48 protein-coding genes and 1 pseudogene are annotated in these 57,671 nt (G+C 63.6%); 28 read left to right on the top strand and 21 right to left on the bottom strand.

Translation table 11 applies throughout. The features are described 5' to 3' along the window. Positions 1-193: 193 nt before the first annotated feature. Positions 194-1,765, top strand: coding sequence for an MFS transporter (locus NY78_RS14150; RefSeq protein WP_043637272.1), 1,572 nt, complete (start codon positions 194-196; stop codon positions 1,763-1,765). Positions 1,766-2,310: 545 nt separating this feature from the next. Next, positions 2,311-3,966 carry a recombinase family protein gene (locus NY78_RS23785; RefSeq protein ID WP_082140026.1) on the top strand — a complete coding sequence of 552 codons (1,656 nt, stop codon included), beginning with the start codon at positions 2,311-2,313 and terminating at the stop codon, positions 3,964-3,966. Here the strand turns inward: NY78_RS23785 and NY78_RS14145 are convergent. Next, positions 3,923-4,996 (bottom strand): annotated as a pseudogene (locus NY78_RS14145) (YifB family Mg chelatase-like AAA ATPase); the annotation flags it as partial. The gene NY78_RS23785 and the pseudogene NY78_RS14145 sit on opposite strands and share 44 nt — an antisense overlap. Positions 4,997-5,148: 152 nt before the next feature. Here NY78_RS14145 and NY78_RS14140 point away from each other — a divergent pair. Continuing rightward, on the top strand, positions 5,149-7,113 hold the full coding sequence (locus NY78_RS14140) for an ATP-binding protein (protein WP_043637270.1): 1,965 nt from the start codon (positions 5,149-5,151) through the stop codon (positions 7,111-7,113). 274 nt (positions 7,114-7,387) lie between these two features. Here NY78_RS14140 and NY78_RS14135 read toward each other — a convergent pair whose 3' ends face one another. Next, complete coding sequence (locus tag NY78_RS14135) at positions 7,388-8,161, bottom strand: YceI family protein (protein WP_082140024.1); 774 nt, start codon at positions 8,159-8,161, stop codon at positions 7,388-7,390. A 16-nt stretch (positions 8,162-8,177) separates the two neighbouring features. Beyond that, a complete protein-coding gene (locus NY78_RS14130) occupies positions 8,178-8,813 on the bottom strand; it encodes a nitroreductase family protein (RefSeq protein WP_043637266.1) in 636 nt (211 codons plus the stop codon). Positions 8,814-8,978: 165 nt separating this feature from the next. Here NY78_RS14130 and NY78_RS14125 point away from each other — a divergent pair, with 165 nt between their 5' ends. Together NY78_RS14125 and NY78_RS14120 are read left to right on the top strand one after the other, a co-directional pair. Continuing rightward, a complete protein-coding gene (locus NY78_RS14125; protein WP_043637263.1) occupies positions 8,979-10,901 on the top strand; it encodes an aconitate hydratase in 1,923 nt (640 codons plus the stop codon). Positions 10,902-10,930: 29 nt separating this feature from the next. After that, positions 10,931-12,886, top strand: a complete 1,956-nt coding sequence (locus NY78_RS14120) for a SurA N-terminal domain-containing protein (RefSeq protein ID WP_043637260.1) — start codon at positions 10,931-10,933, stop codon at positions 12,884-12,886. A gap of 193 nt (positions 12,887-13,079) precedes the next feature. On the opposite strand, the gene NY78_RS14115 is transcribed toward NY78_RS14120, so the two are convergent. Then, a complete protein-coding gene (locus NY78_RS14115) occupies positions 13,080-15,194 on the bottom strand; it encodes a methyl-accepting chemotaxis protein (protein WP_043637258.1) in 2,115 nt (704 codons plus the stop codon). Positions 15,195-15,881: 687 nt separating this feature from the next. On the opposite strand from NY78_RS14115, the gene NY78_RS14110 reads away from it, so the two are divergent. Further along, the gene (locus NY78_RS14110) at positions 15,882-17,933 is read left to right on the top strand and encodes a cache domain-containing protein (RefSeq protein ID WP_043637256.1); all 2,052 of its coding nucleotides are present in this window, start codon (positions 15,882-15,884) and stop codon (positions 17,931-17,933) included. 94 nt (positions 17,934-18,027) lie between these two features. Here the strand turns inward: NY78_RS14110 and NY78_RS14105 are convergent, their stop codons facing one another. From NY78_RS14105 to NY78_RS25770, 4 genes are all read right to left on the bottom strand, one after another. Then, on the bottom strand, positions 18,028-18,498 hold the full coding sequence (locus NY78_RS14105; protein WP_043637253.1) for a metallophosphoesterase family protein: 471 nt from the start codon (positions 18,496-18,498) through the stop codon (positions 18,028-18,030). A gap of 3 nt (positions 18,499-18,501) precedes the next feature. Continuing rightward, on the bottom strand, positions 18,502-19,137 hold the full coding sequence (locus tag NY78_RS14100) for an HD domain-containing protein (RefSeq protein ID WP_043637251.1): 636 nt from the start codon (positions 19,135-19,137) through the stop codon (positions 18,502-18,504). A 134-nt stretch (positions 19,138-19,271) separates the two neighbouring features. After that, positions 19,272-20,474, bottom strand: a complete 1,203-nt coding sequence (gene argJ, locus NY78_RS14095; protein ID WP_043637248.1) for a bifunctional glutamate N-acetyltransferase/amino-acid acetyltransferase ArgJ — start codon at positions 20,472-20,474, stop codon at positions 19,272-19,274. 48 nt (positions 20,475-20,522) lie between these two features. Beyond that, positions 20,523-20,999, bottom strand: coding sequence for a hypothetical protein (locus NY78_RS25770; protein ID WP_043637245.1), 477 nt, complete (start codon positions 20,997-20,999; stop codon positions 20,523-20,525). On the opposite strand from NY78_RS25770, the gene NY78_RS23135 reads away from it, so the two are divergent. From NY78_RS23135 to NY78_RS14075, 3 genes are all read left to right on the top strand, one after another. Beyond that, positions 20,998-22,374: a tetratricopeptide repeat protein gene (locus NY78_RS23135; protein ID WP_053062219.1), complete on the top strand. Its 1,377-nt coding sequence runs from the start codon at positions 20,998-21,000 to the stop codon at positions 22,372-22,374. The genes NY78_RS25770 and NY78_RS23135 overlap by 2 nt on opposite strands. Before the next feature lie 188 nt (positions 22,375-22,562). Continuing rightward, positions 22,563-22,871, top strand: a complete 309-nt coding sequence (locus NY78_RS14080) for a hypothetical protein (protein WP_043637243.1) — start codon at positions 22,563-22,565, stop codon at positions 22,869-22,871. 541 nt (positions 22,872-23,412) lie between these two features. Further along, positions 23,413-24,111 carry a hypothetical protein gene (locus NY78_RS14075; RefSeq protein WP_043637240.1) on the top strand — a complete coding sequence of 233 codons (699 nt, stop codon included), beginning with the start codon at positions 23,413-23,415 and terminating at the stop codon, positions 24,109-24,111. A gap of 58 nt (positions 24,112-24,169) precedes the next feature. Here NY78_RS14075 and NY78_RS14070 read toward each other — a convergent pair whose 3' ends face one another. From NY78_RS14070 to NY78_RS14060, 3 genes are all read right to left on the bottom strand, one after another. Then, the gene (locus NY78_RS14070) at positions 24,170-24,415 is read right to left on the bottom strand and encodes a hypothetical protein (protein ID WP_043637237.1); all 246 of its coding nucleotides are present in this window, start codon (positions 24,413-24,415) and stop codon (positions 24,170-24,172) included. Then, positions 24,412-25,779 carry an aldehyde dehydrogenase family protein gene (locus NY78_RS14065; protein ID WP_043637234.1) on the bottom strand — a complete coding sequence of 456 codons (1,368 nt, stop codon included), beginning with the start codon at positions 25,777-25,779 and terminating at the stop codon, positions 24,412-24,414. Before NY78_RS14065 ends, NY78_RS14070 begins: the two co-directional genes overlap by 4 nt. A 125-nt stretch (positions 25,780-25,904) precedes the next feature. Continuing rightward, entirely contained in the window at positions 25,905-26,651 is a 747-nt protein-coding gene (locus NY78_RS14060) for a sulfite exporter TauE/SafE family protein (protein WP_043637232.1), read from the bottom strand. A 122-nt stretch (positions 26,652-26,773) separates the two neighbouring features. Here NY78_RS14060 and NY78_RS14055 point away from each other — a divergent pair, with 122 nt between their 5' ends. Together NY78_RS14055 and NY78_RS14045 are read left to right on the top strand one after the other, a co-directional pair. Further along, positions 26,774-27,709: a LysR family transcriptional regulator gene (locus NY78_RS14055; protein WP_047960196.1), complete on the top strand. Its 936-nt coding sequence runs from the start codon at positions 26,774-26,776 to the stop codon at positions 27,707-27,709. Positions 27,710-28,284: 575 nt separating this feature from the next. Further along, positions 28,285-30,318, top strand: coding sequence for a methyl-accepting chemotaxis protein (locus tag NY78_RS14045; RefSeq protein WP_043637227.1), 2,034 nt, complete (start codon positions 28,285-28,287; stop codon positions 30,316-30,318). A 125-nt stretch (positions 30,319-30,443) separates the two neighbouring features. Here the strand turns inward: NY78_RS14045 and NY78_RS14040 are convergent, their stop codons facing one another. The 3 genes from NY78_RS14040 to lepA all read right to left on the bottom strand — a co-directional run bounded on the left by NY78_RS14040 (position 30,444) and on the right by lepA (position 34,268). After that, a complete protein-coding gene (locus tag NY78_RS14040) occupies positions 30,444-31,550 on the bottom strand; it encodes an AbrB family transcriptional regulator (protein ID WP_043637224.1) in 1,107 nt (368 codons plus the stop codon). 235 nt (positions 31,551-31,785) lie between these two features. After that, on the bottom strand, positions 31,786-32,385 hold the full coding sequence (gene lepB / locus NY78_RS14035) for a signal peptidase I (protein ID WP_043637221.1): 600 nt from the start codon (positions 32,383-32,385) through the stop codon (positions 31,786-31,788). Between the two features lie 80 nt (positions 32,386-32,465). Next, the gene (gene lepA / locus NY78_RS14030; protein WP_043637220.1) at positions 32,466-34,268 is read right to left on the bottom strand and encodes a translation elongation factor 4; all 1,803 of its coding nucleotides are present in this window, start codon (positions 34,266-34,268) and stop codon (positions 32,466-32,468) included. A 286-nt stretch (positions 34,269-34,554) separates the two neighbouring features. Between lepA and sat the strand changes: the two genes are divergently transcribed. Continuing rightward, positions 34,555-35,847, top strand: coding sequence for a sulfate adenylyltransferase (gene sat, locus NY78_RS14025; protein WP_043637217.1), 1,293 nt, complete (start codon positions 34,555-34,557; stop codon positions 35,845-35,847). A gap of 176 nt (positions 35,848-36,023) precedes the next feature. Further along, positions 36,024-39,236 carry a UvrD-helicase domain-containing protein gene (locus tag NY78_RS14020; RefSeq protein ID WP_043637214.1) on the top strand — a complete coding sequence of 1,071 codons (3,213 nt, stop codon included), beginning with the start codon at positions 36,024-36,026 and terminating at the stop codon, positions 39,234-39,236. On the opposite strand, the gene NY78_RS25260 is transcribed toward NY78_RS14020, so the two are convergent. Beyond that, positions 39,237-39,380: a hypothetical protein gene (locus NY78_RS25260; protein WP_175577127.1), complete on the bottom strand. Its 144-nt coding sequence runs from the start codon at positions 39,378-39,380 to the stop codon at positions 39,237-39,239. Positions 39,381-39,519: 139 nt separating this feature from the next. On the opposite strand from NY78_RS25260, the gene cbiR reads away from it, so the two are divergent. Genes cbiR through NY78_RS14005 form a run of 3 tightly spaced genes read left to right on the top strand, consistent with a single transcriptional unit; the run spans position 39,520 to position 41,893 of the window. Then, positions 39,520-40,302 carry a cobamide remodeling phosphodiesterase CbiR gene (gene cbiR, locus NY78_RS14015; protein ID WP_231584001.1) on the top strand — a complete coding sequence of 261 codons (783 nt, stop codon included), beginning with the start codon at positions 39,520-39,522 and terminating at the stop codon, positions 40,300-40,302. Continuing rightward, a complete protein-coding gene (locus NY78_RS14010; RefSeq protein WP_043637211.1) occupies positions 40,299-40,817 on the top strand; it encodes a bifunctional adenosylcobinamide kinase/adenosylcobinamide-phosphate guanylyltransferase in 519 nt (172 codons plus the stop codon). Before cbiR ends, NY78_RS14010 begins: the two co-directional genes overlap by 4 nt. Then, positions 40,814-41,893, top strand: a complete 1,080-nt coding sequence (locus tag NY78_RS14005) for a DHH family phosphoesterase (protein WP_043637210.1) — start codon at positions 40,814-40,816, stop codon at positions 41,891-41,893. The genes NY78_RS14010 and NY78_RS14005 overlap by 4 nt, the downstream gene beginning before the upstream one ends. Here NY78_RS14005 and NY78_RS14000 read toward each other — a convergent pair. Beyond that, positions 41,833-43,179, bottom strand: coding sequence for a protein kinase domain-containing protein (locus NY78_RS14000; protein WP_043637208.1), 1,347 nt, complete (start codon positions 43,177-43,179; stop codon positions 41,833-41,835). The two genes, NY78_RS14005 and NY78_RS14000, sit on opposite strands and share 61 nt — an antisense overlap. A 245-nt stretch (positions 43,180-43,424) precedes the next feature. Further along, complete coding sequence (locus NY78_RS13995) at positions 43,425-44,369, bottom strand: glycosyltransferase (RefSeq protein ID WP_043637206.1); 945 nt, start codon at positions 44,367-44,369, stop codon at positions 43,425-43,427. A 382-nt stretch (positions 44,370-44,751) separates the two neighbouring features. Between NY78_RS13995 and NY78_RS13990 the strand changes: the two genes are divergently transcribed. From NY78_RS13990 to NY78_RS13970, 5 genes are all read left to right on the top strand, one after another. Further along, positions 44,752-44,940: a ferredoxin gene (locus tag NY78_RS13990; protein ID WP_043637204.1), complete on the top strand. Its 189-nt coding sequence runs from the start codon at positions 44,752-44,754 to the stop codon at positions 44,938-44,940. A 137-nt stretch (positions 44,941-45,077) separates the two neighbouring features. After that, complete coding sequence (locus NY78_RS13985) at positions 45,078-45,947, top strand: YkgJ family cysteine cluster protein (protein WP_043637202.1); 870 nt, start codon at positions 45,078-45,080, stop codon at positions 45,945-45,947. A gap of 1 nt (position 45,948) precedes the next feature. Further along, positions 45,949-46,308, top strand: coding sequence for a hypothetical protein (locus tag NY78_RS13980; protein WP_043637199.1), 360 nt, complete (start codon positions 45,949-45,951; stop codon positions 46,306-46,308). Between the two features lie 18 nt (positions 46,309-46,326). Further along, positions 46,327-46,962: a tetratricopeptide repeat protein gene (locus tag NY78_RS13975; RefSeq protein WP_043637196.1), complete on the top strand. Its 636-nt coding sequence runs from the start codon at positions 46,327-46,329 to the stop codon at positions 46,960-46,962. Positions 46,963-47,263: 301 nt separating this feature from the next. Beyond that, positions 47,264-47,968: a DVU0298 family protein gene (locus NY78_RS13970; RefSeq protein ID WP_043637193.1), complete on the top strand. Its 705-nt coding sequence runs from the start codon at positions 47,264-47,266 to the stop codon at positions 47,966-47,968. A 94-nt stretch (positions 47,969-48,062) separates the two neighbouring features. On the opposite strand, the gene NY78_RS23130 is transcribed toward NY78_RS13970, so the two are convergent. After that, a complete protein-coding gene (locus tag NY78_RS23130; RefSeq protein ID WP_053062218.1) occupies positions 48,063-49,763 on the bottom strand; it encodes a transporter substrate-binding domain-containing protein in 1,701 nt (566 codons plus the stop codon). Between the two features lie 221 nt (positions 49,764-49,984). Between NY78_RS23130 and NY78_RS13960 the strand changes: the two genes are divergently transcribed. The 3 genes from NY78_RS13960 to NY78_RS13950 all read left to right on the top strand — a co-directional run bounded on the left by NY78_RS13960 (position 49,985) and on the right by NY78_RS13950 (position 52,356). Further along, complete coding sequence (locus NY78_RS13960) at positions 49,985-50,416, top strand: hypothetical protein (RefSeq protein WP_231584000.1); 432 nt, start codon at positions 49,985-49,987, stop codon at positions 50,414-50,416. Positions 50,417-50,958: 542 nt separating this feature from the next. Then, positions 50,959-51,303: a DVU0772 family protein gene (locus tag NY78_RS13955; protein WP_043637191.1), complete on the top strand. Its 345-nt coding sequence runs from the start codon at positions 50,959-50,961 to the stop codon at positions 51,301-51,303. Between the two features lie 291 nt (positions 51,304-51,594). Next, on the top strand, positions 51,595-52,356 hold the full coding sequence (locus NY78_RS13950) for a metallophosphoesterase family protein (protein WP_231583999.1): 762 nt from the start codon (positions 51,595-51,597) through the stop codon (positions 52,354-52,356). Between the two features lie 250 nt (positions 52,357-52,606). Here the strand turns inward: NY78_RS13950 and NY78_RS13945 are convergent, their stop codons facing one another. From NY78_RS13945 to NY78_RS13935, 3 genes are read right to left on the bottom strand one after another with little or no spacing between them, the layout of a single operon-like run. Next, positions 52,607-53,974: a trypsin-like peptidase domain-containing protein gene (locus NY78_RS13945; RefSeq protein ID WP_043637189.1), complete on the bottom strand. Its 1,368-nt coding sequence runs from the start codon at positions 53,972-53,974 to the stop codon at positions 52,607-52,609. Positions 53,975-54,011: 37 nt separating this feature from the next. Beyond that, positions 54,012-54,443 carry an Hsp20/alpha crystallin family protein gene (locus NY78_RS13940; RefSeq protein WP_043637187.1) on the bottom strand — a complete coding sequence of 144 codons (432 nt, stop codon included), beginning with the start codon at positions 54,441-54,443 and terminating at the stop codon, positions 54,012-54,014. A 40-nt stretch (positions 54,444-54,483) separates the two neighbouring features. Beyond that, positions 54,484-54,699: a Trm112 family protein gene (locus tag NY78_RS13935; RefSeq protein WP_043637185.1), complete on the bottom strand. Its 216-nt coding sequence runs from the start codon at positions 54,697-54,699 to the stop codon at positions 54,484-54,486. A gap of 100 nt (positions 54,700-54,799) precedes the next feature. On the opposite strand from NY78_RS13935, the gene NY78_RS13930 reads away from it, so the two are divergent. From NY78_RS13930 to NY78_RS23780, 4 genes are all read left to right on the top strand, one after another. Then, positions 54,800-55,702 (top strand): PHP domain-containing protein, encoded by a 903-nt coding sequence (locus NY78_RS13930; RefSeq protein ID WP_043637182.1) that lies wholly within the window; start codon positions 54,800-54,802, stop codon positions 55,700-55,702. Positions 55,703-55,734: 32 nt separating this feature from the next. Then, a complete protein-coding gene (gene rplU / locus NY78_RS13925) occupies positions 55,735-56,043 on the top strand; it encodes a 50S ribosomal protein L21 (protein WP_043637180.1) in 309 nt (102 codons plus the stop codon). A gap of 25 nt (positions 56,044-56,068) precedes the next feature. Then, the gene (gene rpmA / locus NY78_RS13920; protein WP_043637178.1) at positions 56,069-56,353 is read left to right on the top strand and encodes a 50S ribosomal protein L27; all 285 of its coding nucleotides are present in this window, start codon (positions 56,069-56,071) and stop codon (positions 56,351-56,353) included. 94 nt (positions 56,354-56,447) lie between these two features. Next, positions 56,448-57,503: a pentapeptide repeat-containing protein gene (locus NY78_RS23780; RefSeq protein ID WP_082140023.1), complete on the top strand. Its 1,056-nt coding sequence runs from the start codon at positions 56,448-56,450 to the stop codon at positions 57,501-57,503. Positions 57,504-57,671 lie beyond the last annotated feature (168 nt).

The raw sequence follows: 57,671 nt of genomic DNA, 5'->3' as shown, positions 1-57,671 counted from the left end.
ATTCGAGGATAGTCGCTTGGAACATTAGCCCCTCATTTGGTCATGAACTCATAGCTTGTGTGCGGGGCAGTGGCCTAAGGTGTGATATTTAATTTTGTCATTTGTATTGTTATGCGTTGTAATAATCGATGCACTGTCACGAAGAGAGAGGAATTCAATACAATAGTTCTTTTAATAATGAAGGGAACTGCCAATGAGTGAAACGAATAGCAGGGCCAACGCCAGCGCCTGGGGGATTCTGGCAGCCATGAGCTTTGGCGCGCTCATTGCTCAGATGTTCAGCACGGTGATCGGTCCCGCCTTGCCTACAATCAAAGATGATCTCGACCTGTCCCTGTCGATGCAGGCCTGGACGATCACTTCATACAGCCTTGCCTTCGGCACGGCGCTGATCGCTGGCGGTCGCCTCGGCGACCTCGTGGGCGAGGTCCGCATGATTGTGATCGGCTATATGGTTTTCGGCGGCGGCCTCATCCTGTCCGCCATGGCCACGAGCGGCTTGCTCATGGTGTCCGGGCGCACAATGCAAGGCATCGGCATCGGTATTTCAGCACCGGCCACCCTGTCCATCGTCGTAAACGCATTTTCCGCTTCCCGATGTGGATTCGCTGTCGGCTTGTGGGGATTTGCCCACGGGTTCGGATTGCTGGTCGGTCCGATATTCGCGGGCTACATGCACGATCTGCTGAGTTGGCGCTGGGTCTTCTGGCTCGCCGTGCCGCTGACTGCCGCAGTCATTCTCGTCACTCTGGCGGCTACAAGGAACTATTGCAGCGTACTGTCTTCCGGCCGCTATGACATCATCGGTCTCGTCCTCGGCGGCCTTGGGATCACCTTTGTTACCTATGGATTGCAAAACGCCAGCAACGGCTGGGGTACCCCTAGCACCTGGGGGGCTCTGGCGGTCGGCGTTGTGCTGCTCGCCTTGTTCGGCATTGTCGAGACCCGCACAGATTGTCCCCTCGTCGATTTTTCCCTGTGGCGTGAGCGTCTTTTTTCCGGCGCTTTTTTTGCCGAAAGCGCCGTCGGTTTCGTCTATATCCCTATGCTGACCGTCGTGGGATCACTGTTTTTCATCGAAGTTCTTGGTTACTCGCCAGTGATGGCCAGTTGGGTCATCGTCATCACGACCGGAACTTGCATGGTGCTTGAACCGCCCGCAGGTCGCCTTATCGACCACATCGGACCGGGAATTCCCATTGTGGCTGCACTGGCCATGCAGGCCGTCGCGTTGTTCTGGATGGGCACCTTCTGTCGGGAGACAACCCTGGGCGAACTCATCATCCCCTTGGCGCTGATGGGAGCAGGCGTTGGAATCGCCTTGCCAGCCTGCAATGCGGCCGGGATGCGTACACTCAAGCCCGAACAGGCAGGCATGGGCTCCGGTCTTCTTCAGATGACATTCAACGTACCGGCCGCGCTAGGTGTCGCCCTGGTCACATCGATCATGGGGGCTCATTCTCTTGACAAGGTGTGGACAGCTTTGGCCGGAAAGCCGTTTCTCCAGCAGGGCCTGGAATATGCGCAAGCCGTCAAAGACGGGAACGATGCAGTAGCCGCAGCCATCCTCAAGTCGCTGCCCTCCGATTCAGCAGCAATGGTGGAAAACGCCATGGTTTCAGCGCAAGCCTCAACAATCGCTATGAGCATGACGGTCCTTGGAAGCATTGCACTGGCTGGGGCGATCATGGCTCTGCTGATCATCGGCCGCCGCAGATGCCCAAAGGAGAATCCACTTGCTGGCTCAGTCCAGGATGATGAGTGAGTTGCCGCCAAGGGGCGCTGATTGCCCTTGTCCGGACAACTGGGGTTGCTGCTCCGCGTTTGAATTTAGTCGCTTCCGACCAACTATGAGCCAACAAGCGCCAACGTTCTGTGGTAGAGTACCGAAAGATTTTGGCCTAAGAAACAGACCCGGACACGCCAAGTGTCAGGAGGGTGGAGTAGGTAAACCTAGTCGGAACCCATAGGATTTGACCGGATTTACTCGGGCCTAAATGGCTGTAAACATGGGTGAAGTTCGCTAAATGAAAGCTTTTTCACACCTTAGCAATAACGTTCAGGTTCTTATCCCACTGTAAAACGTCGCGACTGCGATAAAAAGGTAAGCTGTTTTTTGGAAGAAACCGATGTATAGCCATGATGTGTCGCTATTTTAGGTTGTTACAAATTTGTGAAAGGTCGTAATGGTCGTAAAAAAATCTACATACAATTACAAAATAAACAGACGACAAGGAATTGTATATTTTTTGCGTTGGCAGGTTTCCCTGGTTGATATTATAGATTTCTTGATCTAATGTAGCTTAAAATATGGACTCGGTGAGCACAATGAATAGCACCCCTCCCGCTAGCGCAGGTATATATGTTCGAGTATCTACTGCCAACCAAATCGACAAAGATTCGCTGCATACGCAAGAGGAAAGACTCCGTGCATATTGTGTAGCAAACCAAATACCGGTTTTTAAGTTGTATAAGGACGCTGGCTTTAGCGCCAAAGACACTAACCGACCCGCACTTAAAGACTTGCTTAGGGATGCAGAATCAGGATTGATAACATCTGTTTTTGTGACAAAACTTGACCGAATAACAAGGTCAACGAAAGATTTGATGTACTTAACAGAATTTTTTGAAGGGATTAACATTCGCTTCGCAAGTATATCAGAAAATATCGATACGACCTCCGCACATGGTAGGTTGTTACGTCAGATTATAGGAGTCCTTTCACAGTTTGAGAGAGAATTGGTAGCTGAACGTGTGTCTGTAGACATGTCGCATCGTGCTCGATTAGGCAAATGGAATGGAGGTGTTGTCCCATTTGGTTACACTACTCAGGAACTGTACTCTAAGCACCTCATTGGTTTAGGCACTGAAAGCCCAGACGCTTCCTTGCAAAGTGCCAGTTTATATCCTGAGCAGAAAAAATTATATGTATACCAAAGCGAGGCTAAAGTCGTTAATAATATATTTCAGGTCTTTATTTCTCACAATAGCATAAGAAAGACTGCCCACGCTCTTAACAATCAGGGTTTTAGAACACGGAATGGTGGGCACTGGGGAACTGTTTCAGTCCATAGAATTCTTACAAATCCTACATATATAGGTAAAACGTGGTATGGTAAAAGGAGGAGTGACCCTGTAACTGGTAAGTTAATTGCTCAAGACAAGCAGGATTGGATTATTTGTGACGGACAACATCCTTCGATAATTGATGTTGATACTTATGAGTCTGTCCAAGCGATGCTAAAGTCGATATCGACGAAGCCGACGAACAGTAAGCGCAACTATTTGCTTTCAGGCATATTGAAATGTGGTTTGTGCGGCGGAGCGATGGCTGGCAATACTACTTCCAAGAAAAATTCTGACAAAACTTATGGGTACTATAAATGCGTAAATCGCATGCAAAAAGGTCTTGAAGCCTGTTCTGGGTTAAATATACCTTCCGTAGAAATAGAGAAGTATGTTGCTGACAGTTTGTTAGCACTTTCGGAAAACAAAGAATTTTTGACTGACAAGCAAAAAATTTTAGATCTATTTTATACACAAAATTCTAATAGCAAAATAAATGCTTGTGACTTGTCGCAAATAGAATCAAACATTCAATTGTTACAAAATCGTCTTGACAATTTGTTGGGTGCTTTAGAATGCAATAGAATAGATGGTGACGATTTTGATCGAAGATACGCTGTTCTTAAGAAAGAAATAGACGAGGCCAAGGCGACAAGGGATCACCTTGTCGGGTTAATCAATGAGAAGGACACAACTAAAACGTTTCTTCTCACCTCTTTCGAAAACCTCTGTTCGTTTGCCACAAATTGGGAATTTTTAGACGATGTGGGGAAGGCTTTGCGGCTCAAATCTATTGTTAGAGAAATTCGGGTTACAGGCCAACTCGTTGATATTGATGTATTTATTGATGTTGGAGAAGTGTTCCACACGGGCAGGGATTCATGGCGCACAGCAGCATGACGTCGGCCGGATAAGACAGCGAAACCGCCGCCCGGGCAATGGTCACCTTGCCGTCTTCCAAGGGCTGGCGCAGCACTTCCAGCACCGATTTTTTGAATTCCGGCAGTTCATCTAAAAAGAGCACCCCCCGATGGGCCATGGACACCTCGCCCGGCCGGGGATAGGAGCCGCCGCCGATCAGGCCGGCATCGGAAATGGTGTGGTGGGGGCTGCGAAACGGGCGCACGGTCAAAAGCCCCTGGCCGTCGAGACGCCCGGCCACGGAATAGATGGTGGTGACCTCGAGCGCCTCCTCGAAATCAAGCGGCGGCAGCACCGTCGGCATCCGCTTGGCCAGCATGGTCTTGCCCGAACCCGGCGGACCGATGAACAGCAGATTGTGCCCGCCGGCTGCCGCAATCTCCACCGCCCGCTTGGCATGTTCCTGGCCTTTGACCTCGGAAAAATCCTCGGCAAAGGCAGCGTCCACGGCGTCGGGCACAAAGGGCAGGGGCGTGGCCGGGGCCAGCGCCGCTTCGCCGGTGAAAAAGTGCAGCACCTCCAGGAGCGAATCGGCGGCATAAACGGCGAGTCCCTCCACCGCCGCCGCTTCGGCCGCATTGCCCCGGGGGACCAGCAGCCCTTTGGCCCCCTCGCGCCGGGCCAGGGCGGCCAGGGGCAGGACGCCGGAGACAGGCCGCAGCTCGCCGGTCAGCGACAACTCGCCGGCCATGAAAAAGCCGCTGACCGCCTCGGCCGGAAAGGCGTCCACCGCTGCCAGCAGGGCCAGGGCCAGGGGCAGGTCGTAGGCCGAGCCTTCCTTGCGCATGTCGGCCGGAGCCAGATTGACGGTGATGCGCGCTGGCGGCAGCTTGAGTCCGGCGTTGCGCAGGGCGGCAAACACCCGCTCCTTGCTCTCGCGCACCGCTCCCTCGGCCAGCCCCACCATGGAAAACGACGGCATCCCCTGGCGGGCCAGATCGACCTCCAGGGACACCGGGTAGGCCTCAATGCCAAGCAACGCTGCCGTACGAATTGCGGAAAGACTCATAATGGTTGCCTAACCGATACCGTTCCCCCGGTCGCCGTGCAAGGATTTTAGCGGGACCGGGCTTTTCATTTCATGCCGCCAATGGTACGTCGATTCAAGCGTTGTAATCCAGCTCCCCGTTCACCACTGACCCACCGGAACGTCCGAAGGCAATGAAACTTTCGCGCTATTTCCTGACCCGTTCCGTCGGCGGCGCGGTCCTGGCAACGCTTGTGTGCGTCAACACCGTGCTGTTGACGCTCTTTGGCATCATTGATTATTATGGCGAGAAACGCCGCCTTCAGGAAGATCTGCGCTACGATCTGACCGTCGTTGCCGACCAGCTTGCAATCAATCTGAGCGAACCACTGTGGTTTCTGGAAAAAGGGCATGTCGATCGCCTGCTGGCCGGGTCCATGCAAAATGATCGCGTGGCCGCCGTTGTGGTGCTCAGTCCTGAGGGCAACGACATCCTGGCCGGCCAGGGCCGGGACCGCAGTTGGCGGCCCACCCCCCTGACCACCCGGCCGGCCATGGAACACGTGGTGGTCGAAAAGCGTGCCGTCTACTTCGGCGACGCCCTGGTCGGCGTGCTCGAAGTGGAGCTGACCCAGCATTTCATGGGCGAGGCTCTCAATCGATCCATCATTCTGATTATCCTGCGCATTCTCGGACTCAACGCCGCCCTGGCCGTGATCCTCGTCCTGGTGCTGCGACGCCAGATCATCGTGCCCCTGGCCCGCCTGGAGCGTTATGCCCTGCGCGTGGCCCAGGGCGGCAGCGCCGAGGACCGGCCCGGCGACCTGCACGGGGAGTTGGGCAGCCTCGCCCGGGCCATGGAGGAGATGGTGGAGCGCATCTCCGCAGCCCAGCGCAAATACCGCGATATTTTCGAGCACGCCACCGAAGGCATCTTCCAGACCACTCTCGACGGGCGACTGCTCTCGGCCAATGCCGCCCTGGCCCAGATGATCGGCTACGAATCCCCGTCCGCCGTCATTGAGGCCATTACCGACGTCGGCGCCCAACTCTACCATGACAGCAAAGACCGGGAACAACTCCTGCAACGCCTCTTCGACCATGACGCCGTGACCGGGTTCCAGACCCGGTTCATGCGTCGGGACAAGCAGTCCATCTGGGTGCTGGTCAACATCCGTCTGGTGCGCGACCCGGACGGCCGGCCGCTGTACACCGAAGGGACCGTCACCGACGTCACCGCCCGGGTGCGGGCCGAGCGCCGCCTGGAGATCCTAAACCGCCACCTTCGCGAAGCCGTCAAGGAACGGACCGGGCGTCTGGCCGTCAAAGCCGCCGAACTTGAAGCCGCCAACGCCCGGCTCCAGGAGCTCGACCGGCTCAAATCCGGCTTCCTGGCCACCGTCTCCCACGATCTGCGCACCCCGCTGACCTCCATCATGGGGTTTGCCAAGCTCATTACCCGGGATTTCAACAAATTCTTTGCCCCGTTTGCCCCGGCCCACGACCGGCTCGCCCGGCAGGCGAACCGCATCACCGCCAACCTCGGCATCATCGAAAACGAGGGCGAACGCCTCACGAGACTCATAAACGACTTTCTGGACCTGTCCAAAATCGAGGCCGGGCGGGCCGAGTGGCGCGACACCGAGGTGGATGTGGCCAGTGCCCTCAACCGGGCGGCGGAAGCCGTCAGCGCTGATTTTTCGGCCAAACCCGAGGTCCGTTTCACCATGTCCGTAAAGGACGGCCTGCCTCCCCTTTGCATCGACCCCGACCGGCTCACCCAGGTGCTGATCAATCTGCTGGGCAATGCCATCAAGTTCACCGACGAAGGCGCGGTCACCCTGACGGCCAGCGCCGACGACACGGTCCTTCGGGTCCGGGTCTCGGACACCGGCCAGGGCATTATGCGGGAATCGCTGGAAAAGATATTTGACAAGTTCCATCAGGCCCAGGCCAGCGACACGGTCGAGGAAAACCGCCGCCGCAAGGGCACCGGCCTGGGGCTGGCCATTTGCCGCCAGATCGTCGAGCACTACCAGGGCCGCATCTGGGCCGAATCGGAACTCGGCCGCGGCAGCACCTTCACCATGGAACTGCCCCTTACCCAGCCAACGCCCGAACCGGACGCCGACGGGTGCGAAAGCCGGGACAGGGCGTGAGCAGCGGGAAGAGTGCTCCGGCGGCCGGGAACGAAGGCAAAAGAGGCCTCCGGCGGCCGGGGGGATGATCCCCCCGGACCCCTGCAAAGGGAGAAGTTTGGAGAGGGGGTTCTTGGGACTGACTGGCAAGCTGGTCGGCTGCGGACCGGGACAGCCTGCGCGTTGCGCGTGCGCCTTCCTTCTCCCGTTTCATTCCGACGACGCCGGGAGCCGCCGCTTCCCGTTGTGACCCAAAGGCTCGAAAAACGGGGCCAGCCGGCGTCGCCGCAGGGTCTTATTTCGGTTTGACGCAGCCCGGCCGGGCAGCCAGCGTCTCGCCGCTGACCCGGATGTCGGTGACGTCGCCAACCGCTCCCATCTTGAAGTATTTGCCGGTGCCGACATGGTACTCCAGCCGGTTGACGGCGAACGCCGCCTCATACCCGGTTACGTCCACGCAGGGCATCATGGGATGGGGCTTGGAGCCCAGAAGACTGACCGGGATGGTCACGGTCTTGGCCACATCCTTTATGGTCAGCGTGCCCGTGACATTGACCTTGCCCTTGCCGGCCGGGACGATGCGGCTGCTGGCGAAGGTCATGGCCGGGTAGGCGGCCGCATCGAGGAACTCGGCCGTACGCAGATGGGTGTCCCGGGCAGCCACTCCGGTGTCCACGCTGGCGGTCTGGACGGCAAACGCGACGCGCCCCTTGGCCGGGTTGGCGGCCGGAATGTCGATAGCGCCGGAGACGGCGTCAAAACGCCCGGCCACCGGGGCCACGATGTGGCGGATCCAGAAGGTGGCGGCGGTATGGGGCGGGTCCAGGGTCGCGCCGTCCACCACCGGGTCGGCCTCGGATTTGGCCGGGGCCGGCGCGGCCGTGGTGGTCAGGAGGAGATTGGCCGGGCCGGCATTCGCTTTGCCTCCCCCGGGGGGGGCGGGCTGGGGAGCGGGCTGGGGAGCGGGCTGGTCAAGCAACAGCGAGCCAGTCGGCTGGGCCAGAGACGGACTGGCGCACAAAGCGGCCAGGGCCAAAACGATCAGACACGATTTGTTGATGATGCGCATGGCAGCTCTCCTTGGTCTAATCGGGCAGGGTGTAACGGACGTCGTCGGCGGAAAACCGCCATTTGGGCGGGGCCACCGTGACGCCGGGCTTGAGGCCGCCCACGGCCAGAAGCAGCGGTATCCAGAAATGTTCCGGTATGCCAAAGGCCTTGCGGACGCCGTCGTGGTCAAAGCCGTCCATGGGATGGGTGACGTAGCCGGCGTCGGCTGCGGCATACATGAAGGTCATGGCAAAAAAGGCGGCATTCTTGGCGGCAAAGGCCAGGGATTTTTCCGGAGTCGCACCGTAAAGGCTGGTCACGGCAGCGGCGAATTCCTCGCGCTGCTCGGGTTTGTAGCGCCCGGACTGCATCAGATAGGAGAATTGCCGTTCAAAAGAGGGGGAATAGACCTTCCAGGCCTCGGTGTCGGCCAGGAACATAAGGATCACCGGGGCCTCGGTGACCTTGGGCTGGTCCCAGGCCAGGGCGCGCAACGTGGCTTTTTGGGCTGCATCGCGCACGACGGCCACGCGCCAGGGTTGCAGGTTGAAGCTGGAGGGAGCGCGCGCGGCAATGTCCAACAGCCGGTCCAGGTCGGCCTCGGGAACCTCGGACGTGGGATCAAAGAAGTTGACGGCCCGACGGGCCAGCAACACATCGGTAAAATCCATGACAAGCTCCTTTTTGTGATGCTGCCACTGTGCGCCGGTCGCAACCGCCCGTCAAGACCGGCCGACAAGACCCTATCCGATCCCGCCCCTCTTGACTAAAACGGCGCGGAGAGGCATGCAGGCCGGACATTTTCTCCTTTCCTCCAGACAAAAAGGACTTCCCCCATGGCCCTCAATCTGACCCAAAAGATCATCAAGGAGCACCTGGTTTCCGGCGAAATGACCGCCGGGGCCGAAGTCGCTCTTCGCATCGACCAGACGCTCACCCAAGACGCCACCGGCACCATGGCCTACCTCCAGTTCGAGGCCATCGGCCTGCCGCGCGTGCGCACCGAGCTTTCCGTCAGCTATGTCGACCACAACACCTTGCAGATGGGTTTCCGCAACCCCGACGACCACGCCTATCTGCGCACCGTGGCGGCCAAATTCGGCATCACCTTTTCGCCGGCCGGCACCGGCATCTGCCATCAGCTCCATCTGGAAAATTTCGCCAAGCCGGGCAAGACCCTGGTCGGCTCCGACTCCCACACCCCCACCGCCGGCGGCGTGGGTTCCATGGCCATGGGAGCCGGCGGCCTGTCGGTGGCCCTGGCCATGGCCGGCGAACCCTACGTGATCGCCATGCCCAAGGTGGTCAAGATCCACCTGACCGGCGCGCTTCCGGGCTGGGCCACGGGCAAGGACGTGATCCTGCACCTGCTGGGGCTTTTGACCGTCAAAGGGGGCGTCGGCAAGGTCATGGAATACGCCGGACCGGGCGTGGCCACCTTGTCCGTGCCCGAACGGGCCGTCATCACCAACATGGGGGCCGAACTCGGGGCCACCACCTCGATCTTCCCGTCCGACGCCGTGACCAAGGCCTTTTTCACCGCCATGGACCGGCCCGAAGACTACACGCCCCTGGCGGCCGACCCTGACGCGACCTACGACGAGGTGGTGGAAATCGACCTGTCGCGCCTGGAGCCGCTGGCTGCCGCGCCGCACATGCCCGACCGCATGGTCCGCATCGCCGACCTCGACGGCCTGAAGGTCGATCAGGTCTGCATCGGCTCGTGCACCAACTCCTCCTATGCCGACCTCAAAGCCGTGGCCCAGATCCTGGCCGGCAAGCGCATAGATCCGACCACCGACCTGCTCATCTCGCCGGGCTCCAAGCAGGTGCTCAAGATGCTGGCCGCCGAGGGGCTTCTTGAGCCGCTGCTCGACGCCGGGGCGCGGCTGCTGGAGTGCTCCTGCGGTCCCTGCATCGGCATGGGCGGCTCGCCGGTCTCGGCCGGCGTCTCGGCCCGGACGTTCAATCGCAATTTCGAAGGCCGTTCCGGCACCCAGGACGGGCAGGTCTATCTGGTCAGCCCCCAGACCGCAGCCATGGCCGCCCTGCGCGGGGCCTTCACCGATCCGGCCACCTGGGGCCAGGCCCCGGAGAAAGCCGAGTTCCCGGCTATGGTCCCAAGCATCCGCCACCTGTTCCTGACCCCGCCGGCCGAAGGGACGGACGTGACCATCCAGCGCGGCCCCAATATCGCCCCGCTGCCGCCGTTTACCGCCCTGCCGGACGTCCTTGAGGCCCCGGTGGCCCTCAAAGTCGGCGACGACATCACCACCGACCACATCCTGCCGGCCGGCGCCCAGATCACGGCCCTTCGCTCCAACATCCCGGCCATTAGCGAGTACATCTTCAGCCGGGTGGACGCGGAGTTTGTCGCGCGCATCAAAAAACTCGGCAAGGGCGTGATCCTTGGCGGCGAGAACTACGGCCAGGGTTCGAGCCGCGAACATGCCGCCCTTGGCCCCCGCTACCTGGGCGTTGTTGCCGTGGTGGCCAAGTCCATGGCCCGCATCCACCGCGCCAACCTCGTCAACTTCGGCATCCTGCCGCTTTTGCTGGCGGACAAAGCCGACTACGACCGCATCCCGGCCGGAGCCGACATCCGCATCGACACCACGGCCATCGCCCCGGGCAAAGCCTGCCCCATGACCGTGGCCGGCGTCGGCGACGTCATGGTCGTCAACGACCTGACCGCCAAGGAACTCGACATCATCAAAGCTGGCGGCCTGCTCAACCAGGTCCGTCAGGCTCGCGCCTAACACGCGGCGCACCGCGCCGAGGAGAACCCATGCTTGATCCTATGCGGAGATACGCCCAATCCTGGGGTATCAAGATCGTTTTCGGTCTGATCATTATTGTCTTCATCTTTTGGGGCGTTGGCAGCACGAAAGGCGACAAGGCCACCGTGCTGGCCACGGTGGACGAACAGCCCATCCTGATCAAGGACTATGAAAAGTCCTATCAGGAAAATATGCGGCTGGTGAAAAACAAGAACCCCAACGTCACGGACAAGGAACTGCAGGAAGGCGGTTTCCGCTGGCAGGTCTTCAGCAACATGGTGACCACCAAGCTGCTGGAAGCCCAGGCGCAAAAGCTCGGCATCACCATTCCTACCGAGGAATTGCGGGCCGAGATCGCCAAAATTCCGGCTTTCCAGAACGAGTCCAAGCAGTTCGATCCCAAGCGCTACGAGAATCTGCTCAAGGCCAACGACATTGCTCCCGGGGAGTTCGAAGCCGACTTCCGGCAGCAGCTGCTGCTGGAAAAGCTGGCCGCCATGGTCGGGCTGCCGGCCACCGTGGCCGAGTCCGAAGCCCGCGCCATCTTCGATTTCATGCGCGAGCAGGCCGTCATCCACTACATTCCCTTCAGCGCGGCGGATTTCGCCAAGAGCGTGACCATCTCCGACGAGCAGATCAAGACCTATTACGATGCCCGCAAGGATGAATTCGCCACGCCGGCCCAGGTCAAGATCGACTACGTGGAATTCACCCCCAAAGGCATGGCCAAGCCCGCCGAAGTCACCGACGCCGACATCGAGGCCTCTTACAAGGCCAACCCCAAGAAATACGAGCGCCCCGAACAGGTGCGCGTGCGCCACATCCTCATGATCCTGCCGGCGGATGCGCCCAAGGAAGTCGTGGACGCGGCCGAGGCCCGCCTGAAGGCCATGGCCGACAAGGTGCGCCAGGGCGCGGACTTTGCCACGCTTATTCCCAAGGACCCCAACAACGCCGACGGCATCATCGGCGAGGACTGGGCCTGGTTGCCCAAGGGCAGCCTGCCCAAGGAATTCGGGCCGTTCGAAGCGAAGGCTTTTTCGCTCAAGAAGGACGAGGTCAGCGATCCCGTGCGCACGAGCCTTGGCCTGCACCTCATCCAGGGCGGCGAGAAGCAGGCTGGCGGCCAGCGCAGCCTGGCCGAGGTCAAGGACGACATCCGGGCCGAACTGGCCGAACAGCGCGCCGCCGACAAACTGACCAAGGCCCTGGACGCGGTTCAGGAGAAGCTTGCCTCCGGAGAATCCCTGGAAGCCGCCGTGGCCGATGAGAAGGTTGCCATCAAGAGCTCGGCGTTTTTTGCCAAAGAGACGCCTCCGGCCGAACTGGGCCTGTCCGAACCGGCCGTGACCGCCATCTTTGCCCTCAAAAAGGGCCAGACCGCCGACGCCCCCCTGTCCACCCAGGACGGTTTCCTGCTGGTGCGGGCAGCAGACGTCAAGGAAGCCGGCACCGAGCCGCTTGAGGCCGTCAAGGACGTCATCAAGGCCCGCCTGACCGATGACGAGGCCCTGAAGCTGGCCAAGGCCAAGGCCGACGAAGCAGCCAAGGGCATGGAGACCGAGGACGGCCAGAAAAAGATCCTGGCCCAGTACAAGGACAAGATTACGCTCTCGGCCCCGTTTACCCGCCAGGGATTCATCCCGGCCCTGGGCATGGCCCCGGTGCTGGTCCAGACGACCTTTGAGGCCAAGGAGCCGGGCTGGTTCAAGGCGGCCTACGGCGTGTCCGGCGCTTACGTCCTGGCCGGCCTGGACAAGCGCATCCCGGCCGAAGCGGCGCTTTGGGACAAGGAAAAGGAACGCTGGGTGGCCACGCTGACCCAGTCCAAGCAGACCGAACTCTTCCGGGCCTACCTGCAGACCCTGCAGCAGGGCGCCCAGGTGGTTGTCGTCAACGAAGACATCCTGGGACCGCGGCCCAAGGGTGCAGGCGGCCTGCCCGGAGACGCCGGCGGCAAATAGCCGCCTCTCTCCCCCTTCAAAGAATACGGGCGCAGCCGATTGGCTGCGCCCGTTTTTGTGGCTTCCTTTCCCGCTGCCGGCCGGTCTGCCTTTTGGCCCAGGCGGCCGAAACGGCCCGGCCCCGGGCAGTCACGCAAAACGGCCCTGGCGCGTTGCCGCGCCAGGGCCGTTTATGAGGGCCGGGACCGGCTGGTCAGGCCGGCAGCTGCCGGCTGGCCGGGCGCTCCGATTCCAGGGCGCAGATGAGGTCCTTGAGGACCACCGCCTGTTCGGCCAGATCGGCCACGGCCCGGGCTGCTTCGCGCATGGCCCCCACCGTCTCCGAGGCGATGCCGTTGATTTCCTCGATATGGCGGTTGATTTCCTCGGTGGCCGAGGACTGCTCCTCGGCCGCCGTGGCAATGGCCCTGATCTGATCCGAAGACTGGGCAAACATGGCCAGTAGATTGGCCAGCCCATGGGCGGCCTGATCGGTGCGGGCCATGGACTGTTCGATGATCTGCTTGGCCCGGTCCATACCGGTGAGCGTGCCGCCCACGCTGCGCCGGATGCCGGCCACAGCCTCGCCCACTTCCTTGGTGGCGGTCATGGTCTTCTCGGCCAGTTTTCGCACTTCATCGGCCACCACGGCAAAGCCCCGGCCGGCATCCCCGGCCCGGGCGGCCTCGATGGCGGCATTTAAGGCCAGCAGATTGGTCTGGTCGGCAATGTCCTCGATGGTCTGGGCAATGGAACCGATGCCGTCGGCCTTGTAGCTCAGATCCGACACCGAGCCGTACACGTCCTCAAACTCCAGGCTGATGCCGTGGACATCGGCCTTGACCTGTTCCATCTGCCGGCCGCCGTCCTCGGCGGCCGCCTTGGACTGTTCGGCCAACCGGGCGGTTCCTTCGGCATTACGGGCAATTTCCAGTACCGAGGCGGTCATCTGCTCCACGGCCGTGGCCGTTTCGTTGATCCGTCCGGACTGGTGTTCAGCCCCCTGGGTGGATTCGCCGATCTGGGTCGAAAGTTCCGAAGAGGCTGTGGTGACGATGTCCACAACGCCGGTCAGGCGCTCGGCGGCGTGGAGCATCCCCTCGACCCGGGCCGCCTCGGCTCTGGTCGTGGCCGCCTCGGCCCGCTTGGCCGCCTCTTCGGCCTGGGCGGCCTTGTGCTCGGCCTCGGCGCTCTTGGCCTCGATCTCCCCCACATGGGCCAGAAGCGTGGCCGAGGTCTGGTTGAGCGCCTCGTAGACCTGGCCCACCTCGTCGCGCCGGCGCACGGCCAACCGGGACTGGTAATTGCCGCTCCCGATCTCTTTGAGATGGTTGATCATGCGCCCGAGCGGACGGAACACGTCGGCATTGAGGAAAAAGGAAATGACGCCGCAAATGGCCGCCAGGATGGCGGCAAAGCCCAGGGCCGACTTCCACATGAGGCTTTGCATGGGGCCGACGAGTTCGTCGTATTCGACAAAGGTCAGAAACTTCCAGCCAAGCCCCGTGGCCGTCGAGGTCAGGGCCAGAAAACGCCGGCCGTCCATTTCCACCAGTTTGGAGCCGTCGGGGCTGGCAAAGGCGGCCTCCAGCGCAGGCACGCCAAGGTCCCCAATCTTCTTGAAATTGTACTTGTCGTTTTTCGGATCGGAAATGACCACCCCGTCGCCCTGGACAAAGACCACATAGCCGGTTTTGGCTATGCGGATATCCTTGACGATTTTGGTCAGTACGCCAAGCGAGATGTCCACGCCGATGGCCCCCAGGGGGCGCCCCTTGTCCGTGACCACCTTGGTGACGCTGACCACGGCCTCGCCGGTGGTGGACATGTAGGCCTTGGAGATGATCGGCCGGTCAGGCGTCTGCATGGCTTCCTGATACCAGGGACGTTTTCTGGGGTCATAGCCGGCCGGCAGCTCTCCGGCCACGCTCGAAAGAAAGCCGCCGTCGCCCGAGCCGAAAAAGACCTCGACATAGGCGGGATGGGTGGCCTGGACCCGGCTGAAAAGGGCGGTGATCTCCTGGCCGAGCAGGTCGTCGGCCCGGGGGACGGATTTGGGTTTCTGGGTCGTGGCGACGTAGGACGTCAGTGTGGCGTCGACCTTGGGCAGCAACGGATCGGCGGCCAACTGGGCCACGTTCTGTTTGGCCTGATCCGTAAAGATGACCATGGCGTTTTCCAGCTGCCTGATCTCCTTCTGGATGGCCGCCACATGCAGAGACACTGTGTCGTCATAAATGGTGTTGAAGATGATCCCCAAAACAATAGTCGTCGGGATGGAGATAACCAGAATCAACTGAAGCATGATTCGCAATTTAATGGAGCGCATGAGACATCCTTTTCCCTGGCCGTTCTTACTCAAGACTGCTTTCCTGGACCACGTTGACGAGCCGGCCTGCGGCAGCCCGTTCCCCCATGGTTCACCGGACCTGAACGCAAAAAAAACGTCCCAGCCCCCCTGTCCGGTCTCGGTTGGGCTACAAGTCCGTGCCGGATTCTCAAAGAATCGGTGTCATGTCGGACCGGGATAGTCCCAATCCGCCGGGTATCCGATGCACGCGTTACAAGCGCCGACCGTTTATCCCCGTTGGGCCTGCTTCCGATATTGCCCGTAGTGACCGCCGTCAAGGCTTGTTACAGTCACGATTTGCCTTTCTGGCCGTGTCAAAAAAGGCAGATTCCCCACCGTTGACTTTTTTGTCAGGCAATGGTTTCTTGCCCGCGTCCTGGACATAAAACAATGTTTTTCCGGTTGTGGGAGTGACAATCGGCGTTTTTCTGTCCTGGTCCCTGCCTCGTGCGTTCCGCGCCACTGTCACGGATTGTTCACGGTACGGCTCTCATCGGCGTACCGACTGTTCGAAGTGGCCCTCTCCATGCGTATCGAGTTATTATATCAACTCAGGAACTCCGGACAGGACACTGTGATATCCGGACTTGGTCCTGACTCGCCGTCCATGGGACGGCTTCAGATTTTGCGGCGTCGATTTGTTGTGTGCCCCAGGGAGGCGTTTATATGGACAGGGAACTCGTCAGACAACACAAGCAGACCTTGTTGCGGGCCATGGACTCGGTGGATGCGTGCCAAAGCGTGCTCGGCCGGCTCGACCGCCAGTGGACCAGGGCCACGCTGACCGGAAAGATCAATTGCAGCCGCATCGCCCAGACGCTTATTGACTTCATCAGCAGCACCCAGGACAATTTTGCAACGCTCCAGCAAAACCTGCTCGATACCCTGATGGTGGAAAACACCCAGAAGGTCGTCCTCGAAATCACTGCCGTGGCCCAGGTGGCCATCGACATCCTCAAACGCAACCTGTTTGAGCGCACGGCCGACGTCGGGTTTCTGGCCACGGACGACGACATCGTCCAATTTCTCCTGGCCGGCGATTTTTCGCGCCAGGCCGTGGAACCCATCGAAGCGCGTCTGGCCGAGTATCGCAACAAGTACACGGTCTACTGGGAGATTGTGGTCCTTGATAGCGAGGGAAACGTGCGGGCCCACCTGGACCGGGACAATCCGCTGTCCCATTCGACCGATCCGCTGTTGGCCGAAGCCATGGCCTCCTCCCAGTACGTGGAAACCTACCGCCCAACCGATCTTGTCCCAGGCGGCGGCGACGTGTTGGCCTACTCCCAGGCCATCCGCCATCCGGCGACCAACCTGCCCATCGGCGTCCTGGCCCTGCTCTTTGATTTCAAAGGCGAGATGGCCGGCATTTTTGAGAGCCTGGGGCGCTCCTCCAACGATATCGTCATCATGATTCTCGACGCGGCCGGCCGGGCCATCGCCACCAGCGATCCGGCGCGCGCCCCGGGCGGGCGGGCCTACCCGCTGGCCCTTCGCGACGATTTCCATATGGCCCAGCTTTGCGGCGAAGCCTATCTGGCCAAGACGCTCGCCACCAAGGGTTATCAGGGATTTATCGGCCTGCCCTGGTACGGGCATGTGCAAAAACGGGTGGCCACGGCCTTTGCCAACGGCACAAACGGCCATCATTTCGACGAGAAGGCCATCCGCCGCAACGCCATCTTCTCAGCCCGGCTGCTCCAGGTGGAGGAGGCCTCCGAGAACGTCTTGTCCGACCTGGAACTGGTGGTGCAAAACGGCGAGATCATGGCCGCCAAGAAGTCGGTCCAGTCCGACGCCTCGGAGCGGGTGGAAGCCCAAGCCCTGCCCCATGTCCTGGGCGAGGTCAAAAAGATCGGCGACCAGGTGCAGCACGTGTTCCAGGAGTCCACCGGCGGCTTGCTCAAGCTCGTCACCGCCTCGCGCCTGCACGACGTCCAGTTCCTGGCCGCCCTGGCCATCGACATCATGGACAGAAATCTCTACGAGCGGGCCAACGACTGCCGCTGGTGGGCCTTGACCTCGGATTTCCGCCGTTTTCTGGACAAGCCGAGCCTGTCAGGGGCCGACCGCAGCCGGATGCGCGAAATTCTGGCCTATATCAACAGCCTCTACACCGTGTACACCAACCTCTTTGTCTATGACCGCGAAGGCCGTATCCTGGCCTGCTCCAACCCCGACGAGCACCGCCAGGAAGGCCGCATCATACGCGAACGGTACGTCAGCGAGACCCTGTCCATCTCCGATTCCCAGCGCTACCGGGTCTCGGATTTCGTGCCCTCCGACCTCTACGAGGCCGCAGGCGCACCCCGCCCCACCTACATCTACAATGCGCCGATCACGGCCATCGAACGCCCGGATACGACGCTTGGCGGGGTAGGCATTGTGTTTGATGCCGAGCCGCAGTTCCTGTCGATGTTAAACGACTGCCTGCCCCGGGATGGCCAGGGCGGCATCCTGGCCGGCTCGGAAGGGATGTTCGTGGAACCGGACGGGCGCATCGTGGCCTCGACCAATCCCGAGCACGCCCCGGGCGACGTGATCGATCTGGCCGGCGTCTTCTGCCAGCTGGCCTGCGGCCAGATCACCTCGCATCTGGTGGCCGAGGGCGACGCCCTCTACGCCGTCGGCTGCGCCCACTCCGCCGGCTACCGGGAGTTCAAGCGGGGCGACGGGTACGTGAATGATTTGCTGGGCGTGGTGAAGGTGCGGATTTAGGCTGGAGTTGACGGCGAAGAAAGGGAAAAGACGCCTCCGACGGCCAAAGGGCAGTGTCCTTTGGAAACCCGCCGGGGGGAAGGGGCGGGCCAGATCAGACCGAAACGAACTCCACCCGGACGCCGGCATCGGTGAAATCCACCAGGGCCAGGCTGCCGCCGGGCTGAAGCGCGCCGGGGTTGATCAGCCGGGTGGCGCCGTAGAGGGTGTTTTCGGCGGTGTGGGAATGGCCGAAAAAGACCACGTCAAAGCGCCCGGCCAGGGCCTCGGCCAGACGCGCCGACAGGCCGGGACGCGGCCCCCAGCCGTGGACGGCGGCCACCCGGAAACCGGCGATGGTCCGCTCGGCCAGGGGTTCCAGCTCCGCGCCCAGATCGTAGCCGTCGCAGTTGCCGGCAACCGACACATGGCCGGGATGTTGGATGAGGTGGCTCCACACGGCAAAGCCGGTATGGTCGCCGCAGTGGAAGATGTAGTCGGCCGGGGCCAGATAACGGTCGTAGACGGCCGTAAAAAAGGCATTGGGCGTGCGCAGGTGGGAATCGGAGATAACGGCTGCGCGCATGGCTCAGTCCTTGGGGGCGACGCCGTTTTTGCGGTTCCACCACTGCTTGTCCGGGCCGTTGAACCACCACTCGGCGTGGTCGGTTTCAGCCAGGGTCCGGGCCAGTTCCCGGCCGGCGTCGGTGCGAAGCCGGGCCATGGCCGCCTCGATCCAGGCGTCGGCGTAGCGGTTGCCCAGATCGAGCTCTTCCTTCAAATTGGCGATCAGGTCGATCTGGTCGGCGTCCTGGGCCAGCCGGGCTTCCAGGGTATCGGCGTCTTCCAGCTCGTCATGGAGTCCCAGGACGTCGCCGGACAGCCCGGTGCCGGCCACGGCGTCGGCCAGGGCCCGGCGCGAGTCGGCCGTGTTGTAGAGCTTGTTGACGTAGTTGAAATCGCCGGTGCGGGCCTCGTGCAGGTCGTGAAACAGGCACAGGGCCATGGTGCGGTAGGGATCGGCTCCGGCCTGCCTGGCCAGGGTGAAGCCAATGAGCGCCGTGCGGAAACTGTGCTCGGCCACGTTTTCCGACCCGGTGCCCAGAAACTGGTAGCCGGTGCGCGGCGTCTTGCGCAGCATGCCGGCCTCAAAGACCAGATCGGCCAGCCGGGTCAGCCGGTCGCGGTCGCTCATGTCCACCTTGCCCAGATCGTCAGTCGTCATGCGTCCATCTCTCTCGGCCCCCGCCCGCTGCCGACCGAATTGTCAGCCAGCGCCGGGAACCCCATAAATACCTTTCCCACCAAGGGGGTCCGGGGGGGATTATCCCCCCCGGCCGCCGGAGGCCTCTCTTTCCCCTAACTACGGTAGTCGGCGTTGATCTTGATGTAGTCGTAGGTCAAATCCGAGGCCAGGAGCAGATAGCGCCCCGGTCCCCCGCCCAGTTCCACGTCGATGGGGATTTCGCCCCGGCGCATGTGGGGGGCTAAAAGCGCGTCGAGGTCGTCGGCCACCGGCATGCCGTTTTCAAAGACCGGCACGCCGCCGATGCGCACGGACACCTCGTCGGGATCAAACACGGCCCCGGACCGGCCCAGGGCGGCCACGATGCGGCCCCAGTTGGCGTCGCGTCCGAAAAAGGCCGTCTTGACCAGCGGCGAATTGCCGACCGCCCGGGCGGCCAGTTCGGCATCGCCATGAGAGGCCGCGCCCTGGACCTTGATGCGCAGCACCTTGGTGCCGCCCTCGGCGTCCTGGACCAGCATGGCGGCCAGGGTCTGGCAGACGTCCACCATGACGGCGAGCAGGGCCTGCCGGCCCTCGGCCGAGTCGATGACCACTTCGGATGCGCCGTTGGCCAGGGCCAGGACGCAGTCGTTGGTGGAGGTGTCGCCGTCCACGGTGATGCTGTTGAAGCTGCGGTCGGCGGCGGCGGCCACGGCCTCCTGCCACCACAGCGACCCGACCTGGGCGTCGCAGAGCAGCACCCCGATCATGGTGGCCATGTTGGGGGCGATCATGCCGGCTCCCTTGGCCATGCCAAGGACGTGCACTTCGCCGGAATCCGTGGTGAGCGTGCCCCAGGCGATCTTGGGAAAGCTGTCGGTGGTCATGATGGCCTTGGCCGCCTGCATCGGCGAGGTCTCGCCGAGATTGGCGGCCAGGGCCGGCACAATGCCCTTCCATTTGTCCATTTTAAGCCGCGCCCCGATGACGCCGGTGGAGGCGGGCAGGATTTCGCCGGGCGAGAGATCGGTGGCCTTGGCCACCAGGGACAGGGTCTCGCGGCAGTCGGCGATGCCGGCCGCGCCGGTGCAGGCATTGGCCTGTCCGGCATTGATGAGGATGGCCCGGGCATGGCCGCCGGTGGCGGCGATATGGTCCTTGGCCACGGTGACCGGGGCGGCCTGGAACAAATTTTTGGTAAAAACCCCGGCAGCGGCGGCCGGGCCGTCGCTGACGATCAGGGTCAGGTCATCGCGGCCGGCGGCGTATTTGAACCCGGCGGCGGCAGTGGCAAAGGAAAAGCCCTTGGGCACAGGAATGACGGGCGATTGCATGGCAGCTCCTTGTCTGAATGCGTCACAGCGGGCAACGGGCCGGGGCCGTTACGGCATGGCCCGGGCCGCAGGTCCGGTCGGTTTGCGCGGCGATGCGGCCAGTTCGTCCTGGGTCAGCACTCCGTCGTTATTGGCGTCATATCGGCGAAATTCGCGTTCCTGGAAATTTCGCCATTCCTCCAGGGTGATTCGGCCGTTGCGGTCGGCGTCAATGGCCTGAAAATCGAGGGCCGGGGCCGGCCTTGGCGCAGCGGGCGGGGCCGCAGCCGGGGCCGGAGGCGCTGTCTGCGCCGGCGCGACCGCCCGGGCCGGGGCTGCCAGGGGCCGCTCGGCCAACCCCGGGGCCGGGGCCGGTGTGGCGACCCGGGCCGGAGCCGGAGCAGCCGCCTCGGCCGGATAATCCGGCGACGGATACGACGTCTCCAGCGCCCGGGGCGGCCCGGACGGCCCGGTGGTGGTGCAGGCCGGGCCGGCCAGGGCGGCAATCAGGGCCGCAATGGCCGTTTTTTTAAGGACTCGCCGCATGGGCCTCACTCCTTGGCCGGCCCAGGCCGGCCGGCGCATCCCCGGGCAATGGACGGGGAAACGCGGGGTTTTTCTGTACACCAAACGCCCGCGCCCGGCCATACCCGGTCTTGACAGGCCCCCGCCCCTTTGCCAAGCCCCGGACATGCATCTTCCCCGTCTCCTGCTGTTGTGTCTGGTCCTGACCGCCATCCCGGCCCCGCTTGGAGCCGCCTCCGCCAATGACCGGCTCTTTATCGGCGCCGAGGCCCTGCTTCGCGGCCGCTATGAACTGGCCAGCCAGACTTTTGCCGAGGCGTTGGCCGCCGATCCGGAGAACCCCTATGCCCGCACCCGTCTGGGCCTGGCCCTGGCCGGTTCCGGACAGAGCGACCGGGCCAGGGCGGAGCTGGAAAAAGCCCTTGCCGCCCGGGCCGACGACCTGTTTGCCCTGTGGACCCTTGGCTGCCTGGATCTGCTGGCCGGCCATCCGGCCGCTGCGGCCGGGCGGTTTGCAGCCATGGACAAGGCCGATCCAGGCAACCGGCGAAGCGTGCTTGGCCTGAGCCTTGCCGCCTTGCAGGACGGACACACGGCCGAAGGGATCAAGCTCCTGGCCAAGGTCCAGCAAACCGAATCCGACGACGCGCTGCTTCGCTTTCTCACCGGCTATGCCTACTGGTCCCTGGATGCGCCGGCCAACGCCCGGCTGGAGCTGGAGGCCACCTTGGAGCTGGAACCGCGCAACACCGCGGCCCTGGAACTGCTGGGTCTGGTCTATCGCCGGCAGGGCAAGGCCAATCTGGCGGCCAGCGCCTGGGGCCAGGCCCTGGCCATCGACCCCAAATCCCCCGGAGCCCGGTTTTTCCTGTCGCGTCTGGCCGAGGACGAAGGGCTGGCCGCCACCCTGGCCGATCGGCCGGCCGAGGCCAAACGGGCCTATGAACGCGCCCTGGCGGCTGATCCGGGCAATGCGGCCGCAGCCAAGGCCCTGGGATTGGGCGTTCCCCAGCCCATGGCCCCGCCGGCGGCCGCCGCCGGGCTGCCGCACCGCCCGGAGGTCCCGACCGACGGGCAACACCCCTCTCGCGCCACCGGGACGGACACAAAGCGGTCGCCGGGGATGCCGGGCGAGGGGGAGCGTACCGAAAAAAAGAAATCCAGAGCCCCGGCCAAGCCGGACGTGGTGATTGTTGCGCCCTCCGATGCGCCGACGCCTTTCGAGCCGGCCAGCCCGCGGCCGGTCGCCCCGCCGCCGGCCCCGGCCAACGCCAAACCTGCCCGGCCCACGGCGTCGCCTTCGGTCCAGGCCCCGGCGCAATCCACTGTATCGTCTCCGGCCAAACCACCGACACAGCCAGCGTCGCCCCCGGGCGTCGCCGCTCCGGCCCCCTAGCCCCTGCCCGGTCCGCGAAAACCTTCCTGGGCCGAGACAGGACAAAACCCGGGGACGATTTTTCCGCACCATTGGCGCTGCAATCTGGAAAAAGGCCCACCCGGTCCCAAGGGCGGCCGGTTGACGGGTGTGCTCGATTGCGCCAAGCTGCCGGCGTATTGCCAGGATGCTCCCGAAGGAGATTTCGCATGATCCGACTTGTTACGACCCTGCTTTTCGTCCTCCTGCTGGCTGCCCCAGCCTCGGCCCAGTCCTTTGGCCCGAAAACGTATCCCGACTGCACCATGCTTTTCGCCAAGAAGGCCGCCTCCCGCGACGGCAAAATGCTCATGCGCCGGGCCTGCAAATGCCGCTTCCAGGACCCAACCGACCCGGAGTGCAAGGACTATTCGCAAAAGGCCCTGGACTGCATCATCAAAAACGCCATGCCGGTGGAGCACGACGAGGAAGTCTGGGGCGTGGAACGCGCCTGTCGCACCAAGCATCCGGTCCCCTAAGTCCACGACCGGCCCGCTCCCACAAGGCATAAAAAAACGCCGCCCCGGATCGGGACGGCGTTTTTGTTTTCTGCCGCTGCATGGAAACGGCGTCTTCACAAAAGAGAAAGCGGCTTCAGGTCGCCAACCCCAAGCCGCTTTCCGAAATGTCCTTTTCGGAGGAAGGATGTTTCTCTACTAGCAATGGCCGTGCCAAAACCAATTCAAACAATTTTTATCATATTATTTCAGAATATTGAAACAAATGGACATGTTTCAGACTGCACCAGACCCGGTTTTTCACCCCCAAAACAGTACAAAAGCCTTTACCCTTCCCGGCCAATCCAGACGCCAGGGGCAGTATTTTGTACTCCCTTGAAATTGCTTTATAATATCACATTATTCCAACATGTTACGAAGCTGACGCGCGAATGACGCCGCCGGATGGGATGGCTCAATCGACCCAGGCAAGCCGTCCCCGGACAAGGCCGGTACAAATCCTTGTCCCCACCTGCCCTGCCGTAAGCCAACACCAAAAATGCTGCAATAAAAGGATGTTGTCGTGAAACCGCTGGCCAGGGCCGGGCGACATGGAAACGTGGACGCGACTGACGAGCGGGAACCAAGCGAGGATGCCATGGAATGCAGCCTGACCGTCGAGGGCCTTCCCTCGACCCGATTCTTCCTGTCGAGGACCACCCCGAAAGCCGGGACAGGCCGCGCCGTACCCTGCCGGCGAGGCCACCCCTGCCCGACGGCCCGGCTGGCTGGCGGCTGTCTGCTGCCGGAGGCCATCAAACCCGTGCTGGCAGCCTTTTCCCCGGTTCTCTCCCATGCGCGGGTATGCCTGACCCTGCGCCGGGGAGGTGAGCTGGCGGAAGTTCAGGAAACCGGCCAGTGGGCGGCGTTTCGGCTGCTCATCGCGGCCATGCGCGACTCGGGCTGCCCGTTTTTCGGGAGCAGCCTGCCGGCCGGGGCCGGCCTGCCCCCCAAGGACGACGGGGCCGCAACATTTCGGCGCATGGTGCGGGCACTGACCTTGCCCTGGCGGGGAGCGGGAGGCTCGGAGCAACTGGCCCGGCTGGCCCTGGCCCGATGCGGCCGGGACATCGAATCCCGCCTGCACCCGATCCTGTGCGCGGCCAGACAGCATTGCCGGCAGGATGCGGCCATAAACGCCGTCATCCTCATGTACAACTGCACCCGGCTGGCCGTGGAAGACGGCGGCGAGGCCAAAAGGCCGCAGCCGACTGCGGCCTGAGCTGCCGGTTTGCGACTTAAGCGTTACGACAAGCGCGTCGTGGACCTTCGGCCGCAGCCTACTGCGGCATGAGCAGTCGGTTGCGGCGGCGGCGGGCGATTTCCATTTCGGTTTCAAGCATCAGCTTTTGCTGCTTGGCCGCAAAAATTTCCTGGGCAAAGGTCACCCCGGCCTTGTGGTCCTCGGCGGCGAGCAGTTCCCGGGCCTTGGCTTCGACGGCGTCCCGTTGCTCGGTCAGGGCCGCCAACTCGGCCGCCAGTTCGGCCGCCTGCCGCTCGATAGCGGCGTCATCCTGTTCGGTCATGGTTCCTCCACCACAAGGGTCTTGATGTTGGCAAATTCCAGCAGTCCGTGGCGGGACAGCTCCCGGCCATAGCCCGAGCGCTTGACCCCGCCAAAGGGCAGCCGGAAATCGGACCGGGGCACGGCATTGACCGTGGCCATGCCGACCTCCAGCCGCCGGGCCAGGGCCAAGCCCCGGGCCGTATCGGCGGTCCAGACGCTGCCGCCAAGCCCGTAGGGCGAGGCATTGGCCAGGGCCAGGGCGTCTTCGGCGTCCGTGGCCGCAACCAGGGCCGCCACCGGACCAAAAAGCTCTTCGTCAAAAGCCGGCATCCCGGGCCGCACATCGGCAAGCAACGTCGGCGCATAAAAAAAGCCCGGCCGGTCCAGGCGATGGCCGCCGGCCACAAGCCGCGCCCCGGCCGCCACGGACTCCCGCACCTGCCGGTCCAGATTTTTCAAGAGATCAAGCCGGGCCAGGGGGCCAAGGGTGGCGGCCGGATCAAACGGGTCGCCCGGGGTGTGGGCGGTGAGCATGTCGGCCAGCCGCCGCCCAAAAGCCTCATAGAGCGGGCGCTCGACGATAAACCGTTTGGCCGCGATGCAGGCCTGGCCGCACACCCGCATCCGGGCGGTCTCGGCCGCCACGCAGCAGTCGTTTAGCACCGCGTCGGCCAGGACAATAAAGGCGTCGGAGCCGCCAAGCTCCATGACCGCCTTTTTGATGTTGGCTCCGGCCAGCGCGCCAATGGCCGCCCCGGCCCGCACCGAGCCGGTGAGCGTCACGCCGGCCACGGCCGGGTGGGCCACGGCCGCCGGCACCAGATCCTCAGGCAGACGCACCACCCGGACCAGATCGGCCGGAAACCCGGCCTCGGCAAAAAGCCCTTCCAGGGCCATGGCCGCGCCCATGACGTTGGGCGCTGGCTTGACGGCCACGGCATTGCCCACGGCCACCAGCGGCACGGCCGCCCGCATCACCTGCCAGTAGGGGAAATTCCAGGGCATGACGGCCAAGATGACGCCAAGCGGGGCATAGACCACCATGCGCCGGCCGGTTTCGCTCGGGCAGGGTTCATCGGCCAGCCAGCGCGGGGCCATCCGGGCGTAAAAACGGCAGGCCCGGGCGCAGCGGCGCACCTCGGCCTCGGCCTCGGGCAAAAGCTTGCCCATTTCCAGGGCGGCCAGCCGGGCCAGGGGGGCCACGCGCGCCTCGAACAGATCGGCCAGCCGCAAAAGGGCCTGACAGCGCGCATCGAGCGGCCAGGCGCTCCAGTCGGCCTTGGCGGCCAGGCCGGCGTCGAGAATACTCGCCAGCGCAGCGGCGTCATGGGCGGCATAGGTGGCGATGGGCTGGCCGGTGGCCGGATTGGTGCTGACGAACATGGGTATTTTGGGTGGGCGGCCGGTCGCGGCGCGGGACGGAGGTTCTCCGGGCTGGCGGCCGTGGGCGGATGCCAGAGCGGGTCTATAGCCGTTTTACCGGGCCAAGCCAAGACCGCGCGGAAACCCTAGCCGGCGACGATGCCGCGCACACCCTGAAAAAGCAGGCTCGCAGCCGTGCCCCCAAGGACAAAGAGCGCCACCCGGCGAAAGGCTGCCTCGCTGATGCGCCCGCAAAGTCCCACCCCGGCGGCAATGCCCAGGCCCAGGGCCGGCAGCGCCACCGCCGCCCGAATGAGCACCGGCCCGGTCACCAGCCCGGCCAAAAACTGGGAAGTGACCACGCCGCAGCCGGCCAGCAGGAAATAGGAGACCAGCGTGGCCCGCAGAGCGTTTCGGTCAAGGCCCAGCCGAGACATCCAGGCCACTATCGGCGGGCCGTTGATGCCGAGAGCCCCGCCGGTGCAGCCAGCTACAAACCCGGCCGCCACGCCCCAGCCGCGCCCGGCCGGCGCGGCGCAGCGCACCCCCCGGCATTCGTTGGCCACAAAGACGAAAATAGCCACAGCCAGCACGGTCTTGAGCCAATCCCCGGACACCGCCCGCAGGGCATACACGCCAAGCGGCATGCCCGGCAGCGAGGAGACGAGGAGCAGGGCCAGCGGCCCGAACTGAATATGGCCGCGAAGACGCGACACCATGACGCTGTTCACCGACAAGGACAGGAACAGGCACACCGGCACGGCCAGTTTCAGATCAAACACCTGGGCCAAAAGCGGCAGGGCCACCAGCGACGAACCGAACCCGGCCAGCCCCTGGGTGAAACCCGCGCAAAACGCCCCCAGACAAAGGACGCCGATGGTCAAAAGGTCCATGGGTACTCCCAAAGCCGCCCCAAGCCAGCTCCACATTTTGATTTCAAGAACATTGTTTGCAAGGCTAATCCGGGATACGGTGCGAGGCAAATGCAATAATTAACACCTGAGGTTCGAGAAATATGCACATGCTTGACCCCTGGCAGCTGCACACCTTCCTGACCGCTGCCGCCGCCGGATCGCTGCGCCAGGCTGCCCGGGAACTGGCCCTGTCGCCCTCGGCCGTGACCGCCCGGATCAAGGCCCTGGAACAGACCGTCGGCGTGGCCCTGTTTCACCGGACCGGCAACCGGGTGACCGTCACCGAACACGGCCGCCGGCTGTCCGGCTACGCCCGGCGGCTGCTGGACCTGGAAGCCGAGGCCCGCCAGAAGCTGGCTGGCGATGATGACGAGGCCACGTCGTTGTCCGTGCGCCTGTCCGAGAGCCTGGGGCTGGCCGTACTCCCGGTGCTGTTGCCTCGTTTTCGCCGCCGCTTCCCCTGCCTGCGCCTGACCCTGGCCACACGCTCGGACCAGGGGCTGGTCCGTGACCTGCGCCAGGGCGTGGTGGACTGCGGCATCGTTCTTGGCCAGCCCTATGTGGCCGAGGGCGTGACGGCCACGGTGATTCACCGGGAGCGCCTTGTCGTCGTCGCCGCCCCGCACGACCCCCTGGCCGGTCGCGGCCGCGTCATCCCGGCCGATCTCCATGGCCGGGAGCTGCTTGTCACCCGCCATGTCTGGAGCGCCCGGGAGCGCGTCGAACAGGCCCTGCTGCGGGCCGGCGCGATTCCGGCGGCAGTGACGTCCTGCACCAGCCTGGAAATGCTCCTGCGCTGCGTGGTCGCCGGCCACGGTCTGGCCCTGGCCCCGGAGCTGGCCGTGGCCGACCGGGTCCGGGCCGGGCAACTCGCCAGCCTGGCTTGGGACGACGGGTCCCTGGATGCCGCAGTGACGGTCATGACCCTGACCGGCCGCCGGCCAAGCACTGCCCAGACCGTGTTTCTCCACCTGCTCCGACAGTCCCTCCAAAACGGCGGGTACGATCCGGAGCAAGTCGAACCGTCACAACCGTGACTTCAAGACCAGTTCTTCAGTGCATCCCCGCCCGCCTGGATTGCACAATGCGCGAAGCGGCTGCCTGGGCAAAGCGCCTGTCCATGCATCTCCCTCCAAACGTCTGGCCTGATCCTCACCCGGACGGCCAGGGAACCAACGTCCCGCTCCTCCTGCTGACTGTTTTCCGACAACGATGAATGCACCATCGCCTCATACACTGTTCCAGCATGTCGCCTCTTGGAAACTCCCTGGCCAATACGCAACGCCTTCCTGGATGAATTCGGCAATTCGGATAGCATTTCAAGAGGATAATCATTTCAATTTTTTGCCGTGCCAGATTCTTTTGGATGTTTTTTCAATTATGGAGTACCCGAAATCACGTTTCGGTTGCTGCTCGTCCTTACGATTCTGGGAAACCCGGGATTTCCATGCACCCGCGGCTCAGGAGAGGCTTGGCCAGTACGGTTGTCTGCCTGTGGACGAAGGCTATTTTTTTTAACCGAAGACAACTGGTTTCCTTGCAATTTCTTTATTGACAAGGGAATGACCAGCAAAACAGGAGTACTGTCGCCGTGAGAAGCATACGATTAGCGATGGCCTGCGTAATCGGCATTGTCGTGTTATTGATTCAATCCGTTTTGATATATTTTGTGGCTTCATCAATATACAAATCGAGCATTGATACAACAAAGTACGATATGGGATTGATGGCCAGCACCCTTTCCAAGACGACGGCCGATTTTGGGGTGCAGCAAATGGAACGGATGCGCGGTATTTCCAAAATCCCAGCATTGCGGGAGTATTTACGCTCCGGGGAAAAGGAAGCCGTTGTAAACGACATCCTCCAGGCCATGTCGCTCGCTTCGGCCGATGTGAACTCGTTTTACGTGTTCGACGCCCAGGGCAAACAAGTCCTTCTGATGGTCCAGGGCAACCCGTCGAAACCCAACGATATTTCCAACCGCGAGTACATCAAGGACGCCCTGGCCGGGAAAGAGGGCTACAGCAACGTCCCCACGAAAAGCATCGCCACAGGGAAGTTGATCGTCAGCGTCACGGCCCCGATCTTGGACGCTTCCGGCAAAGTGCTGGGCGGCGTCGGCATGTCCTACGCCCTGGATCGACTGCTGGCCGACTACGTTGAGACGATCCGTCTGGGCAAGTCGGGACATCCCTTCATTCTCTCCCCCAAAGGCGTCGTGGTCGGCCATCCCGACCGGGCGTTGCTGCTGCAGGACATCTCCGGGGACCCGGGCGTCGGGGCGATGCTCAAAACGCCAAACGGGGAAGGCGTCCTCAAGCGCGGCGACAAAGAGGAAATGATCACCTGGACCCGCGTCCCCGGCTGGGACTGGATCCTGGCCTTTGCCATGAATACGAGCGAGATCGAATCCGAGGCCCAGCAGGATCGCAATTTCATGATCCTGCTGGGCTCCTTCGCCGTCCTGGCCCTGATCGGCGCATGCCTTCTGGCGCAGGAAAAAATTGTGGTCACTCCGCTCAAACGGCTTGAGGAGTTCGCTTCGGACGTGGCCGGCGGCAACCTGGACAAGGCCTTGGACCTGCATCTGGGCAATGAGATCGGGAAACTGGCCGACAGCCTGCGCAGCATGGTCACCACCCTCAAGGGCAAGATCGACGAAGCGGACGCGAAAACGCGGCTGGCCGAAGAGGCCTCGACGCGGGCGGCCCAAGCCGTCCAGGAAGCCGAGGAGGCCCGCAGGGAAGCCGAAAAGGCCCGGACCGAAGGCATGCTCCAGGCGGCAGGCGAGCTGGAAAGCGTGGTCGAGGTGGTCACCACCGCCTCGGAAGAACTCTCCGCCCAGATCGAACAATCCAGCCGCGGCTCCGAGGAGCAGTCGCGCCGGGTGAGCGAAACCGCCACAGCCATGGAAGAGATGAACGCCACCGTGCTCGAGGTTGCCAAGAACGCCTCGCAAGCGGCCGATACGGCCGACAAGGCCAAGCACAAAGCTGAGGAAGGCGCCCAGGTCGTCACCCAGGTGGTCGGAAGCATCGGCGAAGTCCAGTCCACAGCCCTTGAACTCAAAACGGACATGACCACGCTCGGCAAGCAGGCCGAAGGCATCGGCCAAATTCTCAATGTCATCTCCGACATCGCCGACCAGACGAATCTGCTCGCGCTCAATGCCGCCATCGAAGCCGCCCGGGCCGGAGACGCCGGGCGCGGCTTCGCCGTGGTGGCCGACGAGGTCCGCAAGCTGGCGGAAAAGACCATGACCGCCACCAAGGAAGTGGGCGAGGCCATCCGGGGGATTCAGGAGGGCGCGCGCAAAAACATCGGCAACGTCGAGAACGCCGTCCAGAAAATCGACGCCGCGACCGGTCTGGCCGGAAAATCCGGGGAGGCCCTTCAGGCCATCGTGTCCCTGGTCGATCTGACCACGGATCAGGTCCGCTCCATTGCCACGGCTTCCGAACAACAATCGTCAGCCAGCGAGGAGATCAACCGGAGCATTGAGGACGTCAGCCGCATTTCCGCCGAAACCTCCGACGCCATGCAGCAGTCCGCCCTGGCCGTGGGGGAACTGGCCCACCAGTCCCAGGTGCTCAAGGGGTTGATTGATCAGATGAAGGACGACGGAGGGCCGCCGGCTCTCCGGTAAGAGCGCTTGACGGCACGCCGCAGGGGCGGCCAGACCTCGCCCTTTTGCTCCCGGACAGGCCGGACGCCGCACCCGCGGCGTCCGGCCTGTTGCCGTGTCTGCCCCGTTGACGCCGGCTCTGTTCGCTACCTGTCGCGGCTGCGCGCGTCGGCCCGGGCGGCCAGAAAACGGGCCATGGCCGGGGCCAGGAGCACCACCAGGAAAAAGCGCATGGTCTGCATGGTCATGACGCAGGCGAAATCGACCCCGGGCGAGCTGGCGGCGATGACGGCCACCGAATCCATGCCCCCGGGGCTGGCCGCCAGATAGGCGGTCAGCCCGTCCATGCCGGTCAGCCGGGAAAGGAGCCAGGACAGGCCGCCGCAAAAGGCAATGAGCGCGGTGATCGCCGCCAAGATGGCCGGCAAAGCCCGGGCGGCGTAGACGGCCACCTGTCGGGTGAAGCCCAGGCCGACCCGCCAGCCGATGCCGGCGTAGGAGGCGGCCAGCAGCCATGGCGGCAGTTCGATCTCGGTCGCGCCGGCCAGGCGCAGGGCTGCGCCGACCAGCATGGGGACGAGCATGGCCCCGGCCGGAATCCGGGTGAAAAGACCAACCAGGCCGCCAAGGAGGATCAGGCCGGCGGCCGTGCCCCAGCCGGGAGTCGGCGGGGGAAACCAGACGGTGGCGGCGTGCAGCGGCAGGACAGCCCCCGCCGGCACGGCCAGACGGGCAACGAGGCTGGCGGCCAGGGCCACGCACAGCACCCGCAGATATTGCATGAAAGCGACCAGCCGGGCATCGGCCCCGCAGGCGTCGGCCATGACCACCATGGCCTCGGCCCCGCCGGGCGAGGCGCCCCAGATGCCGGTGGCGCCGGGCATGATGTCCAGGCGGTAGAGCAGCCACCCCATGGCGGCGCTGGCCCCAAGGCCGGCCAGGATGACCACGGCAAAGAGATGCCAGCTCGCGGCCAGGGTCGGCAGCACGGCCGGGCTGGCGGCCCGGGCGATGAGACAGCCGACCACGGCCTGGGCCAGGATGTAGGGCGTGCGGCCAAACTGGATGGAGCCGCCGCCCAGGGCCAGGGCAACGGCGGCGACAATGGGGCCAAGGAGCAGCGCTGCCGGCAGTCCCAGGGCGGACAGCCCGGCCGTGGCGGCCAGGGTCAGGACCAGCAGCAGGAGCCATTGGCCGGGGCGGCCCGGCCGGCGGCGGACAGGCGGCTTTGGTCGCTCAAGGACGGCGGCCATGGCCTACGACCGGCGCGGCCCCGAAATCCGCCAGGCAGGATTTCGGGGCCGCGTATGAGCCGAGATCGTTTGTATGGCCACGCACATCATGGGCATGGGGTCCCGCCTTCCGGCAACGCTGTCGACGCAGCGGGGCTTCCCCTGCCCCCTTCTCCCTGTGCAGGGGTCCGGGGGATCATCCCCCCGGCAGGGTCCGGGGCAAAGCCCCGGCTGCCGGAGGCGCTCTTCCTGCCTATCACCGCACCATGCGGCCGATGCGGCCAAAGCGGATGTCGCTTGGGCCGTCCCAGGACCAGTAGATGACCCAGGCCTTGCCGCGGATCTTGTCCCTGTCCACAAATCCCCAGAAGCGGGAGTCGTAGGATTCGTCGCGGTTGTCGCCCATGGCGAAATACTTGCCGGCCGGCACGGTGATGGGACCGAAGTTGTCCCGGCGCTGCTGCAGGCCCGGATCGGTATGCTTGATGTAGGGTTCGACGAGCTGTTCGCCGTTGCGGAAGAGGACCTTGTCCTTCATTTCCACCACGTCGCCGGGCACGCCGATGATGCGTTTGATGAAGTCCTTGCTGGTGTCCTCGGGAAACTCGAACACGATGACGTCGCCGCGCTGGGGGTCCTCAAGGGGCAGCACGAACTTGTCGGTGAACGGGATGTGCGTGCCGTAGAGGAATTTGTTGACGAGCAGGTGGTCGCCGATCAGCAGGGTGTCGAGCATGGACCCGGAAGGAATCTTGAAGGCCTGGACCACGAAGGTCCGGATGACAAAGGCCAGAACAAGGGCAACAGCCAGGGCTTCCAGATATTCCAAGAGCATTTTTTGCCATCTCGGATTCATCGTCGCAGTTCCTTATTGATGTTTGGGAAAAAGCGGCCGGGTCACGGCGGGGCCGCTGGAACAGGGCAGCACGGGCAGGCCTAGTCTTCAGTGGCCTTGAGTGCGGCCAGAAAGGCTTCCTGGGGCAGTTCGACGTTGCCCATGCGCTTCATCCGCTTCTTGCCTTCCTTCTGTTTTTCCAGAAGCTTGCGTTTGCGGGTGATGTCGCCGCCGTAGCATTTGGCAATGACGTTTTTCCCGATGGGGGAGTTGCGTTCCCGGGCGATGACCTTGGTGCCGATGGCGGCCTGAATAATGACTTCAAACAGTTGGCGCGGGATGACGCGCTTGAGCTTGAGCGCCAGGGCGCGGCCGAACTTGTAGGAGTTCTCCCGGTGGACGATGACGGCCAGGGCGTCCACGGGATCGCCGTTTATAAGGATGTCGAGCTTGACCAGATCCGAGGCCCGGTAGTCGATAACCTCATAATCCAGGGAGGCATAGCCCCGGGTCGAGGATTTGAGGCGGTCGAAGAAGTCGTAGACGATCTCGGCAAAGGGCAGCTCGTAGGTGATGACCACCCGGGTGGCGGTCAAGTAGCGCACGTCCTTCTGGATGCCGCGTTTTTCCTCGCACAGCTTGAACACTGCGCCCACGTATTCGTTGGGGGTGTGGATCTCCAGACGGGCGAACGGCTCATAGAGGGCGGCGATTTCCTGGGTCTTGGGCAGCTTGCTCGGATTGTCCACCGGGATGACGTCCCCGGCCGTGGTCTCAACCTTATAAATGACCGAGGGGGCGGTGGCGATGAGGCTGGCCCCGAACTCGCGTTCCAGGCGCTCCTGGATGATCTCCATGTGGAGCAGGCCGAGAAAGCCGCAGCGAAACCCGAAGCCCAGCGCCTGCGAGGTTTCCGGCTCGTAGGTGAAGGCCGCATCATTTAACTGCAGTTTTTCCAGGGCGGTCTTTAAGATCTCGTATTCTGCGGCGTCCACCGGGTAGAGACCGCAAAAGACCATGGGTTTGACTTCTTTGAAACCCGGCAACGGCTCGGTGGCCGGATTGTCGACCGAGGTCACGGTGTCGCCCACCCGGGCTTCGGTCAGGGTCTTGATGTTGGCACAGAAAAATCCGGCCTCGCCCGGCCCGAAGGAGGGGAAATCCTTGGGTCCCGGGGAGAATGCGCCCAGGCGGATCACTTCGAATTCCGCATTGTTGTACATCATGCGGATGCGCTGCCCCAGGGTGATGGTGCCGTCCATGACCCGAAAGAGCACCACCACGCCCTGGTAGGAGTCGTACCAGGAATCGACGATGAGCATGCGCAGCGGGGCGTCGGCCGTGCCGGCCGGGGACGGAATCTTGGCAATGATCTGTTCGAGCACGGCCGCGACATTGACGCCGGTTTTGGCCGACACGGACACGGCGTCGCCGCAGGGCAGGCCTATGGCCTCTTCGATATCCTGTTTGACCGCTTCGGGGTCGGCGCTGGGCAGGTCGATTTTATTGAGGACCGGGATGATCTCCAGGTCGTTGTCCAGGGCCAAAAAGACGTTGGCCAGGGTCTGGGCCTCGACGCCCTGGGTGGCGTCGACCACCAAAAGCGCCCCTTCGCAGGCGGCCAGGCTCCGGGAGACTTCGTAGGAGAAATCGACGTGTCCCGGGGTGTCGATGAGATTTAAAATATAGTCCTTGCCGTCGGCAGCCTTATACGGAATACGGACGGTCTGGGCCTTGATGGTGATGCCGCGCTCGCGTTCGAGGTCCATGCGGTCGAGATATTGCTCGCGCATGTCCCGGGCATTGATCAGCCCGGTGATTTCGAGGATGCGATCGGCCAGGGTGGATTTCCCGTGGTCGATATGGGCAATGATGCTGAAATTTCTGATGCGGGACGTGTCCATGTGTGGGGATGCCTTTGGCGAAGCGCGCGTTGGATCGAAACGCCTCTTAATGGAAGGCGTGTCCAAGGTCAATGCGGGCGGCGCCGACGCGTCCCGGCGGACAAAAAATCCGCCCGGCAATCCATTGTCCCACGACATTTCCGTGACCTTTGACACATTTTTCACTTGGTATTCCCCTGGCCCTGGTGTATGTGATTACCCACTCATGGGGACAACCGGTTCCGGAAAATCCCGGCCCCCGGACGAAACGCGGAAACTTTAACAAAATCACCGGTAGGAGGCTTACATGTCTAAATTGGTTCCGCCGCATGGAGGCAAAGGCCTGGTCATCCGTCTGCTCGAAGGCGCTGCCAAGGAAGCCGAGCTGAAGAAGGCCGCCGGCCTCAAGAAAGTGCAGATCACCGCTCAGGAAAAGGGCGACCTTATCATGATCGGCATCGGCGGTTTCTCGCCCCTGGACGGTTTCATGACCAAGGCCGACTGGAAGAGCTCCGTTGAGAAGATGATGCTGGCCGACGGCACCTTCTGGCCGGTTCCCGTCGTCCTGGCGGTCACCAAAGACGAAGCCGCCGGCATCAAAGAGGGCGAGGAAATCACCCTCGAGCGCAACGGCGAAATCTACGCCACCATGAAGGTCACCGAGAAGTACGCCCTGACCGAAGCCGACAAGAAGTGGGAATCCGAGCTGGTCTACAAGGGCGCCGGCGACGACTCTGCCGACGACAAGTTCTGGAAGATCGCTCTTGACGACCATCCGGGCGTCAAGATGGTCATGGAACGCAAGGAAGTCTGCCTGGCCGGTCCGGTCAACGTCCTGTCCGAGGGCGAGTATCCGACCAAGTACAAGGGCGTCTACCTGCGTCCGGCTGAAACCCGCGCCATGTTCGACGAGCGCGGCTGGGGCACCGTCGCCGCTTTGCAGCTGCGCAACCCCATGCACCGTTCGCACGAGTACCTGTGCAAGATCGCCATCGAAGTTTGCGACGGCGTCATCATCCACTCGCTGATCGGCAACCTGAAGCCCGGCGACATCCCGGCCGAAGTCCGCGTGAAGTGCATTGACACCCTGTGCAAGTACTACTTCGTGGAAAAGAACGTCATCCAGGGCGGCTACCCCCTCGACATGCGTTATGCCGGTCCCCGCGAAGGCCTGCTCCACGCCACCTTCCGCCAGAACTACGGCGTCAACAAGATGATCATCGGCCGTGACCATGCCGGCGTCGGCGACTTCTACGGCATGTTCGAGGCTCAGGAAATCTTCGATCGCATCCCCTACGCCACCACCAAGGCTGCCAAGCCCGGTCAGGCGCTGTTGTGCGAGCCGCTGAAGATCGACTGGACCTTCTACTGCTACAAGTGCGACGGCATGGCTTCGCTGCGCACCTGCCCGCACACCAAGGAAGACCGCGTCATCCTGTCCGGCACCAAGCTGCGCAAGATGCTGTCCGAGGGCGGCGAGATCCCGGATCACTTCGGCCGCGAAGAAGTCCTGGTCATCCTGCGCGCCTACTACGAAGGTCTGACCGAGAAGGTCGAGATCAAGATGCACGGCGCTGCTTCCGGCGACTCCGCCAAATAAGTAGTCCGCGCAATCGATCCGATTGCTCCAGGGGGGACGCGCAAGCGTCCCCCCTGTTTTTTTGTGTCGCCTGACGCAACAGGGCAGCCCCGCCGACACCTCCCCGCCCCCGCAATTTGACCCCGTCGTCGCCGCCGCCCCTTGCCGCAGCCGGCCGATCCCTGTACCCTTGGGCCATGGAGTCCTTTCTCGCCGACCTGCACATCCACTCCCGCCATTCCAGGGCCACCAGCAAAGGCCTCACCCCCCGCCATCTGGCGGCCTGGGGCGAAATAAAAGGCATCTCCGTCGTCGCCACCGGCGATTTCACCCACCCCGGCTGGATGGCCGAACTCAAAGACGCCCTGGTCCCGGACGACGCCGGCCTCCTGCGTCTGGCCGATCCCGCCGGCCTTGGCGCGGAAATTCCCTGGCTGCCCGAAGCCCGGCCCGTCGGCAAGGCCCGATTTCTCCTTTCCGCCGAAATCAGTTCCATCTACAAGCGCGGCGGCAAGGTCCGCAAAGTCCACAACCTGCTCTACGCCCCGTCCTTTGAGGCGGCCGAACGCCTGAATGCCAAGCTGGCCAAGATCGGCAACCTGACCGCCGACGGCCGGCCGATCCTGGGCCTGGACAGCCGCCATCTGCTGGAACTGACCCTTGAAACCGATCCTCTGTGCTTTCTGGTGCCGGCCCATATCTGGACGCCCTGGTTTTCCCTGTTCGGCTCCAAATCCGGCTTTGATTCGGTGGAGGAATGCTACGGCTCCCTGGCCCGGGAAATCTTCGCCCTGGAAACCGGACTGTCCTCGGACCCGGACATGAACTGGACCCTTTCGGCCCTGGACCGCTTCCGGCTCATTTCCAATTCCGACGCCCATTCCGGCGAAAAGCTCGGCCGGGAATCCAATCTCTTTACCGGCCCGGCCTCCTACGCCGGCATCTTTGACGCCCTGCGCGGCGCCCCCGGAGAGACGCAGTTTGCCGGCACTGTGGAATTTTTCCCGGAAGAGGGCAAATACCACCTCGACGGCCACCGCGACTGCGGCGTGGCCATGGAGCCGGCTGCGGCCAGGGACCTGGGCGGCATCTGCCCCAAATGCGGCAAACCGCTGACCCTCGGCGTGCTTCACCGGGTGCTGGATCTGGCCGACCGCGATGCGCCGGTGCGCCCGGACGGCGCGCCCGGGTTTACCTCGCTTGTGCCCCTGGACGAGGTGGCCGGCGAGGTCTTGGGCGTTGGCCCCAAGACCGGCAAGGTCCGCACGCTCCTCGGGACGCTTTTTGCCCGCTTCGGCACGGAAATCGCCATCCTGCGCGACGTGCCGGCCGAGGACCTGCGCCGGGTCAGCCCCGGGCTGGCCGAGGCCATCACCCGGATGCGCCAGGGCAAGGTGAGCCGGCAGGCCGGCTTTGACGGCCAGTTCGGCCGCATCACGGTTTTTTCCGACGAGGAGCGGCGCGATCTCAAGGCCGGGCGCTTCCTGGCCGCCGCGCCCATGGCCCGGACCGCCCCGCGCGAACCGGCCCCGGACGACGAGGCCCCGGCCGAACCTCCCCCTGTCCTGGCCCCATCCCCGGCCAAACGCCGGGCCGCCGCCAAAGCCTCCGAAAAAGGCCGACGCCGACAGCCGACGCCGGCCCCGCTCCCGGCCGGCGGACTCACCGACGACCAGTCCCGGGCCGTTTCGACCAGCGCGCGCCACGTGCTGGTGGTGGCGGGTCCGGGCACGGGCAAGACCCATACCCTCATTGCCCGCGTCCGCGCGCTGCTGGCCCTGGGCGTGGCCGCCGGCAACATCCTGGCCGTGACCTTCACCCGCCGGGCCGCTGCCCAGCTGCGCGAACGGCTGGCCCGGGAGGACGGCGGCAGCGACATCCCCCGGGCCGACACCCTGCACGCCCTGGCCCTTGGCGCCCGCACCGAGGCCGGCGACCCCGAACCGGTCATCTTGTCGGAAAAATCCAGCGAACGCCTCTTTGCCCTGGCCAATCCCGAACTGACCGGGGCGCGGCTGCGCACGGCCTGGAAGGAATTGAGCCTGGCCCGGGAACGGCTGACGCCGCCGGAATTTCGCCCGGAAGGCATTCCCGGCCCGGAACTCTACGCCGCCCGCTATGCCGCCCAGAAAAAAGACTACGGGCTGACCGATTTCACCGATCTGCTGGAAGGCTGGCTGGCCGCCATGGAGTCCGGCCGGCATCGCCCGCCCTGGACCCATGTGCTGGTTGACGAGGTGCAGGACCTGACCCCGCTGCAGCTGGCCGTCATTGCCGCCCTGGCCGGGCGGGAGCGGGCCGCGCTGTTTGCCATCGGCGACCCGGACCAGTCCATTTACGGCTTCCGGGGGGCCTCGGGCCGGGTGGACGCCGCCCTGGCCGAAGGCTGGCCGGACCTGACCCGCGTGACCCTGACGGACAATTTCCGCTCGGCCGCACCACTCCTTGATCTGGCCGCCGGGGTGTTTCCCGGTCGCACGGCCCTGGCCTCCCGGGCCGGCAGCGAGATCCAGGCGGCCTGCGAAATCCAGCTCTACGAGGCCCCAACCGCCGCCGGAGAAGCGGCCTGGGTGGCCGAGCGGGTGGCCGGCCTCCTGGGCGGCTCGTCGCTGACGCTGACCCGCGACTTTTCCGCCCAGACCCTGGCCCCGGGCGACATTGCCGTGCTGGTGCGCTTTTCCGGCCTCATCCCGGGCCTCAAAGCCGCCCTGGCCCGCACCGGGGTCCCGGTGGCCGTGCCCGAGGCCGAGGCCTTCTGGAACGAGCTGCGGGTGCGCCTGCTCCTGGGCGCGGCCGCGGCCTCCCTGGGCATCCCGCCGCCGGACGGACAGGACACGCCGCCGGACGTTCCCGAACGCATCCTGGACAAAGGGCCGCTGGGGCTGGCCGCCTACCTGATCGACATCCCGCCCTTTGACCGACTCTTCTGGCAGGGACCGCAATTTCGGGAACTGACGCGAGCCTACGACGCCCACGGCGGCTGGGCCGGGCTGCTTGGCTACGTGGCCGGGCAGACCGAACTGGAGCTGGTCGGGGCGCGCTCGGAAAAGGTGCGGATCATGTCTGTCCACGCCGCCAAGGGACTGGAATTTGCCGCCGTGTTCCTGCCGGCCCTGGAAGACGGTATTTTACCGTTTGCCGGAACGGATTTTTTAAGCGGCAAACCCGGGCATCTGGCCGGGCAAATGGACGAGGCCGAGGAACGGCGGCTGTTTTATGTGGGGCTGACCCGGGCCAAAAGCCGGCTGTACCTGTCCCATGCCGTGCGCCGGGAGCTGTTTGGACGAAAGCTCATGTTGCGGCGATCACGTTTTTTGGACACCCTGCCCTTGGGCGGGGTGCGACGGCTGGCCCTAAAGGCCCGCACCGTCAGTCAGGCCAAGCAGCTTGATTTGTTTGGGGGAGGCTGATTACCAGATGCGTCGCCACACCAGGCGCTCGTAAGCGCGGGTGACGCGGTGGGCCGTAGGCGCGGCCACGCCCAGGTCTTTTAGCCGACAATACACGTGCAGCGGATTGAACATATGCTGCATGAAATCACGAATCTGTCGCATGGGAACACTACTCCGGAAAACGGACGGCCGGGCATAATCGTCCAGGCCGCCGCCGGGACCGCCCGGCAACCCGCAATCCATACTCCCGGCCCGGGAAACCCTCAAGTCTAAACCTGTTACTTTTTTTTGCCCAGATTTTATGATGTTACAAAAATGCAACTCCCGTTTTTCCTGGCGTCTGGCTGCCCCGAGCTGCGTGTGGCCGGAAACCGCCCTGGTCAATTGCCGCCGGCTGGCCCGCAATGTTCCCGAAGTCGGCCTCTACCTTCTGGAGCTGCACTCGTGCCTGGCCTATGGCCCAGGCGACCTGCCGCAAAAGACCTACGGTCTGACCTATCATCTCCACCTGCCCCTTGATCTGCCCTGGCGGCTTGGCGGCGACACGGTCTATGCCGTGATGGAAGGCCTGCTCGACATGACGGCCCACTTAAACCCCTGGGCCTTCGTGCTCCATCCCCCGGCCGATGCCGGGGCGCTGGCCGATTTTGTCCGGGCCTTTGCCGCCGGCGGCCGCGACCCGGCCACGTTGCTCTTGGAAAATACCGACACCGCCTCCCCGGCCGACAATCTGGCCCTGGCCCGGGAACTGGGCTGCGGCCTGTGCCTGGACCTCGGCCACATGCTGGCCATGGGCCATAAGCTGCCGACCGACGACCCCGGGCTCATAGCCAAAACGGCCATGCTCCACGTCTATTCGCCCTTTGGCTCAGAAGGCCCGCCCAAGGACCGCACCCACCTGCACCGCACGCTCACCTGCCTGTCGCCGGAAGGCCGCGACCTGCTGGCCTGGATGCTCGGCAACCTGACGCCAAGGACCCTGGTGCTGGAAATTTTTGCGCCCATTCATCTGGTGGAAAGTCTGGCCTGCATCGAGGCCATAAGCGACGCCGTCACCCCGCCGGTTGCCGGGAATGCGGCGTGATCCGGCTGCTCCTTGGCGGCACGCGCTCGGGCAAATCCGGGCATGGCGAGGCGCTTCTCGCCGCAGGTCCGCTGCCCCATCGGGTGGTGGCCACGGGCCGGGCCTGTGATTTCGCCTTCCGGGAGCGCATAAACGCCCACAAGCGGGTCCGGGACCCCCGGGTGGCCGTCATCGAGGCCGGGGCCGAGGCCATGGACGTCCTGGCCCGGGAGGCGGCAGCCGGCGGCACGGTGCTGCTCGACAGCCTGGACTTTTGGCTTTTTGCCTGTCATGGCGATACGGTAGAGGCCAACGTCGCCCTGGCCCGGGGCTTTGCCCCCTACGGCGACCCGGGCGGACCGGAACTGATCGTGGTCAGCGCCGAAACCGGCCTTGGCCCGGTGGCCGGGGATGCGGCCACGCGGCAATTTATCGACGCCCTGGGCGCGCTCAATCAGGCCGCTGCCGCCCTGGCCCATGACGTGCGGCTCATTGCCGCCGGACTGTCCGTGCAGCTCAAGGGAAACGCTCCATGAGTCCATTTCGAAAGATGTCCCAGACGGCAGGGGGGTTGATGCAGGCCATTGGTCGCGGCGACCGCTGGCTGATCCTCATAAACGCCGACCCCGACGCCCTGGCCTCGGCCATGGCCCTGCGGCGCATCATGGCCCATAAGGCAGCCGAAGTGGGCATCGCCCACGTCAACGAGGTCAAGCGGCCGGACAATCTGGCCATGATGCGGTTTCTGCGCATCCCCTCGACGCCTTTCACGCCGGGCATGTGCGCCGCCTATACCAGGTTCGCCATGGTGGATTCCCAGCCCCACCACCACCCGGCCTTTGCCGGACGACACTATTCCATCGTCATCGACCACCATCCTGTCTTGCCCGACCAGCCTTCCACGGCCGAATATACCGATATTCGCCCGGACTACGGCTCGGTCAGCACGATTATGGCCGAGTATCTGCGCGGGCTGCATATCCGCCCGGGCAAGCTCCTGGCCACGGCCCTGGTCTACGGCATCAAGGCCGATACCCAAAGCTTCGAGCGCCATTTCCTGGAAGCCGACGTGCGGGCCTTTAGCGCGCTGACCAAACACGCCGACATGACCCTGGTGCGCAAGATCATCTCCAGCGAATACCATCGCCGCTGGCTCAAGTTTTTCTCCAAGGCCTTTCGCAAGATGCGCTTTGTCGGGGCGCGCGGGCTGTTCGTCTATATGGACGCCCTGGAAAGCCCGGACATCCTGGTCATGCTGGCGGACTTTTTCACCCGCGTCCACGGCCTGTCCTGGAACATGCTGGCGGCGGTGGTCAAGGGCACGGTGGTGGTGGTCTTTCGCGGCGACGGCGTCGGACGCAACATGGGCCACATGGCGGCCAAGCTTTTTGGCGACATCGGCTCAGCCGGCGGGCACCGGGGCGCGGCCAGGGCCGAAATCGAACTGGCCAAGCTTGGCGGCAAGCCGGTGGAGGAATGGCTCTACAAGCGCCTAACCGGCCACAAGCTACCGACCAAGGAACAGTGCCCGGTGGAGTTCCCAGCCCATCCTCAAAGCGAACGCACGGCCCGGGCCGAGGCCGGACAGCAGAAATCGGCCTTGGCCACGTAGCCAAGTTCCACGTCGGCCACGTAGGCGGCGGCATAGTTGGCCCGGTCGGCGCTCCACACCCGGCGCACCGGCTGGGTGAGCGTGGCCGGCTGGCAATAACCTTCGCCGACCGGCTCCGGGGTGAGAAGCGTCATCAGTTCCGGCACGGTCGGCAACCGCCAGTCGTCGTGGCCGGCGAACTGCCCGGCATTAAGCGCCGCCACAAAGGCCGCCGCCCCCTCCCAGGACGTCGGATAGGGCGCAGCCTGGCGCACCCAGGCTAGCCCGGCCGCTTTGTCCCGGACCACCCCGTCCCCGGCGTCCTCAAGCTGCCCCGGCCAGTAGGCGGACGGCCGCCACAGGGCGTCCAGGCCGAAATCCTCCCGGGCCTCGCCCACACCCACCATCCGCGGCCCCCGGCGCGGCAGGTCCGCCCCCTCGGGTACGCAGCGGGGACACAGCGAGGCCGGGGCAATGGCGCACACCCCGTCCATGCGCCGCCGCCACCGGGCAAACGCGTCGGTAAGCGCCTCGGCCATGGTCCGGGCGTCGGCATAGCGGCCGTCAGGCCGCAGGCACAGGGAGCGTTCCAGCACCGCGTCAAATGCATCGCCAAGTTCCGGCGAACGCTCCGACGCCGCCCACTCGCCCCACTCCGGCAACCGGCCGGTCAGCATCCGAAAAAGCGTCACCCCGACGGCATAGAGATCGGACCGGGCATCGGCACTGTCCGGGTCGTCCTCCTGCTCGGGCGCGGCGTAATAGGGCGAGCCGACCTTGACGTTGGACGGACCGCCAAAGGATTCCCCGCGCACCTTGGACAGCCCGAGGTCGGTGATTTTGAGCACGTCGTCGTCGCTGACCAGCAGGTTGAAGGGCTTGACGTCCCGGTGGATGACGCCGGCATGGTGCAGCCGGGCCAGGCCGGAAAGCAGCTGGGCGGCATAGCCGATGGCCCGGGGCACGGGCAGCCGGCGGCTTTCAGCCTCGACCCGGTAGGTTTCGCCTATGACCGATCCCAGGGATTCGCCGTAAAATTCCATGACAAAGTACGGCCATGGCCCGGAGGCCTCGTAGTCAAAGACATCAACCAGATTGTGGTGGCGAAGCGAACCGAGCAGGGCTGCCTCGTCGCGAAAAAGCCGCTCCACCCGCTCCCGGCCCCACAGGGACAGAGTCAGTTCATTGGGGCGAAGCAGTTTGAGAGCCACGATCCGGCCGATGACCGGAATCCGGGCCTTGAACACCGCGCCCATGCCGCCGCGTCCGAGCACGCCGTGAATCGAGTATTTGCCAATGCTGCGCATGGGTGCTTCATCCTTGTGTGGGTGTCCCCGGGTCTGTCCGGCTGCGCCCCGGGACCAGGCCCGCTCCAGGGCGTCGCTGTCCCCGGCGGCGGTATGCGCCCCAACTCCCGAAGCCGCCCCCTAAAAAAGGGAAACGCGCCCGCCGCCGGGGCAAAGTCCCTGCGACGTGCGCGTTTTCGCAATGCTACGCTGCCAAGGCCGGGCCGGCAACTCCCGACCGGGCCGGCCGGCCCGGGTGCGGAGCCCTAGCCGCCCACCTTGAGAAGCTTCAGGTCGCCGGGCATGGCCGGAGTGCGGCTTCGCCGGGTGATCACCGGGGCATCGGGCAGGCCCTGCATGAAACGCCAGATCCGTTCCAGCGGCATATGGGAGCGCAGGTAGGCCTCGCACTTGGAAAAACTATAGTGGTGGGCAAGACTGCGCCCAAGCACGGCCACCTTCATCTTGCCGGCGCTTAAGGCCAGATTGAAGGCCTTTTCGTCCGACGTGGTCTGGCCGGCCACCCGGGTGGTGGGAAACGGCAGCACGAGCCGCATGATGCGCTGATCGAAAATGACGCAGTTGATGGTCAGGTAGCCCACGTAGGAATACTTGGGCGGCGCGTCGTGCAGATAGACGTCGGCCAGATTCTCGTGGATGAGCTTTTCCCACATCCAGCGGTGATAGACCCAGTTCTCCTCAATCGGCGGACCGACAAACATCGAACGCTCGGAAGGATAGGACAGGCGCAGGAAGCGGTTTAAAACGTGGCGTCCGGGCGGGCTGATCGGAACAAGCGGCATGACCAGCGGCACGTCGGGACGCTCGGCATGGTCGAGATAGCCGTCAATGAGGTGTTCGAGCCAGTGGGGCGTGACGAACAGGTCTTCATCAATCTTGATGATCACATCATCGAAATGGGCGGCCAATATCTCGTTTTGCACGCTGTGCACAGCCGGCACGAGACCGCGCGGCCCCCGTTCGATAAGGGTGACGTTGGAGTGGCGGGCGGTAAAACCCCGGGCCATGGCCTGATGCTCCGGGGTCGGCGCATTGGCCACCACATAAATACGCTTGAAGCGGGTAAGATCGGTGTAGCGCTCCAGGCATCTGATGCAGACGAGAAAGCAATCGAGCCTGTGCGAGGTGAGCAACACGAGAACCGGTTGAATATCGCCGCGTCGCGGTCGTAAATAGGTTAACTTGCCCATGGCCGTCCCTGGCTTTCAGGCATCCCTGCGTAAAGGTTAGAGTGGGTCTTCATCTCGCTTTTCGGCATTCTCCAACAGGAACTTTAGCCCTTTTGTAAGAAAATAATCTTCGCATTTTCAAACAGATAGCGGGACGTCCCAGACCGATCCCCGGTTACACGCCCGCGCGCGCGCCAGACAAATCCCCCAAAAAGGCCGAAAATCCCGAAAAAAGACCGGACCATGCCCGCCACTGACGCCCCATCGGCCGCCGCTCCCTTGACACGAAACCGACCCGGCGATAAGCCTGCTTGATCTTTATCGATCAGATGCGGGTCGTCTCGCTAACATAGCGGCATGTCTGCAAAAACGGATATGACGTCCCGGGTTTCGGAGGTTTGTCATGGGATATCGCGTCATTGTCGACACGCAAAAATGCATTGGCGACGGCGAATGCGTCGACGTGTGTCCGGTGGAAGTCTATGAGATGCAAGACGGCAAGGCCGTGGCCGTCAACATGGAAGAATGCCTGGGCTGCGAATCCTGCGTCGAGGTCTGCGACCAGAACGCCCTCATCGTTGAAGAAGAATAACGAAATCGATTCAAATAGTTAACCGGCAAACGGGGACAGGCGGCCAGTGTCTGCCCCCCTGCCGTCTCCGGCCCGGGCCGCCCGACCCTTTGCCGGGACACCGGCGGTCGGCAGGTCCGGGCCGCCGGAGCCCACCGATGCAGTTGGACTTTTCCCCCGCCTTTGCCCGCTATGAGGCCATCGCCGCCGAGGCCGACGCCGCCTTTGCCAAAGTCTCTGAAATGTGCCCGGACTTTGTCAGTTGCGGCGCCGGGTGCAGCGACTGCTGCCATGCCCTGTTCGACCTGACCTTTATCGAGGCGCTGTACCTCAACCACCAGTTCAACAAGGCCTTTCCCTCCGGCCCGGCCCGCGACGCCGTGATCGAACGGGCCAACAAGGCCGACCGCGACGCCGCCAAGCTCAAGCGCAAGGCCTTTCGGGCCGGCGAAGAGGGCGTCTCCACCCGGGACATCCTCGAAAGCATGTCGCGCGAGCGCATCCGCTGTCCGCTGCTGGGCGACGACGAGCGGTGCGTGCTCTACCCGTTCCGGCCCGTCACCTGCCGGCTCTACGGCGTGCCCCTGGAGATTTCCGGCGAGGCCCGCACCTGCGGCAACACCGGCTTTGCCCCGGGCGAGCGCTACCCCACGGTGAAAATCGAAAAGCTGCAGGACCGCCTCGTCGCCCTGTCCCAGGAAGTCGTCAGCGCCCTGCCCACCCGGCTGCCGCTTTTAGGCGAAATGCTCGTGCCGGTGTCCTTTGCCCTGGCCACGGATTTTGACAATGACTACCTCGGCATCCTGACCGAAGACGATATGGTCCAGATCCCCGAGGGTCCGGCCCCGCAGCCGCAACGCCAGCCCCAGATGCAGCCGCTCCAGGCCACGCTTGGCGCCAGCGCCCCGTCTTCGGACTGCGGCTCCTGCGGCCAGACCGCCGGTTCCTCGGCCTGCGCATCCTGCGGCGGCTCCACGTCCTGGGTCCTGCCCGGCCCGGACGGCGCGCCGTCTGACAAGGAGGACTGAGATGGCCCACAGCCCCGAAGAACTGGCCACGCTCAAGCGCGCCATCTACGACAAGGTCAAACCCCGTCGCCGCAAATTCATCGACAAGGTCGGCTATGACGTCTGGGACCCGTTCCAGGAACCGATGGACCCGCTGGACCTGCGCGAGGACGCCTCCCGGCGCACCAGCCAACAGCTCATCGCCGAATTTCTGGCCACCGTCCCCGGCTCGTCCGAAGAGTTTGGCAAGGGGGCCTGGGAGTTGTGCCTGGGCGTCATGACCGGCTCGGAACGCCACCGGGGCATGTACGCCTTTTGCAAATGGTACAAAGACCTGCTGGCCCGGGAAGGCATCGAAGCCGACCTTGGCCCGGCAAAATAACCCTGAGAAGGATTTTTCATGGACTACACCGCGCAGACCCCTGACGAATTCATTGACGAACTGAAAAAACGTCTGGCCGGCAATCCCGGTTGCGGCGTGACCCACTACAACCTGGGCACGGCCTATGTGGCCAAGGGCCGTCTGGTCGAGGCCGAGGCGGAATTCCTCCAGGCGGTCGAATGCTCCCCCAGTCTGGCCGAGGGCTATGTCCAGCTCGGCGGGTTGGCCATGAACAAGGGCGACCTCGACGGCTGCCTGGAATGGAACGAGAAGGCCGGCCGGGCCAGACCGCTTTTCGCCGTGCCCTTTGGCAACATCGGCTTTGTCCATCTCCAGCGCGGCGATGTGGACAAGGCAGAAAAATCCCTGCGCCGGGCGGTCAAGATCGATCCCAAATACGTCCAGGCCCTGGGCACCCTTGGCAGCGCCATGTTCATGAAGGGCGACATCGCCGCCGCCGAACACTTCAGCGTCAAGGCGCTGGAAATCGAACCCATGTTCGGCCCGGCGCTGAACAACTTGGCCCTGGTGGCCATGGAGCAGAACGACTTCGTCAAGGCCAAGGAATTCATGGATCGCGCCCGGGAGACCGGCTTCGAGCCCCATCCCGGCATGGTGCGCGAGATCGAGGAAGGTCTGGCCAAGGGCCAGTAGCAAAGAGAGAGATGCCTCCGGCGGCCGGGGGGATGATCCCCCCGGACCCCTGCACTTGGAGAAGTTTGGAAAGGGGTTCTTGGCGTTGGCCGGCAAGCTGGTCGGGCGGACGAGGTCTGGCCCCGGGGAAACCGGCGTGCGGCCCAAGCTGCATGGCTGGTTTTGGCGAATTGACAGTATCCATTGGCGTGTAGCGTCCTGACATGCCGTCGCCGCGATGGGCAGATCGCAACACGCCCTTCCTGCATCCCCGCCGGCCCGGGAACGCCTCCCCGGCCGGTACGGGTCCCAAGGACCACCCATGGTTTCACGCCGCCAATTGCTCCCGGTCATCCGCACGGCCCTGGCCGGTCCCGACCCCGGGCCGGCCCTGGCCGCCATCGGCGACATTGCCCCGGCCGTGCGCCTGGGACCGCTTTTCTCCCTGCTCCTCGACCGCGATCCGCTCATTTCCTGGCGCGCCGTCACGGCCTTTGGCGCGGCCATGGCCGAACTGGCCGAGGCGCGGCTGGAAGACGCCCGGGAGGTCTGGCGCAACCTCATGTGGCGGGCCAACGAAGAGTCCGGCAACATCGCCTGGGGCATCCCCCAATGCATGGGCGAGACCCTGGCCCGGACGCCTGTCCTGGCCGCCGACTACCACCGCATCCTTATTTCCTATGTGCAGGACCTGGACGGCGATTGCACGTTTATCGACCACGCCCCGCTGCGTCGGGGCGTCTGGTGGGCCATTGTCCGGTTGGCCGAGGCTGCTCCGGCGCTGGCCGCCCGGGCCCTGCCCGAACTGACCGGCGCCGTTGCCGACTGCGACCCCGAAGCCCGGGGGCTGGCCTGTCTGGCCCTGGCCAACCTCAAGCCCGATCCCTCGCGCACCCTGCTGGCCGCTCTGACTGCGGCCTCAGAGGACCCGGCCGCCTTTGACTTCTACAACGGCTGGCAGCTCGTCCCCACCACCGTGGCCCTGTCTGCCGCCGCCGCCCTGGCTGCCTGCCGCCGCTGCGGCTGATCCAGGGGCCAGGGTCCCCTGGAGGACCCGACGAAGCCGGGCCGCCCGGCAGGGATGCAAAAAGCCGACTGGGTCAAAACCGAATCGTTGGGGATCAGGAGCCGGATGCGCCCCCAACCCCGGGCAGCGACACCCGCACCGTGGTCGCGCCCGGCTCCGAGGCGTCGAGGGTCACGTCGCCGCCATGGGCCCGGGCAATGATCCGGGCCGAATAGGTGCCAAGCCCGGTGCCGAACGTCTTGCCGCTGGTGACGTATTTCTCGAAAAAGGTCGCCACGATCCCGGCCGGCACTTCGCCCTGGTTGCGGATGGAAAACGTCTTGGCGGCCGTGTCCAGGGCAAGGGCCACCTCCCCGTCCACCGGCGACGCCTCGGCAGCGTTTTTAATCAGGTTCTCAAACAGGTTGCCGAGCAAATTCGCGTCCCCGCGCACCAACACCCGCTCCCCGGCGGCGGCCGTGCGCCCGTCCACAAGCACGGTGAAGCCAAGCCGCTTGGGCACAAAAAGGCTCTCCAGATTGGCCCGGATGCCCCGGAGCAGGTCAAGCACGTCGCAGTCGGCCAGGGCGACCGCGTAGGTCCCCTTCTCCATCCGGGACAACGCGCCGGCCAGACGGATGGTGGCCAGCATCCGCCGGCCCGAGTTGGCCGCGTGGTGCAGGAGTTCCTGCTGTTGCCGGGTCAGATTTTTCTCTCCCTCAAGCAACTCCGGGATGCTGATGATCCCGGACAGGGGCGTGACCAGATCGTGGCGGATAATCTGTTCCACATCGTCGCGCATCCGCTCGAGCTCCTCCCTGCGTTCGATCTCTTTGCGCAGGGCCGCGTTGAGCCGCTTGATCTTCCAGGCCCACAGCCCGCCCAGAGCAGCCAGCGCCAGGACCACCCCCAGCACCTTGGCCAGATTGCCGTAGTCGGTCACGGTCTGGACATTGATGGACACGTGCCGGTTCTCGATGGCCGCCCGCTCGGCCGTGGTGATGCTGGCGATGCCTTTGTTCACAATGTCTCGCAGGCGTTCGTCATTCCCTGCGATGCCAATGCACAGGTTATTGGAATAATAGGGCAGCTGGCCGGCAATCTTGAGATTGAAAAGCCCCTGCTTTTTGATGGTGTAGGCCGCGACAATAAGCGAGCGCATGGTCATGTCCGCTTTTTTGGCGGCAACCATGCCGATGGCCTCGTCTTCGGTGGCGGTGGTGTGGATGGTCAGGTTGGGATAGTCGCGCCGCACGAGTTCTTCCATGGCCGTGCCCGAGGGAAAGGCGATGCTCTCGCCGGCGAGCTTTCCCGGATCGGAAATGAAGGGGTGCTCTTCGCGGGTAATGAAGACGTTGACGTCGCTGAAAAGCGGCCGGGAGAAGATGAGCCATTCTTCCCGTTGCGGCGTTTTATTGAGGAAGCTTAGCAGCTGGCAGCGCCCGTCCCGGGAGGCAGCCAGACTCTCGTCCCAGGAGGCGGTCGGCACCAGCTGCCAGCGCAGGCCGGTACGCTCGGCCACCAGCCGAAGCAGGTCGGCGGCAATGCCCTCGTGCGCACCCTGGGCATTGATCGACTCGAAGGGCGCCCAGTCCGGGTCCACGCACAGGGTGACCAGGCCGTGTTCCTCGACATACCGGGCCTCCGGGGGAGACAGTTCCACGGCCTGCCCCGCACCCGGGGCCAGCACCAGCGCAACCAGCCAGGCCAGGAGCGCCAGCCGGACGCCGCAAGCCCTGTGCGGCGTCCGCTGCCTTGCCCCCAGACAGGGGCAACACGTGATTTCTGTCGCCTTCCCTGTTTTCAGTTGTGCCATATCGCACGCTCCCTTACGGGCGGAAATGTTCTCCCCCGGCCAGCTTCGCCAAACACTTCACGGAAATAGACACTACGCCCCTGCGCGCCAAATCGCCACTGGAAGAAAACCGGCCGGAAACCGGGCCAGGGCGGTTCCCGGCCGCTGCCTGTAACCGGAGCCGCCCCCTCCCCGACCTCCCCGGCACAGGAGACGCAGACCGTCTCGTGCGGAGGTTCGCCTTGCTCAAAAATAAAACACTCGCCACCCTGATCATGACGGCCGTTCTGGTCCTCTCCGCCTTCCTGATCCTGTCCTGTCTGCCGGTCCGGGCCGCCGATGTGCCGACCCGGCTCGACACGCCCCCCGAAACCCTGGTGGACGGCTTCCTTCAAGGCCTCGCCGCCCGGGTCCAGTTCACCCCCCAGGAGCTCTCGGCCGTGCGCCCCATCCTCATCGAGCAGACCAGAAAACGCCAGGACATGGCCCGCGCCCGTCTGGCCGCCACCCCGGGGCTGGCCGGCCTGAGGGGGCTGCGCGACGATCTGCGTCAGATCGGCCAGGAAACCGATGCCCGGTTGGCAACCGTCCTGCCCCCGGCCAAACTGGACGCCGTCAGGGCCTATCGCGAGGAACGGCGCAAGGAGGCCAAGGCCCGCCGCCTCGCCGGCTAGAACTGCGCTCACAACAACACATCATTGCAGATTGTTGCCGCGCCGAACAAGAACACGGCTTTTCCCGAACGTGAGCCCCGGCCTGGCGCGGCCGGGCGCGAAGCGAAAGATGCGGGGCACTGCCCCGCGCCCCGCCGGGGATGCTCCCCCCGCACCGCCCGACGGGGTCGGGTCCAAGGAAAGGGCGCTCCCGCCCTGATGGTTGAGACGAAGTTCCCCCTCCCAAACGTCCGGCTCCGGAACAGGCGTTGTGCCTGCTTCGGGGCCGGATTGTTTTGGCGGCCTCAGCTCCCCGGGCACGTCCTGGCCGGGCCGAGCGACAGGCGAGACCAGGCCAGTGCCGGGTCGGGTCGGGTCGACCTCTCCACCCAAGGCCAACAGCCAAATAAACTTTACCTATTAATTTAGCATTGTTGCATAGAATAGGCCCAATTCTTTCCGCCTTTTTTGCAATTCTGGCTTGACCATAAGACAAAATGGATTAGATTTGTCCCATATCGCTTGTCGAACATTTCTGTGCCTAAACCCTACGGAGGATGCACATGCAGACCCAGCACGACCTGTCCGGCCTTGTCATCGATTGGGACATGACCCCGGAAGACGCCGTGACGCTGTACCTGGAGTGGGGCAACAACTCCTGGCACGCCCAACATAAGCCCGTCACCTCGAAGAACGATTTTTCCACCTATTTCGTGGTCAACACCTGGACCGGGACGCCGCAGTTGTCCCTGGTGCGCCGCAACTCCGAGGACTGCGTGGAAGTTGCCGCCTTTGAAATCCCCGAGGATCTGGCCAAGGATTTCATGGCAGAAACCGGGTTTAACAAGGGCGTTTACGCCCCCAGCGGCGCCATCAAGCAATGGCTGCAAAACAAGTATTTCAACTAGGGCACTGACGCACCCAAACACATCTCCTGCATAACCCCCGCACCATACCTCCACGCTCCATGACGCGTCCCCGGCGGATAGGCCCCGGGGACGCGTCCTTCTTTTGTCGCCCTGGCATCGCATTCCCAGAGGCAGGCTGCATCGTATGGCGCGCGGTTGCCACGCGCCAACCGCAGCAAAACCGGCTGTAGCGCCGCAACCCCCAGCCCCTCCCGGACACGCCCACGCCTCCAGTCCATCGAGCGTTGCCGCACCCCCCGTACACCAACGCCCCCACCCCGGACGCCTCCCTTGTCCCGGGCCGCCAAAACTGCCACTATCCCTGCCATGCTGCTCGCCGCCATCGCCGACATCCACGGCAACCTCGAAGCCCTGACCGCCGTTTTGGCCGACTGCAAGGCCTGCCAAGCCGACCTTGTGGTCAGCCTGGGCGACAATATCGGCTATGGGCCGGACCCGCAGGCCGTGCTTGCAGTGCTCGCCAAGCGGAACATCGCCAGCGTGCGCGGCAACCATGAATGGGCCGCGGTGGACCCGTCGCGCCGGGGGACCTTTAACCCCCAGGCCCTGGAGGCGCTCCTGCGCACCCGGGAACTGCTTGGCCCCCACGATCTGGCCCGCATCGCCAATTACCCGACCTCGCTGGTGGCGGCCGGCTGCCGGCTGGTCCACGGCCTGCCGCCCAACGACACCACCGCCTATCTTTTCGAGGCCGGCGAAACGACCCTGCGCCGGGCCTTTCTGCGTACCCCGGAGCCGGTGTCCCTGGTCGGCCACACCCACATGCTCGAAGGGGCGACGCTCCGCGGACGCGAGGTGGACCGCTTCGAGCTGGACATCGGCGACAATCCCCTGGACCCGGCCGCCCGCCACATCGTCAACGTCGGGGCCGTCGGCCAGCCCCGGGACGGCGACAACCGAGCCAAGTACGGCCTTTTCGACACCAAGACCCACGTCCTGACCATCCGGGCCGTCCCCTACGACATCGAGGCCGTGATCCGCAAAATGGCCGCACGCGGCCTGCCCATGCGCTACGCCGAGCGACTGCGCTAGGGGGAGGTGAGAGGGAGGTGGATGAGAGAGGGAAGAGGGCCTCCGGCGGCCAAAGGGCTGAGCCCTTTGGAATCCCACCTGGGGGGCGTTTTATTTGACTGGGTGCGTTGTCTCGTCGGCGGGCGGCAGTGAAGCGGGAAGAGACGGGAAGATACCTCCGGGGCCGGGGAGGCGGTTCGCCCCCCGGACCCCGGCACAGGGAATACGTTTGTGCGCCCTGGCCCAGCGCCGGCGCGCCTGGACCGTCGGCCTACTCCACGCCCATGCGGGCGTAATAGCCCCGGCCGTTGCGCTCGATCATGACCAGGATGGTCCGGTTTAAGCGATTGACGTAGACGGCCCGGATGAATTCGGCCTGGGACGTGAGCTTTTCCCCGCCGATCTGGACCAGCACGTCGCCGGGCTTGAGCCCCAGCCGGGCGGCAGGAGAGCCCGGCGTCACCGCCGACACCGCCACGCCGCGACCAAAACCGACCGTAAGCCCCCAGCGCGACGCCGCCAGGGCGGCAGCCTCGCGCTCGCCAAAAGCAGCCGGCGCAACAGCGATCTTCAGTTCCTTTTCGCCCCGCCGCACCGTCAGCGTCAGGTTTTCGCCCACCGTGGACGTGGCCAGCGCCCCCCGGAACTGGTCCTTGTCGTCCAGCTCCGTCCCGCCAACCGCCGTCACCAGATCGCCCGGCCGCAGCCCGGCCTTTTCGGCCGGCGTCCCCGGGGCCACCTCGGTCACCAGCATCCCGCGGGGGCGATTCAAGCCGAAATAGCGCGCCGCCCGGACATCCACGTCCTGGCCCGTGACCCCGAGCCAGGCCGGCGTCACCCGGCCGCCGTGCATCAGTTCGGCCACCACCCGCCGGGCCTTGTTGATGGGGATGGCAAAGCCGATGCCCTCGGCCCCGGCCTGGATGGCCATGTTGATGCCGATGACCTGCCCGGCCAGATTGACCAGCGGCCCGCCGCTGTTGCCGGGATTGATCGCCGCGTCGGTCTGGATCAGATCGGCATAGGCCCCGCCCTCGTGCTTGAGCGACCGGCCGACGGCCGAAATGACCCCGGTGGTGACGGTGTGGGTGTAGCCAAAGGGATTGCCGATGGCGATGGCCGTTTCGCCGATCATGATGTCGGCCGAGTCGCCCATGGCCGCCTGGGGCAGGTCGCCGCCGCCGGACAGACGCAGCACGGCCACGTCGAAATCCGGATCCGCGCCGACCAGGGAGGCTTCAAGGACGCGCCCGTCCTGCAGCCGGGCCTTGATCGACGTGCCGCCGGCAATGACGTGGGCATTGGTCAACACCAGCCCGGCCTTGCCGTCGATGATGACCCCGGAGCCCAGGCTCTCCTGGGTCTGCTGCCGGGGAGCAGGGCCGTCCTGGCCGAGAAACTGCCGGAACAGCTCGTCGTCGAAAAAAGGCCCCCGGCTGCCCCGGCGCTCCACGGTCCTGGCCGAGGTGATGTTGACCACGGCCGGGCCCACGGCCGCCACCGCCGCAACCACCGGGGTCTGGCGCAGTTCCCGGCCGGTGGGAGCCGCGGCCGCTGGACCGGACGCAGCAAGAAAAAGGGAAATCACCAGAAAGAAGCAGACAAAAAGGCGTATCGCCCACAGGGCAATGCGACCCATGGCAGGCCTCCGCAGCGGTAGTGAGGGTTTTTTTGCGTCAACTAATGGGAATGCGGCGGCACAGGCGCTCGGGCAGGATCTTGGGCAGACGCACCTCCAGCAGGCCGTCCTTCATGACCGCCGCAATCTCGGTGCGGGCCACGCCCTTGGGCAGCAGGAAGCTGCGGGCAAAAGGCCCGTAGGAACGCTCCAGCACCTGATACACCCCGCCCCGGGCGTCTTTTTCAAAACGCCGGTGGCCCTGGATGATCAGTTCCCGGCCCCGGATTTCCACGGCCACATCCTCCCGGGCCACGCCGGCCAGTTCCAGGGTCACCCGAAACTCGTCGGCCGTTTCCACCACATCCGCCGCCGGCTGCCAGGCAAAGGCGCATTCCCTGGCTCCGGCTGCGGCCTCGTCCATCATCCGACCGGCCTCATTGCCGATTTCGGCCAGGGCCATCCACGGCGTCAAGTGCAGTTTGCCCATTGCGGCTCCCCGCCCGAGCATGGCGCTTCGGGCTTTGACGTTATTTTGCGGCGTCGTCTTTGACCGAGCGTTTGCCGGCGTCCCAGTCGGCGCGGGCCACGGCCTCTTCCACCAGCATGATGGGAATATCGTCGCGCACCGGGTAGACCACGGCGCAGGGCGGACAGGCCAGTCCGGCCTCGGCATCGACAACAGTCAGCGCGCCCTTGCATTTGGGGCAGGCCAGGATGGTCAGCAGATCAGGATGAATGCTCACGAACGGTCTCCTTTGGCGAGAGTGTGTTCTGGTAATAGCCAAATCGGACGGCAGGCGCAATGGAGGTTCACAAGTTGGCCGGGGCGGGCTAGGGTCGGGCATGGCGTTTATTGATCTGCACACCCACACCACGGCCTCGGACGGAACCCTTGCTCCCAAGGAACTGGTGGACCGGGCCGCCGGCCTTGGCCTGGTCGCCGTGGCCATCACCGACCACGACACCCTGGCCGGGCTGCCCGAAGCCCGGGCCGCCGGGGAAAAGCATGGCCTGGACGTGGTGGCCGGGGTGGAACTGTCCGTGGCCGACGACCGGGGCAGCATCCACCTGGTCGGGCTTTTTTTACCGGACAGCCCCGGCCGTCTGGCCGAACGCCTGGACTGGCTGCGGGAGCGCCGCCACGACCGCAACCACCGCATTCTGGAAAAACTCAAGGCCCTGGGCGTCTCGCTCGATTACGCCTCCGTCACGGCCCTGGCCCAGGGGGCGGTCGGCCGGCCGCATATCGCCCAGGCCCTTTTGGCCCAGGGCGTGGTGTCGAGCTTCAAGGAAGCCTTTACCCGCTTTCTGGGGGCCTATGGCAAGGCCTATGTGCCCAAGGACAAGCTGACGCTGACACATGCCATTGGGTTGCTCCATGCCGAAGGCGGTCTGGCTGTTCTGGCCCATCCCTATCTCCTGGGCCTGTCCGGCCCGGCCCTGGCCGAAACCGTGGCCCGCTACCGCGACGCCGGCCTGGACGCCATCGAGGCCTTTTATACCGAACATTCCCAGTACCAGACGCTCGAGTATCTGGCCCTGGCCCGCAAACTCGGGCTGGCCGTGTCGGGCGGATCGGACTTTCACGGCGCTGCCAAACCCGGGGTGGAGCTGGGCCGGGGCCGGGGCAGCCTTCGGGTGGACATCGCCACCCTGGACATCCTGCGCGCCCGCCGCGCCCGGCTGTTGGCCACCGGATCGTCTTTGGCGCAAAAAGAACTTGACCCCGGGCTAAACCCGGAATAAAGAACTCCTCTTCCCTATCGGAGGTCATCCCTATGTACGCAATCGTTTTGGCTGGCGGCAAGCAATACAAGGTCCAGGAAGGGGCCACCATCACCGTGGACCTCGTTGCGGCCGATGCCGGCTCGGAATACGTGCTGGACAAGGTGCTCATGGTCGGCGGAACCGACGTCAAAGTCGGCGCACCCTATCTTTCCGGCGCGGCCGTCACCTGTGAGGTGGCGGGTCATGTCAAGGGCAAGAAGATCGTGGTCTTCCACAAACGCCGCCGCAAGGATTCCCACAAGAAGCAGGGTCATCGCCAAGGCTATACCCAGCTGACCGTGAAGTCCATCCAGGTCTAGTTTCATCTTTTGAAGGAGTCGCGAGATGGCACATAAAAAAGCAGGCGGCAGCTCCAGAAACGGCCGCGACAGCGCCGGCCAACGGCGTGGCGTCAAGCGTTTCGGCGGTCAGAAGGTTCTGGCCGGCAACATCCTGGTGCGCCAGCTCGGCACCAAGTTCCACCCCGGCGACGGCGTGGGCATGGGCCGCGACTACACCTTGTTCGCCCTGGTGGACGGCGTGGTGAAGTTCGAAAAGTATTCGCGCAACAACAAGGTCAAGACCCGCATCCACGTGCTGCCGGTCGAGGCCGCTGCGGCCGCCGCCTAAATAGCGACGATCCGGCGAAGGTATTTCGGGCGGAAGGCTTTGGCCTTTCGCCCTTTTCGTCGTGGCGCATACGTGACTCCCGTGGAGGTAAGAGATGAAAACCAGAGAAGAGGCCATTGAGGCATGGAACACTTGGGCTGGAAGATATAAAGACATTGATGCAGACGATTTTTGCTCGGTTAATCCCTGCAACTACTGCGGGAAAGTGATTGACTCGACCGGGAACTACCTCCCCCCACCAATTCAAGAAATGGTCGGCTTCACACAAATGCATTTAAATGGGGCAATCATCGTTCCGTGGCCAAAACTAGACAAACTTCAGTCAAATATTTCTAACACTCTCTTGGGTACGGATGGGATTACCCAGACATTTTCGCTCAGGTCCAGATGGTGTGCTTTATTTCGAGACGTCACGGACTATAGAGAGAAAATTCGAACACTAATTACAAACAATGACAGGGAAAATAAATTATTGAATAACACACTCCATGAGTGGAACAATTACCTTACTGCTCATGGATTTGCACCTTTTCTCGAAAACGATCTTAGAGGCATTAATCTTTCCGGCCTACGCTTCGGTGGAAAGAAGTACGGGGGGTGTCACCTCCGTAAAGTTGACTTAAGTTTTTCTGAGTTAACAGCATCAGACTTAACCGGCGCAAACCTTTATGGTGCGAAGTTTGTTGGAGCCTGCGCCTTCTCGACTTCTTTCAACTACAGCATATGCGAACGAACTGACTTCACATACAGCAATATTCCTCGATCTAAGTTTAACGGATGCATCCTCAATTTCACTAATTTCGACTATTGCAATTGCTCAGGATCGACATTCAACGGATCAGAACTTGTCAACTCTTCTTTTAAATCCACTCATGCGCAGAACTCAACATTCTGCGAACTTGAGGAGATAGAAGCAGGAATTACTAGCAGAAAAAGAACAAATCTTGCAAATTTACAATTTGACCAAAACACAGTTTTTACAGATTGTAATTTCGACAGACACTCACTACAAACAAACAAAGATATACAAAAATATCTAGAAAAATCTACCGTTCAAGGCAGTCTACTTTCAAGACTAATCGAATCAGCAGAAGTGAAGCCTGGGTTCTTCGGGCTTCGTGTGGACTTAAAAAAGCTTTTTAGAAAGTAACCTTAAATAAACAGCTAGATAGTTCTCATTTTTCATAGTTATTAAGAGATCGACACTTTTCGTAATCCTTTTTAACTGTCAAGAGACTACTGGTCCTACGACACCACGCATGACCGTTACTGCCCTTGATGGGCATACACCAAGACTGATATCTGCCATCTGTTAATG

This window comes from Desulfovibrio sp. TomC, assembly GCF_000801335.2.
GTDB lineage: Bacteria > Desulfobacterota > Desulfovibrionia > Desulfovibrionales > Desulfovibrionaceae > Solidesulfovibrio.
Note: the sequence above shows the minus strand (reverse complement) of the source record. Positions and strands in the feature narration are given on the sequence as shown.

Bases quoted from the DNA above. Each gene is read 5' to 3' on its own strand.
- NY78_RS14150 (WP_043637272.1), top strand. From the start codon at position 194: ATGAGTGAAACGAATAGCAGGGCCAACGCCAGCGCCTGGGGGATTCTG.
- NY78_RS23785 (WP_082140026.1), top strand. From the start codon at position 2,311: ATGGACTCGGTGAGCACAATGAATAGCACCCCTCCCGCTAGCGCAGGT.
- NY78_RS14140 (WP_043637270.1), top strand. From the start codon at position 5,149: ATGAAACTTTCGCGCTATTTCCTGACCCGTTCCGTCGGCGGCGCGGTC.
- NY78_RS14135 (WP_082140024.1), bottom strand. From the start codon at position 8,161: ATGCGCATCATCAACAAATCGTGTCTGATCGTTTTGGCCCTGGCCGCT.
- NY78_RS14130 (WP_043637266.1), bottom strand. From the start codon at position 8,813: ATGGATTTTACCGATGTGTTGCTGGCCCGTCGGGCCGTCAACTTCTTT.
- NY78_RS14125 (WP_043637263.1), top strand. From the start codon at position 8,979: ATGGCCCTCAATCTGACCCAAAAGATCATCAAGGAGCACCTGGTTTCC.
- NY78_RS14120 (WP_043637260.1), top strand. From the start codon at position 10,931: ATGCTTGATCCTATGCGGAGATACGCCCAATCCTGGGGTATCAAGATC.
- NY78_RS14115 (WP_043637258.1), bottom strand. From the start codon at position 15,194: ATGCGCTCCATTAAATTGCGAATCATGCTTCAGTTGATTCTGGTTATC.
- NY78_RS14110 (WP_043637256.1), top strand. From the start codon at position 15,882: ATGGACAGGGAACTCGTCAGACAACACAAGCAGACCTTGTTGCGGGCC.
- NY78_RS14105 (WP_043637253.1), bottom strand. From the start codon at position 18,498: ATGCGCGCAGCCGTTATCTCCGATTCCCACCTGCGCACGCCCAATGCC.
- NY78_RS14100 (WP_043637251.1), bottom strand. From the start codon at position 19,137: ATGACGACTGACGATCTGGGCAAGGTGGACATGAGCGACCGCGACCGG.
- argJ (WP_043637248.1), bottom strand. From the start codon at position 20,474: ATGCAATCGCCCGTCATTCCTGTGCCCAAGGGCTTTTCCTTTGCCACT.
- NY78_RS23135 (WP_053062219.1), top strand. From the start codon at position 20,998: ATGGGCCTCACTCCTTGGCCGGCCCAGGCCGGCCGGCGCATCCCCGGG.
- NY78_RS25770 (WP_043637245.1), bottom strand. From the start codon at position 20,999: ATGCGGCGAGTCCTTAAAAAAACGGCCATTGCGGCCCTGATTGCCGCC.
- NY78_RS14080 (WP_043637243.1), top strand. From the start codon at position 22,563: ATGATCCGACTTGTTACGACCCTGCTTTTCGTCCTCCTGCTGGCTGCC.
- NY78_RS14070 (WP_043637237.1), bottom strand. From the start codon at position 24,415: ATGACCGAACAGGATGACGCCGCTATCGAGCGGCAGGCGGCCGAACTG.
- NY78_RS14065 (WP_043637234.1), bottom strand. From the start codon at position 25,779: ATGTTCGTCAGCACCAATCCGGCCACCGGCCAGCCCATCGCCACCTAT.
- NY78_RS14060 (WP_043637232.1), bottom strand. From the start codon at position 26,651: ATGGACCTTTTGACCATCGGCGTCCTTTGTCTGGGGGCGTTTTGCGCG.
- NY78_RS14055 (WP_047960196.1), top strand. From the start codon at position 26,774: ATGCACATGCTTGACCCCTGGCAGCTGCACACCTTCCTGACCGCTGCC.
- NY78_RS14045 (WP_043637227.1), top strand. From the start codon at position 28,285: ATGGCCTGCGTAATCGGCATTGTCGTGTTATTGATTCAATCCGTTTTG.
- NY78_RS14040 (WP_043637224.1), bottom strand. From the start codon at position 31,550: ATGGCCGCCGTCCTTGAGCGACCAAAGCCGCCTGTCCGCCGCCGGCCG.
- lepB (WP_043637221.1), bottom strand. From the start codon at position 32,385: ATGAATCCGAGATGGCAAAAAATGCTCTTGGAATATCTGGAAGCCCTG.
- lepA (WP_043637220.1), bottom strand. From the start codon at position 34,268: ATGGACACGTCCCGCATCAGAAATTTCAGCATCATTGCCCATATCGAC.
- sat (WP_043637217.1), top strand. From the start codon at position 34,555: ATGTCTAAATTGGTTCCGCCGCATGGAGGCAAAGGCCTGGTCATCCGT.
- NY78_RS14020 (WP_043637214.1), top strand. From the start codon at position 36,024: ATGGAGTCCTTTCTCGCCGACCTGCACATCCACTCCCGCCATTCCAGG.
- NY78_RS25260 (WP_175577127.1), bottom strand. From the start codon at position 39,380: ATGCGACAGATTCGTGATTTCATGCAGCATATGTTCAATCCGCTGCAC.
- cbiR (WP_231584001.1), top strand. From the start codon at position 39,520: ATGATGTTACAAAAATGCAACTCCCGTTTTTCCTGGCGTCTGGCTGCC.
- NY78_RS14005 (WP_043637210.1), top strand. From the start codon at position 40,814: ATGAGTCCATTTCGAAAGATGTCCCAGACGGCAGGGGGGTTGATGCAG.
- NY78_RS14000 (WP_043637208.1), bottom strand. From the start codon at position 43,179: ATGCGCAGCATTGGCAAATACTCGATTCACGGCGTGCTCGGACGCGGC.
- NY78_RS13995 (WP_043637206.1), bottom strand. From the start codon at position 44,369: ATGGGCAAGTTAACCTATTTACGACCGCGACGCGGCGATATTCAACCG.
- NY78_RS13990 (WP_043637204.1), top strand. From the start codon at position 44,752: ATGGGATATCGCGTCATTGTCGACACGCAAAAATGCATTGGCGACGGC.
- NY78_RS13985 (WP_043637202.1), top strand. From the start codon at position 45,078: ATGCAGTTGGACTTTTCCCCCGCCTTTGCCCGCTATGAGGCCATCGCC.
- NY78_RS13980 (WP_043637199.1), top strand. From the start codon at position 45,949: ATGGCCCACAGCCCCGAAGAACTGGCCACGCTCAAGCGCGCCATCTAC.
- NY78_RS13975 (WP_043637196.1), top strand. From the start codon at position 46,327: ATGGACTACACCGCGCAGACCCCTGACGAATTCATTGACGAACTGAAA.
- NY78_RS13970 (WP_043637193.1), top strand. From the start codon at position 47,264: ATGGTTTCACGCCGCCAATTGCTCCCGGTCATCCGCACGGCCCTGGCC.
- NY78_RS23130 (WP_053062218.1), bottom strand. From the start codon at position 49,763: ATGGCACAACTGAAAACAGGGAAGGCGACAGAAATCACGTGTTGCCCC.
- NY78_RS13955 (WP_043637191.1), top strand. From the start codon at position 50,959: ATGCAGACCCAGCACGACCTGTCCGGCCTTGTCATCGATTGGGACATG.
- NY78_RS13945 (WP_043637189.1), bottom strand. From the start codon at position 53,974: ATGGGTCGCATTGCCCTGTGGGCGATACGCCTTTTTGTCTGCTTCTTT.
- NY78_RS13940 (WP_043637187.1), bottom strand. From the start codon at position 54,443: ATGGGCAAACTGCACTTGACGCCGTGGATGGCCCTGGCCGAAATCGGC.
- NY78_RS13930 (WP_043637182.1), top strand. From the start codon at position 54,800: ATGGCGTTTATTGATCTGCACACCCACACCACGGCCTCGGACGGAACC.
- rplU (WP_043637180.1), top strand. From the start codon at position 55,735: ATGTACGCAATCGTTTTGGCTGGCGGCAAGCAATACAAGGTCCAGGAA.
- rpmA (WP_043637178.1), top strand. From the start codon at position 56,069: ATGGCACATAAAAAAGCAGGCGGCAGCTCCAGAAACGGCCGCGACAGC.
- NY78_RS23780 (WP_082140023.1), top strand. From the start codon at position 56,448: ATGAAAACCAGAGAAGAGGCCATTGAGGCATGGAACACTTGGGCTGGA.